General features: G+C 73.1%; 55 protein-coding genes and 3 pseudogenes (1 of these 58 running past the window's edge). 22 read left to right on the forward strand and 36 right to left on the reverse strand.

Translation table 11 applies throughout. The features are described from left to right. Window positions 1-95: pseudogene (locus AB0B02_RS30410) on the forward strand (phytochelatin synthase); the annotation flags it as partial. A gap of 50 nt (window positions 96-145) precedes the next feature. Here the strand turns inward: AB0B02_RS30410 and AB0B02_RS30415 are convergent. Continuing rightward, on the reverse strand, window positions 146-799 hold the full coding sequence (locus AB0B02_RS30415) for a DedA family protein (protein WP_357306237.1): 654 nt from the start codon (window positions 797-799) through the stop codon (window positions 146-148). A gap of 24 nt (window positions 800-823) precedes the next feature. Beyond that, window positions 824-1180, reverse strand: coding sequence for a VOC family protein (locus AB0B02_RS30420; RefSeq protein WP_281938669.1), 357 nt, complete (start codon window positions 1178-1180; stop codon window positions 824-826). Between the two features lie 156 nt (window positions 1181-1336). Here AB0B02_RS30420 and AB0B02_RS30425 point away from each other — a divergent pair, with 156 nt between their 5' ends. After that, entirely contained in the window at window positions 1337-4222 is a 2886-nt protein-coding gene (locus AB0B02_RS30425; protein ID WP_281938667.1) for an aconitate hydratase, read from the forward strand. Window positions 4223-4288: 66 nt separating this feature from the next. On the opposite strand, the gene AB0B02_RS30430 is transcribed toward AB0B02_RS30425, so the two are convergent. Continuing rightward, window positions 4289-5020 (reverse strand): SDR family oxidoreductase, encoded by a 732-nt coding sequence (locus AB0B02_RS30430; protein ID WP_281938665.1) that lies wholly within the window; start codon window positions 5018-5020, stop codon window positions 4289-4291. Window positions 5021-5114: 94 nt separating this feature from the next. Between AB0B02_RS30430 and AB0B02_RS30435 the strand changes: the two genes are divergently transcribed. From AB0B02_RS30435 to AB0B02_RS30445, 3 genes and pseudogenes are all read left to right on the forward strand, one after another. Then, window positions 5115-5963: a LysR family transcriptional regulator gene (locus tag AB0B02_RS30435; protein WP_281938664.1), complete on the forward strand. Its 849-nt coding sequence runs from the start codon at window positions 5115-5117 to the stop codon at window positions 5961-5963. Between the two features lie 388 nt (window positions 5964-6351). Next, on the forward strand, window positions 6352-6933 hold the full coding sequence (locus AB0B02_RS30440; protein WP_357306244.1) for a DinB family protein: 582 nt from the start codon (window positions 6352-6354) through the stop codon (window positions 6931-6933). Then, window positions 6917-7478: pseudogene (locus AB0B02_RS30445) on the forward strand (IS5 family transposase); the annotation flags it as partial. The gene AB0B02_RS30440 and the pseudogene AB0B02_RS30445, both read left to right, overlap by 17 nt. A gap of 18 nt (window positions 7479-7496) precedes the next feature. Here AB0B02_RS30445 and AB0B02_RS30450 read toward each other — a convergent pair. The 8 genes from AB0B02_RS30450 to AB0B02_RS30485 all read right to left on the reverse strand — a co-directional run bounded on the left by AB0B02_RS30450 (window position 7497) and on the right by AB0B02_RS30485 (window position 15726). Then, window positions 7497-7955, reverse strand: coding sequence for a GNAT family N-acetyltransferase (locus AB0B02_RS30450; protein WP_281938660.1), 459 nt, complete (start codon window positions 7953-7955; stop codon window positions 7497-7499). Between the two features lie 22 nt (window positions 7956-7977). After that, on the reverse strand, window positions 7978-8586 hold the full coding sequence (locus tag AB0B02_RS30455) for an ATP/GTP-binding protein (protein ID WP_107162530.1): 609 nt from the start codon (window positions 8584-8586) through the stop codon (window positions 7978-7980). Next, on the reverse strand, window positions 8567-8956 hold the full coding sequence (locus tag AB0B02_RS30460) for a DUF742 domain-containing protein (protein WP_281938657.1): 390 nt from the start codon (window positions 8954-8956) through the stop codon (window positions 8567-8569). Before AB0B02_RS30460 ends, AB0B02_RS30455 begins: the two co-directional genes overlap by 20 nt. Continuing rightward, a complete protein-coding gene (locus AB0B02_RS30465; RefSeq protein ID WP_281938655.1) occupies window positions 8953-9378 on the reverse strand; it encodes a roadblock/LC7 domain-containing protein in 426 nt (141 codons plus the stop codon). Before AB0B02_RS30465 ends, AB0B02_RS30460 begins: the two co-directional genes overlap by 4 nt. Window positions 9379-9444: 66 nt before the next feature. Then, the gene (locus AB0B02_RS30470; protein ID WP_357306251.1) at window positions 9445-11886 is read right to left on the reverse strand and encodes a nitrate- and nitrite sensing domain-containing protein; all 2442 of its coding nucleotides are present in this window, start codon (window positions 11884-11886) and stop codon (window positions 9445-9447) included. Window positions 11887-11966: 80 nt separating this feature from the next. Next, window positions 11967-13520, reverse strand: coding sequence for a prenyltransferase/squalene oxidase repeat-containing protein (locus AB0B02_RS30475; protein ID WP_357306254.1), 1554 nt, complete (start codon window positions 13518-13520; stop codon window positions 11967-11969). Continuing rightward, complete coding sequence (locus AB0B02_RS30480; protein ID WP_357306257.1) at window positions 13517-14392, reverse strand: terpene synthase family protein; 876 nt, start codon at window positions 14390-14392, stop codon at window positions 13517-13519. Before AB0B02_RS30480 ends, AB0B02_RS30475 begins: the two co-directional genes overlap by 4 nt. Then, window positions 14389-15726, reverse strand: coding sequence for a cytochrome P450 (locus tag AB0B02_RS30485; protein WP_281939317.1), 1338 nt, complete (start codon window positions 15724-15726; stop codon window positions 14389-14391). The genes AB0B02_RS30480 and AB0B02_RS30485 overlap by 4 nt, the downstream gene beginning before the upstream one ends. Window positions 15727-16066: 340 nt before the next feature. On the opposite strand from AB0B02_RS30485, the gene AB0B02_RS30490 reads away from it, so the two are divergent. Continuing rightward, window positions 16067-16315 (forward strand): DUF2630 family protein, encoded by a 249-nt coding sequence (locus AB0B02_RS30490; RefSeq protein WP_107162524.1) that lies wholly within the window; start codon window positions 16067-16069, stop codon window positions 16313-16315. 88 nt (window positions 16316-16403) lie between these two features. On the opposite strand, the gene AB0B02_RS30495 is transcribed toward AB0B02_RS30490, so the two are convergent. The 3 genes from AB0B02_RS30495 to AB0B02_RS30505 form a co-directional block, all read right to left on the reverse strand. Beyond that, complete coding sequence (locus tag AB0B02_RS30495) at window positions 16404-17330, reverse strand: RIO1 family regulatory kinase/ATPase (RefSeq protein ID WP_107162523.1); 927 nt, start codon at window positions 17328-17330, stop codon at window positions 16404-16406. 161 nt (window positions 17331-17491) lie between these two features. Next, entirely contained in the window at window positions 17492-18136 is a 645-nt protein-coding gene (locus AB0B02_RS30500; protein ID WP_281938646.1) for an HAD-IA family hydrolase, read from the reverse strand. A 56-nt stretch (window positions 18137-18192) separates the two neighbouring features. Further along, entirely contained in the window at window positions 18193-19023 is an 831-nt protein-coding gene (locus AB0B02_RS30505; protein WP_357306262.1) for a carbon-nitrogen hydrolase family protein, read from the reverse strand. A gap of 78 nt (window positions 19024-19101) precedes the next feature. Here AB0B02_RS30505 and AB0B02_RS30510 point away from each other — a divergent pair, with 78 nt between their 5' ends. The 6 genes from AB0B02_RS30510 to mug all read left to right on the forward strand — a co-directional run bounded on the left by AB0B02_RS30510 (window position 19102) and on the right by mug (window position 23434). Next, window positions 19102-19674: a TetR/AcrR family transcriptional regulator gene (locus tag AB0B02_RS30510; RefSeq protein WP_281943832.1), complete on the forward strand. Its 573-nt coding sequence runs from the start codon at window positions 19102-19104 to the stop codon at window positions 19672-19674. Between the two features lie 93 nt (window positions 19675-19767). After that, on the forward strand, window positions 19768-20691 hold the full coding sequence (locus AB0B02_RS30515) for a TIGR04222 domain-containing membrane protein (RefSeq protein WP_281943833.1): 924 nt from the start codon (window positions 19768-19770) through the stop codon (window positions 20689-20691). Then, a complete protein-coding gene (locus AB0B02_RS30520; protein ID WP_281943834.1) occupies window positions 20688-21506 on the forward strand; it encodes a DUF692 family multinuclear iron-containing protein in 819 nt (272 codons plus the stop codon). Before AB0B02_RS30515 ends, AB0B02_RS30520 begins: the two co-directional genes overlap by 4 nt. Next, window positions 21503-21949, forward strand: a complete 447-nt coding sequence (locus AB0B02_RS30525) for a hypothetical protein (RefSeq protein ID WP_357306267.1) — start codon at window positions 21503-21505, stop codon at window positions 21947-21949. The genes AB0B02_RS30520 and AB0B02_RS30525 overlap by 4 nt, the downstream gene beginning before the upstream one ends. Window positions 21950-21982: 33 nt before the next feature. Further along, a complete protein-coding gene (locus AB0B02_RS30530; protein ID WP_357306270.1) occupies window positions 21983-22744 on the forward strand; it encodes an SDR family oxidoreductase in 762 nt (253 codons plus the stop codon). Window positions 22745-22813: 69 nt separating this feature from the next. Beyond that, window positions 22814-23434: a G/U mismatch-specific DNA glycosylase gene (gene mug / locus AB0B02_RS30535; protein WP_357306273.1), complete on the forward strand. Its 621-nt coding sequence runs from the start codon at window positions 22814-22816 to the stop codon at window positions 23432-23434. An 81-nt stretch (window positions 23435-23515) separates the two neighbouring features. Here the strand turns inward: mug and AB0B02_RS30540 are convergent, their stop codons facing one another. From AB0B02_RS30540 to AB0B02_RS30550, 3 genes are all read right to left on the reverse strand, one after another. Next, window positions 23516-25498, reverse strand: a complete 1983-nt coding sequence (locus tag AB0B02_RS30540; RefSeq protein WP_357306337.1) for an ABC transporter ATP-binding protein — start codon at window positions 25496-25498, stop codon at window positions 23516-23518. Between the two features lie 117 nt (window positions 25499-25615). Further along, a complete protein-coding gene (locus AB0B02_RS30545; protein WP_357306276.1) occupies window positions 25616-26383 on the reverse strand; it encodes an enoyl-CoA hydratase/isomerase family protein in 768 nt (255 codons plus the stop codon). A 46-nt stretch (window positions 26384-26429) separates the two neighbouring features. Next, window positions 26430-26657: a helix-turn-helix domain-containing protein gene (locus tag AB0B02_RS30550; protein ID WP_007072022.1), complete on the reverse strand. Its 228-nt coding sequence runs from the start codon at window positions 26655-26657 to the stop codon at window positions 26430-26432. A gap of 182 nt (window positions 26658-26839) precedes the next feature. On the opposite strand from AB0B02_RS30550, the gene AB0B02_RS30555 reads away from it, so the two are divergent. Beyond that, window positions 26840-27442 (forward strand): cadmium resistance transporter, encoded by a 603-nt coding sequence (locus AB0B02_RS30555; protein WP_357306279.1) that lies wholly within the window; start codon window positions 26840-26842, stop codon window positions 27440-27442. A 26-nt stretch (window positions 27443-27468) separates the two neighbouring features. Here the strand turns inward: AB0B02_RS30555 and AB0B02_RS30560 are convergent, their stop codons facing one another. After that, entirely contained in the window at window positions 27469-29076 is a 1608-nt protein-coding gene (locus AB0B02_RS30560) for an ABC-F family ATP-binding cassette domain-containing protein (RefSeq protein WP_281936316.1), read from the reverse strand. A gap of 247 nt (window positions 29077-29323) precedes the next feature. Between AB0B02_RS30560 and AB0B02_RS30565 the strand changes: the two genes are divergently transcribed. Next, entirely contained in the window at window positions 29324-30241 is a 918-nt protein-coding gene (locus tag AB0B02_RS30565) for a neutral zinc metallopeptidase (RefSeq protein ID WP_281936317.1), read from the forward strand. A 93-nt stretch (window positions 30242-30334) separates the two neighbouring features. Here AB0B02_RS30565 and AB0B02_RS30570 read toward each other — a convergent pair whose 3' ends face one another. The 11 genes and pseudogenes from AB0B02_RS30570 to AB0B02_RS30620 all read right to left on the reverse strand — a co-directional run bounded on the left by AB0B02_RS30570 (window position 30335) and on the right by AB0B02_RS30620 (window position 40025). Next, window positions 30335-31546 carry a hypothetical protein gene (locus tag AB0B02_RS30570; RefSeq protein WP_281936318.1) on the reverse strand — a complete coding sequence of 404 codons (1212 nt, stop codon included), beginning with the start codon at window positions 31544-31546 and terminating at the stop codon, window positions 30335-30337. 161 nt (window positions 31547-31707) lie between these two features. Next, window positions 31708-32346, reverse strand: a complete 639-nt coding sequence (locus AB0B02_RS30575; protein ID WP_281936319.1) for an acVLRF1 family peptidyl-tRNA hydrolase — start codon at window positions 32344-32346, stop codon at window positions 31708-31710. 18 nt (window positions 32347-32364) lie between these two features. Continuing rightward, the gene (locus tag AB0B02_RS30580; protein WP_357306286.1) at window positions 32365-32997 is read right to left on the reverse strand and encodes a LysE family transporter; all 633 of its coding nucleotides are present in this window, start codon (window positions 32995-32997) and stop codon (window positions 32365-32367) included. Between the two features lie 262 nt (window positions 32998-33259). After that, window positions 33260-33661: a metal-sulfur cluster assembly factor gene (locus AB0B02_RS30585; RefSeq protein WP_281936323.1), complete on the reverse strand. Its 402-nt coding sequence runs from the start codon at window positions 33659-33661 to the stop codon at window positions 33260-33262. A gap of 80 nt (window positions 33662-33741) precedes the next feature. Then, window positions 33742-34191, reverse strand: a pseudogene (gene sufU / locus AB0B02_RS30590) (Fe-S cluster assembly sulfur transfer protein SufU); the annotation flags it as partial. A gap of 42 nt (window positions 34192-34233) precedes the next feature. Then, window positions 34234-35541 carry a cysteine desulfurase gene (locus AB0B02_RS30595; protein WP_357306290.1) on the reverse strand — a complete coding sequence of 436 codons (1308 nt, stop codon included), beginning with the start codon at window positions 35539-35541 and terminating at the stop codon, window positions 34234-34236. Between the two features lie 8 nt (window positions 35542-35549). Continuing rightward, a complete protein-coding gene (gene sufC / locus AB0B02_RS30600) occupies window positions 35550-36323 on the reverse strand; it encodes a Fe-S cluster assembly ATPase SufC (protein WP_281936327.1) in 774 nt (257 codons plus the stop codon). Then, window positions 36323-36649 carry a non-heme iron oxygenase ferredoxin subunit gene (locus tag AB0B02_RS30605; protein WP_281936329.1) on the reverse strand — a complete coding sequence of 109 codons (327 nt, stop codon included), beginning with the start codon at window positions 36647-36649 and terminating at the stop codon, window positions 36323-36325. Before AB0B02_RS30605 ends, sufC begins: the two co-directional genes overlap by 1 nt. After that, on the reverse strand, window positions 36649-37794 hold the full coding sequence (sufD, locus tag AB0B02_RS30610; RefSeq protein WP_281936331.1) for a Fe-S cluster assembly protein SufD: 1146 nt from the start codon (window positions 37792-37794) through the stop codon (window positions 36649-36651). Before sufD ends, AB0B02_RS30605 begins: the two co-directional genes overlap by 1 nt. Before the next feature lie 84 nt (window positions 37795-37878). Continuing rightward, on the reverse strand, window positions 37879-39309 hold the full coding sequence (gene sufB, locus AB0B02_RS30615; RefSeq protein WP_281936333.1) for a Fe-S cluster assembly protein SufB: 1431 nt from the start codon (window positions 39307-39309) through the stop codon (window positions 37879-37881). Beyond that, window positions 39306-40025 (reverse strand): HTH domain-containing protein, encoded by a 720-nt coding sequence (locus tag AB0B02_RS30620; RefSeq protein WP_281938482.1) that lies wholly within the window; start codon window positions 40023-40025, stop codon window positions 39306-39308. The genes sufB and AB0B02_RS30620 overlap by 4 nt, the downstream gene beginning before the upstream one ends. Before the next feature lie 134 nt (window positions 40026-40159). Between AB0B02_RS30620 and AB0B02_RS30625 the strand changes: the two genes are divergently transcribed. Both AB0B02_RS30625 and AB0B02_RS30630 read left to right on the forward strand, forming a co-directional pair. Continuing rightward, window positions 40160-41104: a COX15/CtaA family protein gene (locus AB0B02_RS30625; protein ID WP_281936334.1), complete on the forward strand. Its 945-nt coding sequence runs from the start codon at window positions 40160-40162 to the stop codon at window positions 41102-41104. Window positions 41105-41183: 79 nt separating this feature from the next. Continuing rightward, window positions 41184-42851 (forward strand): right-handed parallel beta-helix repeat-containing protein, encoded by a 1668-nt coding sequence (locus AB0B02_RS30630; RefSeq protein WP_357306297.1) that lies wholly within the window; start codon window positions 41184-41186, stop codon window positions 42849-42851. A gap of 32 nt (window positions 42852-42883) precedes the next feature. Here the strand turns inward: AB0B02_RS30630 and AB0B02_RS30635 are convergent, their stop codons facing one another. The 3 genes from AB0B02_RS30635 to AB0B02_RS30645 form a co-directional block, all read right to left on the reverse strand. Next, window positions 42884-43801: a hypothetical protein gene (locus AB0B02_RS30635; RefSeq protein WP_281936337.1), complete on the reverse strand. Its 918-nt coding sequence runs from the start codon at window positions 43799-43801 to the stop codon at window positions 42884-42886. 13 nt (window positions 43802-43814) lie between these two features. Further along, entirely contained in the window at window positions 43815-44147 is a 333-nt protein-coding gene (locus tag AB0B02_RS30640) for a hypothetical protein (RefSeq protein WP_281936338.1), read from the reverse strand. A gap of 270 nt (window positions 44148-44417) precedes the next feature. After that, window positions 44418-45377 (reverse strand): heme o synthase, encoded by a 960-nt coding sequence (locus tag AB0B02_RS30645; RefSeq protein ID WP_281936339.1) that lies wholly within the window; start codon window positions 45375-45377, stop codon window positions 44418-44420. Window positions 45378-45642: 265 nt separating this feature from the next. Here AB0B02_RS30645 and tkt point away from each other — a divergent pair, with 265 nt between their 5' ends. The 6 genes from tkt to pgl all read left to right on the forward strand — a co-directional run bounded on the left by tkt (window position 45643) and on the right by pgl (window position 54061). Beyond that, on the forward strand, window positions 45643-47781 hold the full coding sequence (tkt, locus tag AB0B02_RS30650) for a transketolase (protein WP_357306302.1): 2139 nt from the start codon (window positions 45643-45645) through the stop codon (window positions 47779-47781). A gap of 16 nt (window positions 47782-47797) precedes the next feature. Then, window positions 47798-48979 (forward strand): transaldolase, encoded by a 1182-nt coding sequence (gene tal, locus AB0B02_RS30655; protein ID WP_281936342.1) that lies wholly within the window; start codon window positions 47798-47800, stop codon window positions 48977-48979. A 77-nt stretch (window positions 48980-49056) separates the two neighbouring features. Beyond that, window positions 49057-50628, forward strand: coding sequence for a glucose-6-phosphate isomerase (locus AB0B02_RS30660; protein WP_281936344.1), 1572 nt, complete (start codon window positions 49057-49059; stop codon window positions 50626-50628). A 50-nt stretch (window positions 50629-50678) separates the two neighbouring features. Further along, window positions 50679-52193: a glucose-6-phosphate dehydrogenase gene (zwf, locus tag AB0B02_RS30665; protein ID WP_281936346.1), complete on the forward strand. Its 1515-nt coding sequence runs from the start codon at window positions 50679-50681 to the stop codon at window positions 52191-52193. Window positions 52194-52224: 31 nt separating this feature from the next. Then, a complete protein-coding gene (locus AB0B02_RS30670; protein ID WP_281936348.1) occupies window positions 52225-53241 on the forward strand; it encodes a glucose-6-phosphate dehydrogenase assembly protein OpcA in 1017 nt (338 codons plus the stop codon). A 49-nt stretch (window positions 53242-53290) separates the two neighbouring features. Next, window positions 53291-54061, forward strand: a complete 771-nt coding sequence (gene pgl, locus AB0B02_RS30675) for a 6-phosphogluconolactonase (RefSeq protein WP_357306307.1) — start codon at window positions 53291-53293, stop codon at window positions 54059-54061. A 65-nt stretch (window positions 54062-54126) separates the two neighbouring features. On the opposite strand, the gene AB0B02_RS30680 is transcribed toward pgl, so the two are convergent. From AB0B02_RS30680 to AB0B02_RS30695, 4 genes are all read right to left on the reverse strand, one after another. Then, window positions 54127-54471, reverse strand: a complete 345-nt coding sequence (locus tag AB0B02_RS30680) for an RNA polymerase-binding protein RbpA (protein WP_281936352.1) — start codon at window positions 54469-54471, stop codon at window positions 54127-54129. Window positions 54472-54599: 128 nt separating this feature from the next. Then, window positions 54600-54860 (reverse strand): preprotein translocase subunit SecG, encoded by a 261-nt coding sequence (gene secG / locus AB0B02_RS30685; protein ID WP_091420428.1) that lies wholly within the window; start codon window positions 54858-54860, stop codon window positions 54600-54602. Window positions 54861-54955: 95 nt separating this feature from the next. Beyond that, on the reverse strand, window positions 54956-55747 hold the full coding sequence (gene tpiA, locus AB0B02_RS30690) for a triose-phosphate isomerase (protein WP_281936356.1): 792 nt from the start codon (window positions 55745-55747) through the stop codon (window positions 54956-54958). Then, on the reverse strand, window positions 55748-56438 hold the 3' portion of the coding sequence (locus tag AB0B02_RS30695; protein WP_357306312.1) for a phosphoglycerate kinase. The gene runs 509 nt beyond the window's last position; 691 of the gene's 1200 nt are visible here — the last part of the coding sequence; its start codon lies beyond the right edge, outside the window; its stop codon occupies window positions 55748-55750.

Below are 56438 nucleotides of genomic sequence, written 5' to 3' on the forward strand. Positions count from 1 at the left end.
TCGCCGACAGCGCCAACCCGAACACCGCCTCCTACCGCATCAGCGTCGACAACCTCGCCGACTGGATCGCCACCCGCGGCTACAGCACCAGCTGACACCAACGCGCAAGGGCCCGACCCCACCAACGGGGGTCGGGCCCTTGTTGTCAGCGCTCGGTCGCGCCGACCGGCTCGTTCCGCTCGGGCGTCTCGGCCGCGGCCAACCGCTTCCCGCGCCGGCGCAGCCACCACGTGCTGACCAGGCCGGCCAGCACGGCGAGCACCAGCCCGGCCCAGGAGATGTCCTTGAGCCAGTGCTCGGCGGCCCGCCCGACGTAGAACAGCAGGTACGTCGTGCCGAAGGCCCAGACCAGGCCGCCGGCCGCGTTCGCCACCAGGAACCGGCGGTACGGCACGTGCAGCGCCCCGGCCAGCGGGCCGGCGAGGATGCGCAGCAGCGCGACGAACCGGCCGAAGAAGACCGCCCACACACCGTGCCGGGCGAAGCTCTGCTCGGCGCGGGCCAGATGCGCCGGGCCGAGATGCTTCGGGAAACGCCTGCCCAGCCGTTCCAGCAGTGGCCGGCCGCCACGGCGGCCCACGGCGTACCCGATGGAGTCGCCGACGATCGCGCCGGTCGCCGCCGCGACGGCCACCCACTCGGGCTGGACCACTCCGGTGGCGGCGAGCAGGGCGGAGCTTACCAGCACGATCTCGCCAGGCAGCGGGACGCCCATGCTCTCGACGCCGATCACCCCGGCGACGATCAGGTAGATCACGCCGGGGGGTAGCGCGGAGAGCCAGTGCTGCACGTCGACCACGCTCCGACACTACCCGGGTGGAACTCAGCCCGTGGGGGCCAGAAACTCCAGCCGGTTGCCGTGCGGGTCGTACGTGTGGAACCGCCGCATGCCGGGGATCTCGTCGTCGCCCCAGGTCACGCTGTGGCCGGCGGCGTCCAGCCGAGCGGCCAGCCGGTCCAGGTCGGCACGGACCAGCGCCGGGTGGGCCTTGCGGGCGGGCACGAAATCGTCCTCCACGCCGAGGTGCAGTTCGGCGTCGTACCCGATGAACCAGCAGCCGCCGCGGGCGGCGAGGGCCGGGGGTTTGGGTTTCTCGGTGAGGCCGAGCAGACCGACGTAGAACGCGCGGGAGCGGTCCTCGGAGCCGCGCGGGCAGGCCAGCAGCACGTGGTGGATCATGGTGGCACCTCCTCGTCCCGCAGCGTGGCACGAGGTTGCGTGAATAGCAAGACGGACGTACGGTTTTGTATAGACCGACGCGGGTAAGTGTCGCCTAAGCACGGCGGCGCCCCGGTCGGTGCGACAAACTGCTCAGGACTACTCACGGTCGCTGGTGTGAAGGAGTACGACGTGGCGAGCCTCGACACCTTCGGTGCGAAGACCCAGCTACGCGTCGGAGACGCGAGCTACGAGATTTTCAGGATCGGCCAGGTTCCGGGGCACGAACGACTGCCCTACAGCCTGAAGATCCTGCTGGAGAACCTGCTGCGGACCGAGGACGGCGCGAACATCACCGCCGACCACATCCGGCAGCTCGGCGGCTGGGACCCCACCGCCGACCCGAGCGTGGAGATCCAGTTCACCCCGGCCCGGGTGCTGATGCAGGACTTCACCGGCGTGCCCTGCGTGGTCGACCTGGCCACCATGCGCGAGGCCGTCCGCGACCTCGGCGGCGACGCCACCAAGGTGAACCCGCTCGCCCCGGCCGAGCTGGTCATCGACCACTCGGTCATCGCCGACCTGTTCGGCCGCGAGGACGCGTTCGAGCGCAACGTCGAGCTGGAGTACGAGCGCAACAAGGAGCGCTACCAGTTCCTGCGCTGGGGTCAGAGCGCGTTCAACGAGTTCAAGGTCGTCCCGCCGGGCACCGGCATCGTGCACCAGGTCAACATCGAGTACCTGGCCCGCACGATCATGGAGCGCAACGGCCAGGCGTACCCGGACACCGTCGTCGGCACCGACTCGCACACCACCATGGTCAACGGCCTGGGTGTGCTGGGCTGGGGCGTCGGCGGCATCGAGGCCGAGGCCGCGATGCTCGGCCAGCCGGTCAGCATGCTGATCCCGCGCGTGGTCGGCTTCAAGCTCTCCGGTGAGATGCCGGCCGGCACCACCGCCACCGACCTGGTGCTGACCATCACCGAGATGCTGCGCAAGCACGGCGTGGTCGGCAAGTTCGTCGAGTTCTACGGCCCCGGCGTGAGCGCGGTGCCGCTGGCCAACCGCGCCACCATCGGCAACATGTCGCCGGAGTACGGCTCCACCGTGGCGATCTTCCCGATCGACGCCGAGACGGTCCGCTACCTGGAGCTGACCGGCCGCGACGCGTCCCAGGTCGCGCTCGTCGAGGCGTACGCCAAGGAGCAGGGCCTCTGGCACGACCCGAACCACGAGCCGGCGTACTCGGAGCGCCTGGAGCTGGACCTCGGCACCATCGAGCCGTCCCTGGCCGGCCCGAAGCGCCCGCAGGACCGGGTGCCGCTGGGCAGCGCGAAGACGCTGTTCCGCTCCGCGCTGACCGACTACGTGGCGGCCGACGAGACCGGCGGCGACCCGGGCCGCAAGCCGGGCGTGCCGCAGCAGCAGAAGCCGTTCGGCACCGACGGCCCGGCCGACGAGGCCAGCGCCGAGTCGTTCCCGGCCAGCGACGCGCCCGCCAACGGCGTCAACGACCCGGCGGACGCGCCGCGCGACCTGGAGACCGCCGCCGTGGGCGCGGGCGGCCGGGCCACCAACCCGGTCCGGGTGACCGGCGCCGACGGCGTCGAGTACGAGCTGGACCACGGCGCGGTGGTGATCGCCGCGATCACCTCCTGCACCAACACCTCGAACCCGCAGGTGATGATCGGCGCCGCGCTGCTGGCCCGCAACGCGGTGGAGAAGGGCCTGGCCCGCAAGCCGTGGGTGAAGACCACCCTGGCGCCGGGCTCGAAGGTGGTCATGGACTACTACGACCGCGCCGGCCTCACGCCCTACCTGGAGAAGCTCGGCTTCAACCTGGTCGGCTACGGCTGCACCACCTGCATCGGCAACTCCGGCCCGCTGCCGGAGGAGGTCTCCGCCGCCGTCAACGAGGGCGACCTGGCCGTCGTCTCGGTGCTCTCCGGCAACCGCAACTTCGAGGGCCGGATCAACCCGGACGTCAAGATGAACTACCTGGCGTCCCCGCCGCTGGTGGTCGCGTACGCGCTCGCCGGCACCATGGACATCGACCTGGCGAACGAGCCGATCGGCGAGGACGCCCAGGGCAACCCGGTGTTCCTGCGCGAGATCTGGCCGAACACCGCCGAGATCCAGGACGTCATCGCCTCCGCGATCGGCGCCGCCGGCTTCAGCTCCGCGTACGCCGACGTGTTCGCCGGCGACGAGCGCTGGCAGTCGCTGCCGACCCCGACCGGTGACACGTTCTCCTGGGCGGGCGACTCCACCTACGTGCGCAAGCCTCCATACTTCGAGGGCATGCAGCAGGAGCCGACCCCGGTGCAGGACATCGCCGACGCCCGCGTCCTCGCGAAGCTGGGCGACTCGGTGACCACCGACCACATCTCCCCGGCCGGTTCCATCAAGGCGGACTCCCCCGCCGGGAAGTACCTGGCCGAGCACGGTGTGGCCCGGCACGAGTTCAACTCGTACGGCTCCCGCCGCGGCAACCACGAGGTGATGATCCGGGGCACGTTCGCCAACATCCGGCTGCGGAATCAGTTGCGGCTCCCGGGCGCCGGTTCCGATGCGGGAGCTGCGCTCCCTGAAGGCGGCTTCACGGTCAATCACCTGACCGGCGAGCAGTCCTCGATCTACGACGCCTCGATGGCGTACCAGGAGGCGGGCGTCCCGCTGGTCATCCTGGCCGGCAAGGAGTACGGCTCGGGCTCGTCGCGGGACTGGGCGGCCAAGGGCACCATGCTGCTGGGCGTGAAGGCGGTCATCGCCGAGTCGTACGAGCGGATCCACCGCTCGAACCTGATCGGCATGGGCGTCCTGCCGCTCCAGTTCCCGGTCGACACCACCGCGGAGTCGCTGGGCCTGACCGGCACCGAGACGTTCTCGATCAGCGGTGTCACCGCGCTCAACGACGGCGACACCCCGCGCACGGTGAAGGTCACCACCGACACCGGCGTGGAGTTCGACGCCGTGGTCCGCATCGACACCCCCGGTGAGGCGGACTACTACCGGCACGGCGGCATCCTCCAGTACGTGCTGCGCCGCATGATCGCCAGCTAGCACCTGGTGCAAGGAGGGGCCCCTTGTTAACAGACGTCTGTTAACAAGGGGCCCCTCCTTGCACGGTCACCAGGGCACCACGCCGGCGTCCTCGAAGAATCCTCCGGTCGGCCCGTCGTCGGGCAGCGTCGCCAGCCTGATCCCGATCGCCGCGCCCTGCTGCGGCGTACGCACCCCGCGGAAGCCGTTCAGGTCGGTCGCGGTGAAGCCGGGGCAGCCGGCGTTGATCAGGATGTCGGTGTCAGCGAGCGCGCGGGCGTACTGGATCGTCACCGCGTTGAGCATCGACTTCGACGGCGCGTAGGCCACGGAGAGTGGGCCCGTCTGTTCCTCCCCGGTGGAGGCGCTCTGCCGGGCGAGCGAGCCGACGCCGCTGGACATGTTGACGATCCGTGGAGAGGCCGAGCGGCGCAGCAGCGGCAGCATCGCCTCGGTGACCCGGATGACGCCGATCACGTTGACCTCGACCGCGGCCCGCACGGTCGCGACGTCCGCGCCGCCGGGCCGCTGCGGCATGCCGCCGGTGACGCCGGCGTTGTTGACCAGCACGTCGAGACCGCCGGCCTGCTCGGCCAGCAGGCGGGCGGCGGCGGTCACGCTCGCGTCGTCGGTCACGTCCAGCGGTACGCCGAACGCGTCCACGCCGGCCGCGCGCAGCTTCGCCACGGCGGCCTCCCGGCGCTGCTCGTCGCGGGCGCCGACGCCCACCCGCCAGCCGAGCGCGCCCAGCCCGGCCGCGATCTCGTACCCGATTCCCTTGTTCGCGCCGGTCACCAGCGCGATCGTGCCTTCACTCATGCAACCGATCCTGGCCGCGCTGGCACCGGGCGGCCAACACCGTCTCGGTAGCGGGCGATACCCGACGGGTATCGCCCGGAGGTACGGTGGCCGGGTGGAGACCCGGGAGTTGCGCTACTTCGTCGCGGTCGCCGAGGAGCTGCACTTCGGCCGCGCCGCCCGCCGCCTCGGCATCGCCCAACCACCGCTGTCGCGGGCGATCGCGCAGCTCGAACGGCGGCTCGGGGCGACGCTGCTGGCCCGCGACAGCCGGGCCGTCACGTTGACGCCGGCCGGCGCGGTGCTGCTGCGCGAGGGCCGGGCCGCGCTGGACGCGGTGGCCGCCGCCGACCGCCGCACCCGCCGCGCCGCGTCCACCGTGCTCGGCGAGCCCGGCCTGGTGCTCGCCACCAAGGCCGGCGCGTCGAGCGAGCTGCTGCCGAAACTGCTCGACGCGTACGCCGCCGAGCCCGACGCGGTCGCCGTGGAGGTGCTGCTGTGCGGCATCGGGGAACAGGAGCGGCTGCTGCGCGACGGGCGGGCCGACGTGGCGCTGCTGCACCTGCCGTTCGACTCGACGGCCGGGCTCGACACCGAGGAACTGGTGACCGAACAGCAGGTGGTGGTCCTGCCGGCCGGGCATCCGCTGGCCGGCCGGGCGCAGGTGCGGGCGGCCGACGTGGCGGCGCTGCCCGACCTGCCGCTGCCGCGCTGGCCACGCCGGGACGGCAGCTATCCGGACGGGCCGGGGCCCGAGGTCCGCGACCACGCCCAGTTGCTCCAGTTGATCGCGCTCGGCCGGACGGCGGCGGTGCTCCCCGAGTCGTGCCGGACGCTCCTGCGCCCCGACCTGGCCGCCGTGCCGGTGCCGGACGCGCCGGCGGTGACCACGGTGATCGCGTGGCCGCCGCACAGCCGGTCGCGGTCCCTGGCCGCCCTGGTCCGCACCGCCACCCGCCTCTAGCCACGCCCGCGCGGGCTGCCCGGCCACCGCTGCGGCCACGCGCCACGCTGCTCTCCTGAGGGCACGCCGCGCCACCCGGCCGCCTCGGCAGTCGCCGGGTGTGTCCGGAGGCAGCGCTCGGCCGGGCCCGCCGCAACTCGCCTCCGGGCGTGTCGCGGCCGGCGGCGTAGTTGCCCGCGAAGCGGTATACCTCTCCGTCATAATTATGACGGAGAGGTATACCGCACCAAAGTGAGTTGTTCCCTGCCACGGCGACGCTCAGTAACCAGCGACCCTGCACGAGTCAAGGGCCGCACGAGCCAAGGTCCGCGCGACCTCGGCTCTCCGGTCGTTGCGGACCGCGTACGGATCTTGAGACCACGAGTAGCCCGTGGCAGGCTCATGCCGCATGATCGATGATTTCGCGAAAGCCAACCTGCACGGGAGACTGCGGCGGGACCGCAAGGCGCTGCTCTGGAAACTCGACGGCTTGTCCGAATACGACGCCCGCCGACCTTTGACAGCAACCGGGACCAACCTCCTCGGCCTGGTCAAACACGTGGCCACCGTCGAGGCCAGGTACTTCGGCGAGGTCTTCGACCGCCCTTCCCCGGAACCGCTGACCCGGTGGCAGGACTCCAACGGCAGCGATCTGTGGGCGACCGAGCACGAGACCCGCGATCAGATCATCGCGCTCTACCGGCGCACGTGGGAACACTCGGACGCGACGATCAACGCGCTTCCCCTCGACGCCCCCGGCCACGTGCCGTGGTGGCCGGAGCCTTACGCCGACACGAACCTGTTCGCCATCATGGTCCATGTCCTCGGCGAATCCATCCGGCATGCCGGGCACGCCGATATCCTGCGCGAGGGCCTCGACGGCCGGACCGGGTTGCGCCCCGAACACGAGAACCCGATCGACGAGGAAACCCGTGCAGCCTACTGCGCGAAGATCGAGCAGGCCGCCAGGTCGGCTGACGAGGCGGCATGACCTGACCGACGGGCAATGGGCTGTTCTGGCTCCGCTGCTGCCTGCCGCGCCGAGGACAGGTCGTCCGCCGAAGTGGGAGAAACGGCAGCTCATCGACGCGATCCGGTGGCGGGTCCGGATCGGCGTGCCGTGGCGTGACGTCCCGGCCCAGTACGCGCCCTGGCCTACCGTCTACGGCCTGTTCCGTCGCTGGCAGCGCGACGGAACCTGGGACAGGATCCTGTCGGCGTTGCGGGCGGCCGGCGATGCGACCGGCCGGATCGGCTGGACGGTGAGCGTGGACTCGATGACCAGCCGCGCCCATCAGCACGCCGCCGGTGCCCGCACCGATGGGCATCTGCAGAAGGAACCACCCGGCGGTGTGCACGACGAGCCTGCCGATCATGCGCTGGGCCGATCGCGCGGCGGGCTGACCACCAAGACTCATCTGGCCTGCGAGCAGGGCCAGAAGGTCCTATCGATGATCGGCCTGCATCCCCAGCAAGAGCGACCAGGACGCCCACCGCAAGGCCAAGGGCTCCAAGGGCGGGCGCCCACCCGCGTTCCGGCTTATGAAACACGCCTTAGGCGAGCAGGTCCTTGCGCATCTGCTGGGTGACCACCTGGTAGCCCGACGTCCGGTAGAGCGTCGCGGCCCTCTCGTTGGCGCCGAAGACGTTCAGCTCCAGCGCCCGGGCGCCTCGTTCCCGGGCCGCCCGCTCCCCCGCCGCGAGCAACGCCCGGCCCAGGCCCTGACCGCGGCGGTCGGCGTCCACCTCGATGTCGTAGATGAAGGCGCAGTGGGCGACGCCGCGCGGATGGGTCAGGCCGATCCACAGCCGGCCGATCGACGAACCGTCGGGCAGCACGCCGATCAGGAGGAGCATGCCGGGCGTGGCCAGGCCGTCCGGCAGCAGGGCGGCGTTGGCCTCCCGCGCCCGGTCGAGCGCCTCCGCCTCCGTCCAGTTGCCGGCCGTGACGTGCTCCCGCGCGTACTCGACGGCCAGCTCGTCCTGCCAGCTGTCGAACTCCGCCGGTGTCATCGCTCGGACGGACACGGCCGGCTCAGTCACCGGCGGCCCGCCGACGCGCCTCACGCAGCTTCATGGCGTGCTCCAGCAGCGTGATCAGCACCTCCTTGGCCGACTCGCGCTGACGTGCGTCGCAGAGCACGACCGGCACGCCCGGGTCCAGGTCGAGCGCCGCCTGGACCTCGTCGAGCCGGAACTGCCGGGCTCCCTCGAAGCAGTTCACCGCCACCACGAACGGCGTGCCGCGCCCCTCGAAGTAGTCGATCGACGGGAAGCAGTCGGCCAGCCGGCGGGTGTCGGCGAGCACCACCGCGCCGAGCGCGCCCAGCGCCAGCTCGTCCCAGACGAACCAGAACCGGTCCTGTCCGGGCGTGCCGAACAGGTAGAGCACCAGATCGTCGCTGAGCGTGATCCGGCCGAAGTCCATCGCCACGGTGGTGGTCGACTTCGCCTCCACCCCGGACAGGTCGTCGATGCCGATCCCGGTCTCGGTCAGCACCTCTTCGGTACGCAGCGGCCGGGTCTCGCTGACCGCGCCGACCATGGTGGTCTTGCCGACGCCGAAACCACCGGCGATCAGGATCTTGATCGCGGTGGGCAGCGGCGCTGCTCCCGCCGGCCGCTCAGAGCGCCCGTAGTCCATTGATTACCGCCTCGAAAACATGCTCGTCGGGAAGGCCGGCGGGGGTGGCGCGCGGCTCGCGTACCTGCACCAGACTGCGGGCCGCCAGGTCTCCGAGGAGGACCCGGACGGTGCCCACCGGCAGGTCGAGATGGGCGGCGATCTCGGCCACGGAGAGGATCCGCTGACAGAGGCCGACTATCGCCACGTGCTCCGGGCCCAGCCCGGACTCGGACCCGACCTCGGTGCGGGTCGCGGTCACCAGGGAGATCAGGTCGAACGTGCCGGTCACCGGGCGGGCCCGGCCACCGGTCACCGCGTACGGGCGGACCACCGGCCCCGCGTGGTCGTCGACCCACTCCTGCTCGGTGGGCTCCCCCCGGCCTGTCATCGCGCCGCGTTCTCGCCGAGGGGCTGTTCCCGGGTGGGTGACGCGACGAACCGGCCGACCCGGGTGACAAGCATGGCCATCTCGTACGCGATCAGGCCGACGTCCGCGTCCTCCGCCGCCAGCACCGCCAGGCAGGCGTTGCGGCCGGCCGCGGTGACGAACAGGAAGGAGGACTGCATCTCGATGATGGTCTGCTGCACCTGACCACCGCCGAACCGCTTGCCCGCACCCCGGGCCAGGCTCTGGATGCCCGCCGCCATCGCCGCCAGGTGCTCGCCGTCGTCCCTGCTCAACCCGCGGGACGAGGCCATCAGCAGTCCGTCGGTGGAGAGCGCCACGGCGTGTTCCGCCTGCTTGACCCGGCCGACCAGGTCATCCAGCAGCCACGCAAGATCCGCGCTCGAAGCCGTCTTCTGCGCCACTCGTCGTCCTCTTCTCCCCGGCTGGTGTGCCGTTCTCGTCCCGGATGCGTCGGCCTCGACGCCCGGTCAGGTGACCTGCTCGTTTCCGTCGGCCGGCCCGTCACCGGCCCCGTGCGCCCCACCGAGCAACCGCGCCGCGTCGGTGCGGCCACGTCGGGTTCCACTCTGGTAGGAGCTCATCATCCGGCGTACCTGCTCCGGCGCGCGCGCCGTGTCGTCCGCCCCGTCGTCGTCCGCCTCGGACCGTTCGTGCCGCAGCTCCGGGACGAGGCTGGCCTGGCGTACCCGGACGGGCAGCCCGGCGTCGGTCTGCGGCGCCGCCGCCTCGGCCGCGGGCGGGGCGGCGCGGTTCTCGACCACGGCCAGCTCCGCGGTCGGCCCGGCCACCGCGGGCTGCCGTTTGCGGGTACGCGCCGGCAGCCCGGACGGCGTCATCCGGGGCGCGGGCGGTGCCGGCTCGGCCTCCGGCGTACCGGTGTCGATCGGGCCGAACCCGCCGGTGGTGCCGTCCTCGCCCACCCGGACCCCGACGGTCTCCTCGGCGGGCCGACCCGATCCGTCAGGCGCCACGGCGGCCGGCGACGGCGCGTCGTCGTCGCGGGCGTCGTCGGAGCCGCCCGGGTCGCCGGCGTCCGTGCTGATCAGCTCGCGCGGGATCAGCACCACCGCGGTCGTGCCGCCGTACGCCGACTCCCGGAGCTGCACCTTCACGCCGTGCCGCTCGGTGAGCCGGCTGACCACGAACAAGCCGAGCCGGGCGGCGTCGGCGAGGTTCAGTTCGGAGCGGTCCACGATGCGCGCGTTGGCGGCGGCCAGATCGTCGCCGCTCATGCCGAGGCCGCGGTCCTCGATCTCGAGAGCGAAGCCGTTGGCGACGAGTTGGCCGCGGACCTCCACAGCGGTCTGCGGCGGCGAGAAGGAGAGGCCGTTCTCGATCAGCTCGGCCAGCAGGTGGATCACGTCACCGACGGCGCGGCCGGTCAGCGACACCGCGCCGAGCGGCCGGACGGTCACCCGGGTGTAGTCCTCGACCTCGGCGACGGCACCGCGCACCACGTCGACCATCGGCACGCTGCGCCGCCAGGCGCGACCCGGCGTCGACCCGGAGAGCACGATCAGGTTCTCCGCGTTGCGCCGCATCCGGGTGGCCAGGTGGTCGACCCGGAACAGGTCCTCCAACTCCTCGGCGTCGTGTTCCCGGCGTTCCATGGCGTCGAGCAGCGTGAGCTGGCGGTGCACCAGCGCCTGGGTGCGCCGGGCCAGGCTGAGGAACACGTCGCGGACGCTGCGGCGCAGCTCGGCCTGCTCGACGGCGGTGCGGACGGCGGTCTCCTGCACGGCGTTGAACGCCTTGCCGACCTGGCCGATCTCGTCGTCGCCGAACTGCAACGGCGGCGCCTCCCGGGCGACGTCCACCTCCTCGCCGTGTCCCAGCCGCTCCACCACGCTGGGCAGCCGCTCGTTGGCCAGCCGGAAGGCGGCCTCGCGCAGCCGTTCGAGCTGCCGGACCAGCGCGCGGGCCGTGGTGATCGAGACGATGACGGACGCGACGACGGCGATCAGGCCGAGACCGGCGGCGAGCACCAGCCGGACGATGACGCCGATGGCGACCGGGGTGGCCCGGGACACGATGTCCTCGCCGCCGGCGAGGATCACGCCGCGCAGGTCGGCCATCGCCCGGTCGGCGGCGGCCCGCCAGGCCGCGGCGGTGACCGGCGGGCGGACGTCCTCGCCCTTGGCCGCGAGCACCCGGTCCTGGAGCGTGCGTAGCTGCCCGAACGCCTCCCCCTCGACCATCTGCTGGTAGCGGGACCGGTCGGTCGGGGCGAGTTCCCGGGCGGTCCGGTCCGCGAGGAACCACTGGGCGCCGACCAGCCGGGCGAAGGCGGTCTGCTCGGCGACGGTCAGCCGGTTGGCCGAGACCGCGCCGGTGAGCAGCGCGTCCTGTTGGGACAGCAGCTCACGGGAGCGGTTCAGGTCGATCAGCGCCGCGGTGTCCCGGGCGATCTGGTCGTCGTCGAGACCGCCGAGCGCGTCGAAGACGGCGAAGATGCCGTCCACCGCCTCGTCGTAGGCGGCGAGCGTCGCGGTCCGGTCGATGGTCTTGCGGCCCACCTCGTCGCGGACCTGGACGAGCTGGCCGAGTTCGGCCTTCAGCTCGGCCAGCCGCTGCTCCAGCTCGTCGCTGGCCGGGACCTCGGTGCGCCAGTCCTGGACCGAGGTCCACAGCGCGGTGGCCGCGCTGTCGGTGCGTCCACGCTGGGCCTGGAGCTCCTGCAACTGCCCGGGGTCGGACTCACCCAGGTAGCGCAGCGAGAGTCGGCGCTCGTTCTGAAGCTCCAGCAGCAGCGGGTCGCTCGGCTCGAAGACCCGCGCGTTGAGCGCCTGCACGCCGAGCAGGTTGAACCCGTCCCGTACGGTCACCCAGGCCGCGAACGCCCAGAGCGCGGTCAGCGACGCCAGCAGCGCGATGATCTTCGTACGGAGATTCGTACTGCGGGAACCCATCACACCGTCCTGGCCCGGTCTTCGGTCGGTCCGGAATCCGATCGACTCCGGCGCACGCTAGCAGCCGTCGTGAACTCCATTCAAGCGATCCTGATCATGGTGGGTGCCGGACGCGGCGACGCCCAGCCGGCACGCCCCGACGCGGCCAGTACCGCCGCGCGCACGATCCGCGTCGGGCGGTAGAGGTCCTTGTCGTGCCAGAGTGCCGGACCGCCGTCGCATCCGTCCAGCTCGGACAGTCGGGCCCGGCCCCGGGCCAGCGCCGCGGCGATCCGGGGGTCCCCGGCGCGGCCCGCGCCGGTCAGCGCGAGCACCGCGTACGCGGTCTCCTCGGCGGTCCCCTGCCAGCGCCCCCACGATCCGTCCGCCCGCTGGGTGTCCAGCAGCCAGCCGACGCCCCGCTCGACGGCGGTCCGGGCCGCCCCGTCGGGCGCGTGGTCGGCCAGCGCGAGCAGCACCGCGTACGTCGCGTAGTACGCCGAGGCGTGCCAGCGGTCCTCCCACCGCCCGTCCGGCTCCTGCCGCTCGATGAGCCAGTCGGCGACCCGGCGGCGGGCCGCCGTCACGCCGGGCCGGGTCGGGTGCTCGCCGAGCGCGTCGAGCACGTGCGCGTTGGTGGTCAGCGAGGCGCCGTCCTCCCCCGGCCAGGTGCAGAAGTGCCGTCCGGTGTCGTACCCGGCGAGCGGGGCGACACCGAGCGGCCGGCCCAGTCGGGCCAGCACGTAGAGCACCACGGAGGTGGTGTCGGCGTCGGCCGGCAACCCGGGCGCGGTGGCCGCGCCGGACGCGCCGACGGCGGCGCCCAACTCGGCCAGCACCGGCTCCGGCACCCGCAGCGGGACGCCGGCCCGGATCAGGGCGGCGAGCGCCCAGGCCCGTTCGAAGACGGTGATCGGGCTGGCGCAGGGCACCGGCCCGGGCCGGCCGACCCCGCGCAGGTAGTCCAGGGCGGGGCCGGGCTCGGGCCGGCCGAGCCAGGCGGCCGTGGCGGCCGGGGAGGCGCCCACCGAGCCGCTCGCCGAGGGGCGGACACCGGCCGCCCCGGGGGCCAGCTCGCCGGTCACCTCCAGCGCGTGCGCCAGCTTCGCCGGGACCGGCCGGCCGGTGGCCAGCAGTCCGCGTACCCGGGTCAGCCGGGCCGGGTCGAGACCGGCCGGCAGGGGCAGGCGGGGCCGGTCCGCCCACCCGGCCAGCCCGGGCGGTGGGCCCGCCGGGCCGGTGAGACGCCGGTCCACGGCGGTCAGCAGCGCCGGCACGATCAGGTCGGTGGCCGGCAGGTCGGGCGGGGTGTCGCCGGGCAGCGCGGCGGCCAGGAACGCCAGGCCGCGGTGCGCGGCGGTGGTCGGCGCCGTGGCCGGCCCGGTCCGGTGCAGTTCGGTCAGCAGCGCCTCGACGGCGCTCAGCGTCGGCACCAGCGCGTAGCCGCCGGGCCCGCCCCACCCGCCGTCCGGGCGCTGCCGGTCGAGCAGCCAGGCCAGCCGGGTGTCGTGGCCGGGCAGCCAGGGTGCCAGCGCGGCCAGCCGGCCGGTCTCGTAGATCGACGGCGAGGTCTGCCCCGTCGGGTCGTCGGCGAGCGCGTCGACGAGTTCCCGCGCGGGCCCGCTCCGGGTGGCCGGCTGGGCGGTGAGGCTCACCGCACGCCCCAGAAGTCGGTGTGCCGGTAGAACCCGGTGGTGAACCCGAGCTGGCGGGCCAGGAAGTCGGCCTCCCGGGGCGCCTCGTCGGCCAGTTTCGCCAGCAGCACCCGGCAGTGGTCGACCTGCTCGGCGAACCGCCGCTCGACCTCCGCCGGGTCGTCCACCAGCAGCAACGCGTTGAGGTCGCCCGACTCCGCGTCCCGGCGGTGCGTGCCGAGGTCGTTGACGAGGCGCAGCGCCCGCTGCACCTCGTCGCCGACCTCGATGAGCCGGTCCAGCGCGGCGGCGTCGGCGACCGATCCGGTGTGGATCCAGTGCGCCACGTTGACCACCGTGGCGGCGAGATTGTCCGCGTTGGCCAGGTACTCGGCGAGCGTGGGCCGGCCGGTGCGCCGCCACGTCCACTCGCGGGCCATCGCGTCCAACGTGCGTTCCATGGTGGTGCGCCAGCGTCCGCGCAGGGCGGCGTAGCCGGGCGCGGTGGCGACGTCGTCGCGCAGTTCGGCGAGGAACCGGCCGAGCGGGTCGGTCGTCGACGCGCCGTCCAGCACGTCCAGGCAGGTCCGGGCGATCCGGTCCACCTCGGCGCGGCTGGTCGCCCGCTGGTCGACCAGCCAGTCGACGGCGAAGCCCCACAACACCGCGCGGTTGGTGACCGCCAGCTCGGCGGCGGTGTGCCAGGGCGCGCTGAACGCCATCGCCGAGGCGATGCTGCCGAACAGCGTCGCGTCGAACGGGTCGGCGGGGAACAGGGCGGGGTGCGCGGCGGCCACCCGCCGCAGGCCACGCTGGCCGTGCGCGACGAGCGCGCAGATCCGGCCCTGTTCCGCCGCGGCGGTGATCGGATCCGGCGTCGGTCCGCCGGTCACGCCGGCTCCGCCCGGCCGGCCGCGAGCAACGTCAGCTCGACCCGCTCGCGGGGCCGCAGCGCCGCCGCCAGGCGCAACCAGGGCACGTCGGTGCGACGCAGCCGGAAGCGGTAGCGGCTGAGCATCGTGGCGAGGATGAGCTGGGCCTCCAGATAGAACAGGTACATGCCGAGGCACTGGTGCGGGCCGCCGCCGAACGGGAAGTGGGCGTACCGGTGGCGGTCGCGGACCCGCTCCGGCCGGAACCGCTCCGGGTCGAACTCGTCCGGCCGGTCCCAGAACTGCCGCATCCGCTGGGTGATCAGCGGGCTGACCGCCATGGTGGCGCCGGCCTCGATCGGCACGCCGTCGATGACGTCGTCGGCGACCGCGCGGCGCGGGATGATCCAGCCGATCGGGTAGAGCCGCAGCAGCTCGTCCAGCACCATCCTGGTGTAGGTGAGGTGGTCCAGGTGCTCGCGGCGTACCGGGCCGTCACCGACCACGTCGTCGATCTCCGCGTAGAGCCGCTCGGCGACCTCGGGGTGCTGGTGCAGGTGCGGCCAGGCCCAGGTGAGCACGTTGATGGTGGTCTCGGTGGTGGCGGCGAACATGGCCACGGTGTCGTTGCGGACCTGCCGCTCGTCGAGCCGCCGGCCGTCGTCGGTGCGGGCCCGCCACAGCGTGGAGATGATGTCGTCGCCGGAGTCGGCGTCGTCGCGGGTCTGCCGGACGATCGGCACCAGCACGTCGTCCACCACGCGCACCGCACGGCGGAACGCCCGGTCGCCCGGCATCGGCAGCGACAGCGGCGCGAACGGCACGACGATGCGGGGGATGACCGCGGTGGCGATGCGGTCCTGGGCGTCGATCACGCGCATCGCGTCCGGCACCGAGATGCGGTCGGCGAAGAGCACCTTCATGATCGCCCGGCTGACGATGCGGGCCTGCTCGAGGCCGATGTCGACCGGCCGCCCGGCGCGGTACGGCTCGTCCAGCTCGTCGACGGCGTCGGAGATGGCTTCGGCCATGCCGTCGATGAGCGCCTCCACCCGTTTGGCGGTGAACATCGGCTGCAACATCCGCCGGCTGGCGGACCAGACCTGCCCCTCGCCGAGGATGCCCTCGCCGAACAGCCGCTTGACCGGGCGCCAGAACAGCCCGTCGCCGGCCCGTTCGTAGTTGTCCGCCCGGTCGCGCAGCACGTGCTGCACGTGCCGGGGATGGGTGACCAGGTACGGGCGGAACGAGCCGAGGTTGAGCCGGACCAGGTCGCCACCGGTGCGGTTGCCCAGGTCGATCAGCGCGCGGGCCGGGTCCCGCAGGACGGCGGGCAGGATCTGCCGCAGCGGCACGACACGAGGCCGGCCGGTGGGCCGGGACAGGCCGGACGAATCGACCACCTGAACGCTCCCTCGGGTTGCTGAGGGTCGCTACCCCGTCTCGACCCGTGAACGTTGCTCGCGAGCATGCCATCCTGGACGTTGAAGCAAAAGACGGCAACGAGGATATTTCACTTAACAACAATCTCTTTGTCGAGAATGGAGCCGGTGGGATATGCGTCACGCCGAAAGGTTTGCGGTAAGGCCGGGCCCCCGCTCAACGCTTTCGGTATAGGTCGGAGCCCCGCTTGACACCTGCCTCTCCGGCGCGGGAACGCGGGCGCGGGCGCGTCCGCTGTGCCAAGCTTCGGGCATGGACGACAAGACCATCCTGAGCCGGATCTCCGAACTCGTGGACGAGGAGCACCGGCTGCGCGCCGGCGCACAGCAGCACGAGGCCGGCACCGACGACGAGGCCCGCGAGCGGCTCCGACACCTGGAGGAGTCCCTGGACCAGTGCTGGGACCTGCTCCGCCGTCGCCGGGCGGCCCGGCAGGCACACGGCGACCCGGACGCCCAGGGTGAGCGCCCGGTGCCGGAGGTCGAGCGCTACCTCCAGTGACCCGCGCTGCGGACGGCACCGCCGCCCGCAGCGGTACCGCCGAGCCGACGTCCCGGGCGGGACGGATCCCGCCCGGGACGCTCCCGGTTCAGCGGATCCCCGCCTCCCGCAGCAACACCTCGGTCAGCGCCACCGGATCGGTGTCGGCGGCGGGCAGCCCCCGGGCGGTGAACCAGGCGGCCACCACGCGCACGTCGCGGGCCAGGAACTCGGCCCCCTGCGGGTTGGCCACCACGTCCACCACCTGCGGCAGGTCGATCAGGACCAGCCGGCCGGCGTGCACCAGAAGGTTGTACGGGGACAGGTCGCCGTGGGCGTACCCGGCCCGCGCCAGCACCACCAGGGCGTCGACCAACTGCTCCCACAGGTCGCGCAGCTCGTCGTCGTCCGGTCGGACCTGGGCCAGCCGGGGCGCGGCCTCGCCCGCCCCGGCGTCGCCCACGAACTCCAGCATCAGCTCGGTGCCGAGCAGTTGCACCGGGTAGGGCACGGCGATCCGCCCGGAAGCGGCGCCGATCTCCCACAGCCGGGACAGCGCGGCGAACTCGGCCGCCGCCCACTGCCCGGCGATCATCTGCCGGCCGAACGCGGTGCGCCCGGCCATCGCCCGCATCTCCCGCGACCGGCGTACCCGGCGGCCCTCCAGGTAGCCGGCGTCGCGGTGGAAGAGCCGGTGCTGGGCGTCCCGGTAGCGCTTGACCGCCAGCAGGCAGCCCCGGTCGGTGTCCGGCACCGCGCGGCGGACCAGGTGGACGTCCGCCTCCTTGCCGGTCTTGAGCATCCCCAGCTCGGTGTCCCGGGCGGCCAGCTCGGTCACCAGCCAGGCCGGGTGCGGCTCCGGGCCGTGGACGGCCTGGTCCCAGGAGGACCAGCGGTCCTCCGCGTCGGGCTCGGCGTCCGGGTCGGCGAGGGTCGGGGCCGGCCGGCCCCGCTTCAGGAAATCGGGTTCGTCGTCGTCGAAGCGGCTCTTGCCGCGGCCACGGCGCGGCTGCGCCGGGAAGTCGTGATCGCGCACTGGTGGATCTGTCCTTCGGTCGAGTCTGGTGGAGGCAGGCGGAACGACCCTGCAAAGACGGCCATGACCGACCTCCTCTCCTCGACCGGGCGACCCGGTTGCGCCCTCGCGCGGCACCATGCTCGTGGGCCGGTCCGGGCGGGGCAACCGATTTTCCCCGCTCAGCCCGCCAGCACGGCGGCCACGGCCGGGATCAGCCCGTCCTCCACCCGGGTCGGCGCGAAGCGGGGATCCGACCAACGCCGCCCCCGGTGCAGCCAGACGCTGGGCAGGCCCACCGCGGTCGCGCCGCCGATGTCCGCCTCCGGGCTGTCGCCGATCACCCACGCGCCGCGCAGCGGCAACCGGGCCCGCTGGGCGGCGAGCGCGAAGATCCGGGGGTTGGGTTTGCTGACCCCGGCCTCCTCGGAGATCACCCAGTCGGCGACGTACCGGTCCAGGCCGGTCCTGCGGATCTTGGTGTCCTGCTGGCGTTCCGCGCCGTTGGTGACCACCACCGGCACCCAGCCCGCGTCGGCGGCGATCCGCAGCGCGCAGGCCACCAGCGGGTCCAGCCGCATGTGCGCCACCACGCCGTCGTGCAGCTCCTCGACCAGGTCGATCGACGGGATGCGCAGCCCGTAGCGGTCCCGGATGGCGTCGGCCACGTCCCACCGGTTGGTCAGCCCGTCCGCGTCGACGGAGACCAGCCAGTCGAGGTCGACGGGCGGCGCGCCGATGCTCTCCAGGAAGCGTGCTCCCCAGGCGCGGAACGGCCCGTCGCGGTCCAGCAGGGTGTCGTCCAGAGCAAGCAGGAGCAACGGCACCTGAGCACCCTACGGGAACGCGCTGGGCACCGGCAGGGCCGGAGGTCCGGCCGCGGTCAGGCGACGAGCGTCGCGCGGGCGGCCCCGGCGTCGGGCAGCCGGTCGAGCAGCATGGTGTGCGCCGCGCGGGTGTCCGCCAGGACCGCCGGGTCCAGCGTCGCCACCAGCACGTCCTCCCCGGTGTCCGCGCCCCGGGCCAGCGCCCGGCCCTCCGGGTCGTAGACCGCCGCGCCACCGTTGAACCGCCAGGGCGCCACGCCGCCGACCGCGTTGGCGAAGACCACGAACATGGTGTTGTCCAGCGCGCGGGCCGCGTAGTAGAGGTCCCGACGGTGCGCCGAGCCGGCCAGGTAGCCGCTGGGGCAGAGGTAGCCGTGCGCGCCGTCGCCCGCCGCGGCCCGGCCGTGCTCCGGGAAACAGCCGTCGTAGCAGATGCCGAGGCCGAACCGCCACGTGTCGACCACCAGCGTGGCGCCGCGCCGGCCGGCGTCGAACAGCTCGCGTTCGCCGCTCCAGAGCTGCTGCTTGTCGTACGCCGCGGTGACCGTGCCGGTCGGGTCCACCACCAGCGACGAGATGGTGCGCCGCCGGTCCGGGTGGCGGACCGCCGCGCCGATCACCACGGCGGCCCCGCCGTCCCGGGCGGCGGCGCGCAGCGGGTCCAGCCGGGCGTCGTCGACCCGCCCGTCCGGGTCGGCGGTCACGTCCGTCCCGGACGCGTCCGCGCCCAGCGTCGGCGGATGGTACGCGGGCAGGAACAGCTCGGGCAGCACCACGACGCGGGCCCCGGCGGCCCGGCCGACCAGGCGGGCGGCGGCTCGCGCGTTTCCGGCGACGTCACCGGGCACCGGTTGCGCCTGCACGGCGGCGACGGTCAGCGGGGTCATCACCGGATGGTAGCCAACCCGCCTCGCAAGCCGTACGTACGGTTTGCGTCGGCCCCCGCCACCTGCGACGATCGCACCGTGCCCAGAGTAAGTCAGGACCAGCTCGACGCGCGCCGGCAGGAGATCCTCGCCGCGGCGCGGGCGTGTTTCGCCCGGCACGGCTACGAGGGCGCCACCGTGCGGCGGCTGGAGGAGGCCACCGGTCTCTCCCGAGGCGCGATCTTCCACCACTTCCGGGACAAGGACTCACTCTTCCTCGCCGTGGCCGAGGACGACGCCGCCGCCATGGTGGAGACCGTGGCCCGCAACGGCCTGGTCCAGGTGATGCGGGACCTGCTCGCCCGGGCGGTCTCCCCGGACACCACCGGCTGGCTCGGCAGCCAGCTCGAGGTCTCCCGCCGGCTGCGGACCGACCCGGCGTTCGCCAAGCGCTGGTCCGAGCGCTCGGCGGCCATCGCCGCGGCGACCCGGGAACGGCTGCTCCGCCAGCGCGAGGCCGGCGTGCTCCGCGACGACGTGCCGATCGACGTACTGGCCCAGTTCCTGGAGCTGGCCTACGACGGGCTGGTGCTGCACCTGGCGATGGGCCGGCCCGCCGGCGACCTGACCCGCGTGCTGGACCTGGTCGAGGAGGCCGTCCGCCGGCACTGACGTCTCGGTCCGGTAACTGGCCGCCCCGCGGAGATCGACACTGGCGTACCTGCTCCACAATGAGCCGCGACCCCCTCGCGACAGGAGCACAGCATGACCGTCCTCGCGGCCGACACCTGGGGCATCCCCGGCCCCGTCTTCCTGCGCTGGTATCTCGTCGCGGCCGTCGTCCTGGTCGTCGGCACGGCGGTGTACCGGTTCCGCGCGCTGGCCGGCACCCCGGTCCCGGACCACGGCTCGCTCGGCCCGCAGCAGGTCGCGTACCTCAACGGGGGCGACCAACTCGCGGTCTGGACCGCGCTCGGCGGCCTGCGCCGGGCCGGCGCGGTGGGCGTGCATCCGGACCGGCGGCTGGCCACCGGCGGGCCGCTGCCGGCCGGCCTCACCCCGCTGGACCAGGCCGTCCACCACGCGGCCAGCCAGGGCCTGCGCGCCCGGGAGCTGCCCCGCGACGAGTGGGTCCGGCGCGCCCTCGACGAACTGCGCGACGGCCTGGTCCGCCGCGGCCTGGCGCTGGACCCGGAGCGGCGCCGCACGCTGCGACGCGGGTCCACCCTGCTCGGCCTGCTGCTGGTGCTCGGCGTGGCGCGTGCCTTCTTCGGGCTGACCAACGGCCGGCCCGCCGGCTTCCTGCTCCTCACCCTGGTCCCGCTCATCGTCGCGTTCCTGCTGCTCAACCGCGTGCCGTGGCGCACCCGGGCGGCCACCGCCGCGCTGCGCGACCTGCGCCGCCGGCACACCGCGCTGCGTCCCGCCGCCGCGCCGGCGTACGCCACGTACGGCCCGTCGGCCACCGCCATGGCGGTGGCGCTGTTCGGCACCGCCACGCTCTGGACCATGGACCCGGGCTTCGCGGAGCAGGCCGAGATCCAGCGCCAGGCGATGGGTACGGCGGGCAGCTCCGGCAGCTCGTGCGGCGGTTCCTCCTCCTGCTCCGGCGGTTCCTCCTCGTGCGGCGGCGGCAGCTCCTGCGGCGGGGGTGGCGGCTGCGGGGGCGGCGGCGGGTGCGGCGGATGAGCGACCCCTCCGGCGTCGGCATCGGCTGGCGGCCCGAGATCGCCGGCTTCGTGGCCGACCTGCCAGGACTGCGCTTCGTCGAGGTGGTCGCCGAGGCGGTCGCGCCGGCCGGGCCGCTGCCCGACGGCCTGACCGAGCTGCGCGCCCGCGACGTCACCGTCGTACCCCACGGGGTGCGTCTCTCGCTCGGCGGCGCGGAACCGGTCGACCCGGCCCGGGTGGCGCACCTGGCCGCGGTGGCCACGGCGCTGGAGGCGCCGCTGGTCAGCGAGCACATCGCGTTCGTGCGGGCCGGTGGCCTGGAGGCCGGTCACCTGCTGCCGTTGCCCCGCAGCCGGGAGGCGGTGGCCGCGGTGGTGGCCAACGTCCGGCGGGCGCGGGCGGAGCTGCCGGTGCCGCTGGCGCTGGAACCGATCGCCGCGCTCTTCGACTGGCCCGACGACGAGCTGGACGAGGCCGACTTCCTCACCGAGATCCTCGACGCGACCGACGCGCTGCTGCTGCTCGACGTCGCCAACGTGCACGCCAACGCGCGCAACCGGGGCGGCGACCCGGCCGCGCTGCTGGACCGGCTGCCGCTGGAGCGGATCGCCTACGTGCACGTGGCCGGCGGGGCCGAGGCCGGCGGCTTCTACCACGACACGCACACCGATCCGGTGCCCGCCGAGGTGCTCGACCTGGTCCGGGAGCTGTGCGCCCGGCGCCGCCCGCCGGCGCTGCTGCTGGAACGCGACGGCCACTACCCGCCCGCCGCCGAACTGCGCGGCGAGCTGGACGCGCTCGCCGCCGCGTCCGGGTACCCGGTGGTCACGTGAGCGGCGACCTGGCAGCCCGGCAGGCCGAGCTGGTGGCGACGCTGGTCGCGGGTGGACCGCTGCCGCCCGGCTTCGCCGCCGCGCCGGTCGAGGCCGCCCGTCGGGCGCTGCTGCGCAAGCGCGCCGGCGACGTGGCGCGGCACTGGCCGCTGCTCGCCGCCGGCCTCGGCGCCGACTGGCCGGCGGTCTTCGTCGACTGGGCGGCCGGCCGCCCCACCAACGGCTCGCTGCGCGACGGCTGGGACCTGGCCCGCGAGCTGCGCGACCGGGGCACGCTGCCGCCGCTGGGCGCCGACGAGCTGGCCGGGCGCGAGGCCGCGAACCGCTACGACGGCCGCGGCACGCCCCGACGCCGCCGCCTCCCGGCGCTCGCCCGCACCGGCGGCGCCGTCGTGGTCCAGTTCGCCGGCCGGGTACGCCTGCTGCGCCCCGCCCCGCGCTGACAGGTCCTCACCCGATGCGGCAGGATCGGGCCCATGGATCTCGGACTGGCCGACCGGGTGTACGTGCTGACCGGCGCCTCCGGCGGCCTCGGTCTCGCCACCGCCCGGCAGCTCGTCGCGGACGGCGCCCGGGTGGTGGTCTCCGCGCGGGCCCCGGAACGGGTGGCTGCCGCCGTCGAGGCGCTCGGCGGCCCGGCGCGGGCCATCGGGCTGACCGCCGACCTGGCCGACCCCGGCACTCCGGACCGCCTCGTGGCGGCGGCCCGCGAACACTTCGGCCGGCTCGACGGCGCGCTGGTCTCGGTCGGCGGGCCGCCCGGGGGCACCGCCGCCGAGGTCACCGACGCGCAGTGGCGGGAGTCGTTCGAAACGGTCTTCCTGGGCAGCGTCCGGCTCGCCCGCACGGTGGCCGGCGCGCTCACCGACGGCGGCGCGATCGCCCTGGTGCTGTCCACCTCGGTGCGCGAGCCGCTGGCCGGGCTGGGCCTCTCCAACGGTCTCCGACCGGGCCTGGCCGGGGTGGCCAAGGACCTGGCCGACGAGTACGGTCCGCGCGGCGTACGGGTGGTGAGCCTGCTGCCCGGCCGGATCATGACCGACCGCAACCGGGACCTGCTGGCCGCCTCCGGCGACGCCGACCGGGCCCGCGCCGCGGCGGAGGCGGCGATCCCGCTGGGCCGCATCGCCGAGCCCGCCGAGTTCGGCCGGGTGGCCGCGTTCCTGCTCTCCCCCGCCGCGAGCTACGTCACCGGGGTCACCGTGCCGGTCGACGGCGGTGCGCTGCGTGGCCTGTGACGGCACGTCGACGACCTCGCGGGCCAGTGCCGGCGCGGTGACGTGCCCGCGTCCCGGGACGGCACGTCGATGAACGACCGACGCCGCCCCGCCGGCGGGCGACCCGAACCCGCGACCGGTCCCGCCGCGCCCGCCCGGCGTCACCCGCGACCCAGCCGGGGGCAGCTCGCCGCGGCGGCCGACCGGCTGCTGCCCGACGTGATCGGGCCCGGTCTGGACGTGCTCTTCGTCGGCATCAACCCGGGCCTGTGGTCGGCGGCCACCGGCTGGCACTTCGCCCGCCCGGGCAACCGGTTCTGGCCGGCGCTGCACCGTGGCGGGTTCACCCCGCGCCTGTGGCACCCCAGTGAGCAGGACGAGCTGCCCGCGCTGGGGTTGGGCATCACGAACATGGTGGCCCGGGCCAGCGCGCGCGCCGACGAGCTGACCGCCGCGGAACTGGTCGAGGGCGCGCGCGTGCTCCGCGACAAGGTCGAGCGCCACCGACCGCGCTGGGTGGCGGTGGTCGGGGTGACCGCGTACCGGATCGGTTTCGCCCGGCCGAAGGCCAGGTTCGGGCCGCAACCGGAGCCGCTCGGCCCGGCGCGGCTCTGGGTGCTGCCCAACCCGAGCGGGCTGAACGCGCACTTCACGCCGGAGACGCTTGGCGCCGCGTTCGGTGAGCTGCGCGCGGCGGTCACCGGCGGATAGCGCCTTCCGGCGCCGCCGCAGCCCGGCGGGTCACCGGCGCCCGGGCGGAACGCCGAGGGCCGGCTCCGGTGCGACAGGCCCCTAGTTCGCCGTCGCCGGCGGCATCGTCTCCTGCGCGACGTACGTGCCCATCGGCACCGTGGTCACCACCGGCTCGGGCTGCTCCGGCTCCGCGTACGGGACCGGCGAGTCGGTGACTGCGAACTGGGTGCGGTACAGCTCGGCGTAGAGGCCGCCGACCGCCACCAGCTCGTCGTGCCGGCCGCGCTCGACGATGCGGCCCTCGTCGAGCACCAGGATCTGGTCGGCGTCGCGCACCGTGGAGAGCCGGTGCGCGATGACCAGCGCGGTGCGCCCGGTCAGCGCCACCGACAGCGCCCGCTGCACCGCCGCCTCGCTCTCCGAGTCGAGGTGCGCGGTGGCCTCGTCGAGGATCACGATCGACGGGGCCTTGAGCAGCAGCCGGGCGATGGCGATGCGTTGCTTCTCGCCACCGGAGAAGCGGTAGCCCCGCTCGCCGACCGTGGTGTCGAGCCCGTCCGGCGTGGCCCGGACCAGGTCGGCGACCTGCGCACCGGCCAGCGCCGCCCAGATCTCGTCGTCGGTGGCGTCGGGCTTGGCGTAGCGGAGGTTCTCCCGGATCGTCTCGTGGAACAGGTGCGAATCCTGGGTGACCACGCCGATCTCGTCGCGCAGCGAGGCGAGCGTCGCGTCGCGCACGTCGACGCCGCCGACCAGCACCTGGCCGTCGCTGACGTCGTAGATCCGGGAGATGAGCATGGACAGCGTCGACTTGCCGGCGCCGGACGGGCCGACCAACGCCACCATCTGCCCGGGCTCGACGGCGAACGAGACGCCCTTGAGCACCGGCTCGTTCACCGTACGGTCCAGCGTGGCGACCTCCTCCAGCGAGGCCAGCGACACCTCCGCGGCGCTCGGGTAGCGGAAGCGCACGTCCCGGAACTCGACCCGGCCGTTGCGGGGCGGCACCGGCACCGCGTCGGGCTTCTCCGCGATGGCCGGACGCAGGTCGAGCACCTCGAAGACGCGGTCGAAGGAGACCAACGCGCTCATCACGTCGACCCGGACGTTGGACAGCGCGGTAAGCGGGCCGTAGAGGCGGGTCAGCAGCAGCGCCAGCTTGACGACGGTGCCCGCGCTGACCGCGCCGGTGACCGCGAGCCAGCCGCCCACGCCGTAGGTCAACGCCTGGGCCAGCGAGGCGACCAGCAGCATCGCCACGAAGAACGTGCGCGAATACATGGCGGACTGGATGCCGATGTCGCGCACCCGCTCGGCCCGGCGGGCGAACCGGTCGGCCTCCACCTCGGGCGTGCCGAACAGCTTGACCAGCAGCGCGCCCGACACGCCGAACCGCTCGGTCATGGTGGCGTTCATCTTGGCGTCGAGGTCGTAGGACTCGCGGGTGATCTCGGCCAGCCGGCGGCCGACCCGGCGGGCCGGGATGACGAAGATCGGCAGCAGCACCAGCGCCAGCACGGTGATCTGCCAGGACAGCACCAGCATCGCCCCGGCGGTGAGCACGAGCTGGATGACGTTGCTGACCACCCCGGACAGCGTCGAGGTGAACGCGCGCTGGGCGCCGAGCACGTCGTTGTTGAGCCGGCTGACCAGCGCGCCGGTCTGGGTGCGGGTGAAGAACTGCAGCGGCATCCGCTGGACGTGGTCGTAGACCTTGGTCCGCAGGTCGAGGATGATGCCCTCGCCGATGCGGGCCGAATACCACCGCTGGGCCAGCGAGAACAGCGCGTCGGCCACGGCCAGCGCGGCGATGATCAGGGCGAGCCGGACCACGGTGTCGCGGGCGTCGGGACCGCGGCCGGCGATCGCGTCGATGACGTCACCGGCGAGCAGCGGGGTGGCCACGCCGATCACCGCGGCGACGATCACGGTGAGCAGGAAGACGACGATGTCGCGCCGGTAGGGCTGGGCGAACGCGACGATCCGCCGGGCGGTGCCCCGCTTGAGCCGGTGGGCGGACACCTCGTCGCGGTTGCGCAGGGACCGGAGCATGCTCCAGCCGCCCATGCCGCCGCCGGCCATGGGGTTGGACACTCGTCACCTCCGGGTCGTCGGGCGGCGTGAACCGCCGGGGTCAATTCTCCCGACGCCTGTGACAACCTCGCGAGTAACCCAGATCTTCCCTCGGGGTCCTTACCGCTATTCGCCGCGCCCGGCCAGGTCCCGGATCCGGCGGGTCTGGGCCTCCCGCTCGGCGCGCTGCTGCTCGGCGTGCGAGCGCCCGGCCGCGCCGGCGAGCAGCGCCTTGATCTCCACGACGGCGTCCCGGCTGTTGGCCAGCAGCCCGGCGGCCAGGTCGCGCACCGCGGCGTCCAGCTCGTCGGTGGGCACCACGAGCGTGGCCAGGCCGATCCGGTCCGCCTCGGCGGCGTCCATCCGACGGCCGGTGGCGCAGATCTCCAGGGCGCGGGAGTAGCCGACCAGCTCCACCAGGCGGCGCGTGCCGGCCAGGTCGGGGACCAGCCCGAGCGTCACCTCGGCCATCGAGAGCTTCGCGTCGGCGGCCAGCACCCGCAGGTCGCAGGCGAGCGCGAGCTGGAGGCCGGCGCCGATCGCGTGGCCCTGCACGGCGGCGATCGAGACGACGTCCGGCCGGTGCAGCCAGGTGAAGCCGGCCTGGTAGGCGGCGATCCGGTCGGCGCACTCGGACTCGGAGAGCGTGGCCAGCTCGGCGAAGGAACCCGGCCCGGAGGCACCGGCGACCGCGAGGTCCAGGCCCGCGGAGAAGGCCCGCCCCTCGCCGCGTACGACGACGACCCGGACGTCACCGGGCAGGTCCCGGGAAAAGTCGCTCATGGCGCGCCACATCGCCGGGGTCTGGGCGTTGAGCACGTCGGGCCGGCACAACGTCACCGTCGCGACCGGCCCGTCGCAGTCGAGTCGAACTCCGGTCGTCTCGGTGGTCACCGGACCACCCGGAGCGCGACGCTGATGGACGACGCTGGGGGGCGGGTCACGCCTTCTTGCGGCGCCGGGCACCGCCGCGCTGCCGCAGCTGCACCCCGGACTCGGTGAGCACCCGGTGGATGAACCCGTACGAGCGGCCGGTCGAGGCCGCCAGCGCACGAATGCTCTCACCCCCGGTGTACCGCTTTACCAGGTCTTTGGCGAGCGTCTGACGCTCGGCCCCGACGATCCGGCGACCCTTCTCAGTGCTGGTGGCTGTGCCGGTGGCTGCCATGCTGATTCCTCACGTCCCAGACTGTGCGGTTCGGATACGGTCCCACCTATTAGACCGCCTCGAACGATCATGCGCCAGATATCAACTATTCGCCAACCGACACGCTACGCAATGTCAGCTTCCCGATAGAGTGATCCTCCCGGCCGTCCGATCCGTACCGACCGGGTCGTATCGTGCCCCCGGTGACCGATCTGATCGCCGTCGCGGCCGGTGCCGCCGGAGTGTTCGCCGCCACCAATCTGGACGACGTCGTCGTGCTCACCGTGCTCTTCGTGGCGTCCCGGACCGACGGTCGGCCGCGGCCCTGGCAGATCGTCGCCGGTCAGTACGCGGGCATCGGCGCGCTGGTCGCCGTCGCGGTGGTGGCCGCCGCCGGGTTGCTGGTGGTGCCCGACCCGTGGCCGGGGCTGCTCGGGCTGCTGCCGATCGCGCTCGGCGTCCGCGCGCTGCGGAACCGGGCCGGGGACGACGACCCGCCGGTGGTCGTCGGCACCCTGTTCGGCGTCGCCGGGGTCACGGTGGCCAACGGCGCCGACAACATCGCGGTCTACGTGCCGGTCTTCCGCGCCCTCGACCCGCTCACCGGCCTGGTCTGGTTGCTGGTCTTCGCCGTGCTGGTCGCCGTGTGGTGCGCCGTCGCCGCCGCGCTCGGCGGCCACCCCCGGGTGGTGTCGCTGGTCGGCCGCGCCGGCCACTGGCTGGTGCCGGCGATCTTCATCGTCATCGGCGCGGCCATCCTGCTCACCTCCGGCGTCCTCCCCCGGCTCGCCGACCTGCTCGGCTGAACCGCGCCGCCGGCCGCCGGCCCGGGTCAGGCCAGCTCGACCAGTTCGAGCAGGTCGTCGGACCAGGCGTCCTCGTCGCCGTCGGGCAGCAGGATGGCGCGGTCCGGCTTGAGCGCGCTGACCGCCCCCGGGTCGTGGGTGACCAGCACGATCGCGCCCGGGTAGCGGGCGATCGCGTCGAGCACCTGCTCCCGGCTGACCGGGTCGAGGTTGTTCGTGGGCTCGTCCAGCAGCAGCACGTTGGCCCCGGAGCAGACCAGCGTGGCCAGCGCCAGCCGGGTCTTCTCGCCACCGGAGAGCACGCCGGCCGGCTTGTCGACGTCCTCGCCGGAGAACAGGAACGCGCCGAGGATCTTGCGCAGGTCGGTGTCGGTCTGGTCGGACGCGGCGCTGCGCATGTGCTCCAGGATCGTCCGGTCCACGTCCAGCGTCTCGTGCTCCTGGGCGTAGTAGCCGAGCCGCAGGCCGTGCCCGGGGCGCACCTCGCCGGTGTCCGGCTCCAGCAGGCCGCCGAGCATCCGCAGCAGCGTGGTCTTGCCGGCGCCGTTGAGCCCGAGGATGGCCACCCGGGAGCCCCGGTCCACCGCGACGTTCACGTCGGTGAAGATCTCCAGCGACCCGTACGACTTGGACAGGCCGCTGGCGGTCAGCGGCGTCTTGCCGCACGGCGCCGGGTTGGGGAAGCGCACCTTGGCCACCCTGTCGGCGACCCGGACCTCGTCCAGGCCGGAGAGCAGCCGTTCGGCGCGGCGGGCCATGTTCTGCGCGGCGACCGTCTTGGTGGCCTTGGCCCGCATCTTGTCCGCCTGCGCCATCAACGCGCCGGCCTTCTTCTCCGCGTTGGCGCGCTCCCGGCGGCGGCGGCGCTCGTCGGTCTCCCGCGCCTCCTGGTACGCCTTCCAACCCAGGTTGTACGTGTCCACGACGGCCCGGGTGGCGTCCAGGAACCAGACCTTGTTGACCACGGCCTCCAGCAGCGACGCGTCGTGGGAGATCACGATCAGGCCGCCCTTGTGGTTGGCGAGGAAGCCGCGCAGCCAGGTGATCGAGTCGGCGTCGAGGTGGTTGGTGGGCTCGTCGAGCAGCAGGATGCCGCCGCCGTTCTCGCCGGCGTCCCGGAACAGGATCCGGGCCAGCTCGATGCGGCGGCGCTGACCGCCGGAGAGCGTGCCGATGGTCTGCGCCAGGGCGCGGTCGGGCAGGCCGAGGTTGGCGCAGATCCGGGCCGCCTCGGCCTCGGCCGCGTAGCCGCCCAGCGAGGCGAACTGGTCCTCCAACGCGCCGTAGCGGCGGACCAGCCGCTCGTCGTCGGCGCCCTCGGCGAGCTTGTCCTCCAGCTCCTTCATCTGCGCCATGAGCACGTCCAGGCCGCGTGCGGAGAGGACCCGGTCCCGGCCGGTGACCTCCAGGTCGCCGGTACGCGGGTCCTGCGGCAGGTAGCCGATGGCGCTGCGCCGGTCGAGCTGCCCGGCGTACGGCTGGCCCTCCCCGGCGAGCACCTTCAGCGTGGTGGTCTTGCCGGCGCCGTTGCGGCCGACCAGGCCGATCCGGTCGCCCGGCTGCACCCGCAGGGTGGTGTCGGACAGCAGGATCCGGGAACCGGCGCGCAGTTCCAGGCCGGTGGCAGTGATCATTTCGGAGTACTCGCTCTCGGGGTCCGGAAGGGCTGACTCAGGGCACGCGAAAGCGCCGGCGGGTCTCGTTCTCCCGTCGGCGCGGGGCCGTTCAGCCTTCGCAGCGCAGCACGGTTCCAGTGTACCGGGCGCGCCGTGGTCGTCCCGTCGGATTACCGCACAAGATCATCGGGTACCGAATTCGCCGTCCGGACCCGGTCCGGTACCGCAACCACCACACACGGACAGATCGGTGATCGGGGTCAACATGGAGCTGAATGAGAACGCGCGGGTCGACACCAGCCAGGTGGACGACCGGCGAGGGTCCGGCGGGGGAGGCGGGATGGGCATCCCGATCCCGACCGGCGGCGGTCGTGGCGGGATCGTGGGCATCATCATCGCCGTGCTGGTCGCCCTGGTGGGCGGCGGCTTCGGCCTCAACGCGGCCACCAACGGCGGCGACGACCCGGCGCAGGGCGACAACACCTCGCTGGAGCAGAAGTGCTCGGCGGACGACGCGTTGAAGCAGCTCGACTGCCGCAACGCGCTCTACGTCAACTCGATCCAGGCGTACTGGCGCACCGCCATGCCGGAGGTGTTCGGCGAGCAGTACAAGCCGTCCAAGACGGTCTTCTTCAGCCAGAACGTCAGCACCGGCTGCGGCGCGGCCGACTCCGGCGTCGGCCCGTTCTACTGCCCGGCCGACGACCTGGTCTACATCGACCTCACGTTCTACCGCCTGCTCGCCGACCAGCTCGGCGCCGAGGGCGAGTTCGCCCAGCCGTACGTGCTGGCCCACGAGTACGGCCACCACGTGCAGGACCTGCTCGGCACCGAGGCGCAGATGCGCCGCCAGCAGCAGCGCGACCCGGAGAGCGCCAACGCGCTCTCGGTGAAGCTCGAACTCCAGGCCGACTGCTACGCCGGCGCCTGGGCCAAGAACGCCACCGGCACCGCCGACGAGCAGGGCCAGAAGATCTTCACGAGCATCACCGACCAGGACATCCAGCAGGCGATCGACACCGCCGAGAAGATCGGCGACGACGCCATCCAGCAGCGCTCCGGCCGGCCGGTGAACCCGGACGAGTTCACCCACGGCAGCTCCGAACAGCGCAAGCAGTGGTTCACCAAGGGCTTCTCCACCGGCGACCCGAAGGCCTGCGACACCTTCGGCGCCGGCAAGTAGGCCGCACCGCCGCTCCCCCCGCCGGGCCGTCGGCCGGCACGCTGGAACACCCAGCGGCGCCGGCCGACGGCCCGACGTCGTGTTACCGGCGGATCAGGCCGGCAGCGTCACCTCGGCCGGGCTGGACCGCTCGACCGTGGTGCCGTCGCCCAGCTGGCCCCCGCTGTTGTCGCCCCAGCACCACAGGCCCCCGTCGGTCCGGATGGCGCAGCTGTGGTCGGTGGCGGCGAGGCCCCCCGTCCAGGTGGTGGCGGTACCGACGCGGGTCGGCGCGGACCGGTGGGTGGTGGTGCCGTCGCCCACCTGCCCGGTCGCGTTCTTGCCCCAGCACCACAGGCTGCCGTCGGTGCGGGACGCGCACGTCGCGTCACCGCTGGCGGCGACCCGGCTCCAGGTGGCGGCGGTGCCGACCTGCACCGGCGCGGTCTGGTAGCTGCCGCTCACGCCCAGTTGCCCGTACCCGTTCTCACCCCAGCACCACAGCGTGCCGGACCGGACGCCGCAGGTGTGCGCGTACCCGGTCGTGACGCCGGTCCAGGTGGTCGCGGTGCCGACCTGCGCGGGCGTCGTCTGGGAGCCCAGCGTGCCGAGACCGAGCTGACCGTCCGAGCTGAGCCCCCAGCACCACAGCGTGCCGTCGGTGCGGACACCGCAGGTGTGCGCGAAGCCGGTCGAGACGCTCGCCCAGTTGGTCGCGGTGCCGACCTGCAACGGGGTGGTCGCGGTGTACGGCGAGGTGCCGACGCCCAGCTGCGAGGTCCGGTTGAAGCCCCAGCACCAGAGCGTGCCGTCGGTCCGGACGCCACAGGTGTGCGCCGGGCCGGCGTCCACCCGGGCCCAGGTGGTGGCGGTGCCGACCTGCACCGGGGTGCTGCGGCTGGTGGTGGTTCCGTCACCGAGCTGGCCCCGGAAGTTCGAGCCCCAGCACCACAGCGTGCCGCCCGTCCGCACCGCGCAGGTGTGGCCGGTGCCCGCGTCGACGCCGGTCCAGGTGGCGGTGCCGACCCGCGCCGGGGTCCCCCGGTTCGTGGTGGTCCCGTCACCGAGCTGGCCGCTGTAGTTGGAGCCCCAGCACAGCAGCGCCCCGTCGGCACGGATCGCACACGTGTGCGCGCCGCCCGTGGTGACGCTGGTGGCCGCGGCGCCGGCCAGCGCGACGCGTTCGGTGGGGCCGGCGGATGCCGGGCCCGTGGTGAGTGCGGCGGTGAGCACGACGCTTCCGGTGCACATCGCCGCCGCGGCGGCGAGAAGCCTGGTGGCACTGCGCCACCGGGCCCGCAGCCGGCCGCCCTGATGTCCGTTCATGAAATGCCTTCTCCTGACGATGTCGGTGCGTGAACGGCGTAGGCGAAGCTGCCCTGGGGTCGCCCGGAGACCCACCACTTCGTACACCGACTTTATGCATCGAGTCGATTCGATGCACTAGGGGCGCGCGGGATTGACCGTCTTGATGTGATCTTTCCCGTTCACCGGACCAGGATGTGGACCGCCCGGGCGGCGCTGACGGCCGCGACCAGGACGGCGTGCCGGGGCTCGGGCACGTCGAGGAGGCGACCGGCGCGCAGCGCCGCGAGCGGGGCCAGCCGCCGGTCGGCCAGCACCGTGTCCACCGCGCGCCGGTCGCCGCCGCAGACCACCACCGTGAGCGTGCCGGCGGCCGGCAACAGCAGGCGTACGGCGAGATCAGCGGCGTCGCCCAGCGCCGCCTTCGCCTGGTTGTCGCGCCGCCTGGCGAACCGCTGCTGGGACCAGCCCCCCGCGGCGGTGCGGCCCTGCACGTACCGGGTGTCGACCTTGGAGGTCACCAGCTCGGCCCCGTCGGCCACCCCGACCGCCACCGCGCCCTTGCGAGCCAGCAGCAGGCCGATCCGGCGCGGCGCGGCGGCGACACCGGCGAACGCGGTCAGGTCCGGTGTGGAACGCGCGCCGGGCGGGGTGTGCAGCTCGGCGGTGGCGCCGTCCGGGGCGGTGAGCAGCAGCCCGTAGCCCTGAACGGTGGTGACGGGTGGGCCGTGCCGGTCGGCGAAGCCCTCGACCCAGCGGAGGACGCGGCCCGGATCGACCTCCACCCACCGGCCACCCCCGGCTGCGGGTCGGCTGCTCATGCCACGACGGTACGCGGTTCAGCCGGACAGCAGGGTGGCCGCCGCCAGGGCGGCGATCAGCGCGCTGGAGACCAGCCCGGTGACCAGCCGACCGCGCGGGCCGGCCAGCACGCGCCCGACCATCGACCCGCCACCGGCCACCAGCAGTTGCCAGCTCGCCGACGCCAGGAACGCGCCGGTCACGAACGACGCGGCGGCGGTCGGGTCCGGGTCGGCGGCATCCCGGCGGCCGAGCACCAGCACGGCGAAGTAGAGCACCGTCGCCGGGTTGAGCAGCGTCAGCCCGAGCAGCGCCGCGTACGCCCGGGCCGGGGTGTGCAGGCCACGCCCGGACGGCCTCTCGGCGACCTCCCGGGCCCGCCGGCCGGACCAGGCCCGCCACAGGCCGTGGGCGGCGATGCCGAGCAGCACCAGCGCGGCGACCACCCGCAGCGGCCCGGCCACCGGGGCCAACACACGGGCCAGTCCGGCCCCGCCCAGCGTGGCCAGCGCGGCGTAGAGCCCGTCCGCGGTGGCCACCGCGAGCGCCGCGGCCACGCCGACCCGGAACCCGTGACGGGCGCTCAGCCCGAGAATGAGGATCGCGATCGCGCCGACCGGCACGGCGACGCCGTAACCGGCCAGCAGACCGGCGAGGAACGCCCCGGTCACGACGGTGGACGGGGACGCGAGGCGACCCGCCGCGCGGTGCGCTGTCGACGCGCGGTGGTGGCCGCACGGACAGGAACCTGCTTCGGGTACGCCTCGATCACCCGCTCATCCTTCCCCCCATCCCACCACCCCCACCACCCATTTGCAGAAGGGCCTCTTTCCGTGAATCTGCGGGCCGGAGAGGTGGGGGTGGGGTGGAAAGGCGAGGGCGCGGCGCCCCGGAAGGGGGTGCCGCGCCCTCGCCTGGTGACCGTGGAACGGGTCAGACGTTGAAGCCGAGTGAACGGAGCTGGTCCCGCCCCTCGTCGGTGATCTTGTCGGGGCCCCACGGCGGCAGCCACACCCAGTTGATCCGGATGTCGTTCACCAGACCGCCGCCCGGCCCGGTGGTCAACGCCTGCCGGGTCTGGTCCTCGATCACGTCGGTCAGCGGGCACGCCGCCGAGGTCAGCGTCATGTCCAGCGTGGCGACGTTCTCGTCGTCCACGTGCACGCCGTACACCAGACCCAGGTCGACCACGTTGATGCCCAGCTCGGGGTCGACGACGTCCTTCATCGCCTCCTCGATGTCGCCGACAGCGGCCTTGCCGTTGGCCGGCGTCACCGGGCTGTCGGTCGCCACCGCGCCGGTCTCCGGCGTCGTGGTGGTCTCGTCCTCGCTCATGCCGCCCCCTCGCTTCGCCCGGCACCGGCCTGGGGCGCCGCCGGGCTGTATTGATGATTCGCCTTCGCCTCGGGGCCCACGCCCACCCCGGCGCGTGCCGCGGCGTCCTTGAACGCCATCCACGACAGCAGCGCGCACTTGACCCGGGCCGGGTAGCGCGCGACACCCGCGAACGCCACCCCGTCGCCGAGCACGTCCTCGTCCGGCGTGACCTGGCCCCGTCCGGACATCAACTCGACGAACGCCTCGTGCACCACCGCGGCGTCGGCCGCGGCCCGGCCGCGTAGCAGTTCGTGCAGGATGCTCGCCGACGCCTGGCTGATCGAGCAGCCCATCCCGTCGTAGGAGATGTCGGTGAACACCGTGCCGTCGGTCGCCACCCGTACGGTGATCTCGTCACCGCAGGTCGGGTTCACGTGGTGCGCCTCGCCGACCCGGGCCGCCGGGTCCGCCGCGTCCCGCAGGCCACGGCCGTGCGGGTGCTTGTAGTGGTCCAGGATGATCTCCTGGTAGAGAGAACTAAGTTGCATCACGCTGAACTCCCGTCGATTCGCGGGCTCCTGCGTCGCCGCTCACGCGAACACCTTCCGCACCTGCTCCAGACCCGCCACCAGGGCGTCGATCTCCGTCGTGGTGGTGTAGAGGTAGAACGACGCCCGCGTCATGGCCGGCACCCCGAAGCGGGTGCACACCGGCTTGGCGCAGTGGTGGCCCACCCGCACCTGCACGCCGAGCGAGTCGAGCACCTGCCCGACGTCGTGCGGGTGCACGTCACCGAGCGCGAACGAGATCGTCCCGCCCCGGCCGACCGGCACCGACGGGCCGAAGATCCGCAGCCCGGGCACGGTGGCGAGGGCGTCCAGCGCGTACGCCGTCAGCTCCTTCTCGTGCCACTGGATCGCCCGCATCCCGACGCCGCTGAGGTAGTCCACCGCCGCGCCGAGCGCGACCGCCTCGGCGATCGGCGGCGTGCCCGCCTCGAACCGGGCCGGCGGCGCGGCGAACGTCGACCGCGCCATCGTCACCGTCTCGATCATCGAGCCGCCGCCCAGCACCGGGGGCATCGCGGCGAGCAGCTCGCCCCGGCCCCAGAGCACGCCGATGCCGGTCGGACCGCACATCTTGTGGCCGGTGAAGACGATGAAGTCCGCGTCCAGGTCGACCACGTCGATCGGCTGGTGCGGCACCGACTGGGAGCAGTCGAGCAGCAGCAACGCGCCGACCTGACGGACCCGCTCGGTGATCCGAGCGGTGGCGTTGACCGTGCCGAGGATGTTCGACGTGTGCACCAGCGAGACGATCTTCGTGCGCTCGGTGACCAGGTCGTCCAGGCCCGACTCGTCCAGCCGGCCGCCGTCGGTCACCGGGAACCAGCGCAGCGTCGCGCCGGTGCGCTCGGCGAGGAGCTGCCACGGCACGATGTTCGAGTGGTGCTCCATCTCGGAGATCACGATCTCGTCACCCGGACCGATGCGGAACCGGGGGTCGGCGTCCGCACGCAGCGACGCGTTGGAGAACGCGTACGCCACCAGGTTGATCGCCTCGGTGGAGTTCTTGGTGAACACCACCTCGTCGACGCTGGGCGCGTGGACGAACGCGGCGATCTTCGCCCGCGCGCCCTCGTACGCCTCGGTCGCCTCGGTGCCCAACGTGTGCACCGAGCGCGACACGTTGGCGTTGTGCCTCGCGTAGTGCTCGGTGAGCACGTCGAGCACCTGACGCGGCTTGTGCGAGGTGTTGGCGCTGTCCAGGTAGACCAGCGGGTGGCCGTTGACCTCCCGGTTTAGGATCGGGAAGTCGGCCCGCACCGCCGCCACGTCGAAGCGCGGCACGTCGTCGTACTGCGGCATGCCCGCCGGGATCGCGATCGAGGAGGTCATGTCGAGACTCAGGCCCGCGCCGCGCCGGCTCCGGCGACGTACCGCTCGTAGCCCTCTTCCTCGAGCTTGTCGGCCAGCTCCCGACCGCCCTGCTCGACGATCCGGCCGGCGACGAAGACGTGCACGAAGTCCGGCTTGATGTAGCGCAGGATCCGGGTGTAGTGGGTGATCAGCAGCATCCCGGTGTCGCCGGTGTCGCGGACCCGGTTGACGCCCTCGCTGACCACGCGCAGCGCGTCCACGTCGAGGCCGGAGTCGGTCTCGTCGAGGATGGCGATCTTCGGCTTGAGGAGTTCGAGCTGCACGATCTCGTGCCGCTTCTTCTCGCCGCCGGAGAAGCCCTCGTTGACGTTGCGCTGGGCGAACGCCGGGTCCATCTGGAGCTTCTCCATGGCGCCACGCAGCTCGCCGGCCCAGGTGCGCAGCTTCGGCGCCTCGCCGTCGATGGCGGTCTTGGCGGTACGCAGGAAGTTGGCCACCGACACGCCGGGGACCTCGACCGGGTACTGCATGGCCAGGAAGAGGCCGGCGCGGGCCCGCTCGTCGACGGACATGGCGAGCACGTCCTCGCCGTCGAGCGTCACCTCGCCGCCGGTGATCTCGTACTTCGGGTGGCCGGCGACCGAGTAGGCAAGCGTCGACTTGCCGGAGCCGTTCGGGCCCATGATCGCGTGCGTCTCACCGGAGCGCACGGTCAGGTCGACCCCGTGCAGGATCGGCTTGAGCTCACCCTCGGGCAGCTTGACCGACACCTTCAGGTCGCGGATCTCCAGGGTGCTCATTATCGCGTCACTCCATTGCTCGGCGTCATGCTGACGTAGATCTCGCCGTCGCGGACCTCGACGGGGTAGACGGGTACGGGTTCGGTCGCGGGCAGCCCGGTGGGCTCACCGGTACGCAGGTCGAAACGGGATCCGTGCAGCCAGCATTCCAGCGTGCAACCGGAGACCTCGCCCTCGGAGAGCGCCACGGCGGCGTGCGAGCACTCGTCGCGTACGGCGTAGAACGCGTCGTCCTCGCCGTGCACGACCGCGATCTGCACACCGTCCACGTCGGCGCTGATCACCGCGCCCTTCGGCACGTCCTCGGTCGAACAGATCCTGATCATCAGGCGCCGGCCTTCGTGAGGCGGGCCTCGATCGCGTCGCCGAGGCGCTCGCGCAGGTCCTCGACCGGGATCTTGTTGATCAGCTCGGCGAAGAAGCCGCGCACCACCAGGCGCCGCGCCTCGGACTCCGGGATGCCGCGGGCCATCAGGTAGAACAGCTGCTCGTCGTCGAACCGGCCGGTCGCGCTGGCGTGCCCGGCACCGGCGATCTCGCCGGTCTCGATCTCCAGGTTGGGCACCGAGTCGGCCCGGGCGCCGTCGCTGAGCAACAGGTTCCGGTTGATCTCGTACGTGTCGGTGCCGGTCGCCTCGGCCCGGATCAGCACGTCGCCGACCCAGACGGTGTGCGCGTCGTCGCCCTGGAGCGCGCCCCGGTAGCCGACGTTGCTGCGGCAGTCCGGCACGGTGTGGTCAACGAGCTGCCGGTGCTCCAGGTGCTGGCCGGAGTCGGCGAAGTAGAGGCCGTACAGCTCGGCCTCGCCGCCGCGCTGGGTGTACTCCACGGTGGTGTGCTGCCGGACCAGGTCACCGCCGAGGCTCACCTGCACGTGCACGACCTTGGCGTCGCGGCCCAGCCGGACCTTCAGGTGCTGCGCCTGGACCGCGTCGTCGGCCCACTCGGCGAGCGTGACGAGCGTCAGCTTCGCCCCGTCCGCCACCGTCACCTCGACGTTGTCGGCGAGCGTGGCGGACCCGACGTGCTCCAGCACCACCGTCACCTCGGCGAAGCGGCCCACCTCGACGAACGTGTGCCCGAACGCCAGCGCCCCGGCGTCCTCGCCGACCACCCGCAGGCGCACCGGCGCGTCCACCACGGCGTCCCGGGCGACAGTCACCAGCAGGGCGTCCTCGGCCGCGCCGTAGGCCAGCGCGCTGACCCGGTCGAACGGCGTGAGCACGCTGCCCACCCGCGGGTCGTCCCGGCCGATCCGGTCGACGGCGACGCCCTCGGGCAGGTCGCCGTGCTCGTGCCGGACCGTGCCGCGCGCCACCCCGGAGCCGTCACCCGCCAGGCCGCGGAGGCGCTTGAGCGGGGTGAAGCGCCACTCCTCCTCCAGGCCGGTCAGGGCCGGGAAGTCGGCGACGTCGTACGAGCGGAGCGCCTGCGACTTGGTCGTGGGCGGCGCGGAAGCCTGGGTAGTCATCTCTTCCTTGGTCTGTTCAGCGACGGCGGTGTCAGTGGAACCGGAGACGGGCCGGGCACGAGGCCCGGCCCGACGCGGGCGGCGTCAGCCGACCGCGCCCTCCATCTGCAGCTCGATCAGGCGGTTCAGCTCCAGCGCGTACTCCATCGGAAGCTCCTTGGCGATCGGCTCGATGAAGCCGCGCACGATCATCGCCATCGCCTCGTCCTCGCTCAGACCGCGGCTCATCAGGTAGAAGAGCTGGTCGTCGCTGATCTTGGAGACGGTCGCCTCGTGCCCCATCGACACGTCGTCCTCGCGGATGTCGACGTACGGGTAGGTGTCGGAGCGGGAGATGGTGTCGACCAGCAGCGCGTCGCACTTGACCGTGCTGCGGCTGCTGTGCGAGCCCTCCAGCACCTGCACGAGACCGCGGTAGGAGGTGCGGCCCCCGCCCCGGGCGATCGACTTGGAGATGATGGTCGAGGAGGTGTGCGGCGCCGCGTGCACCATCTTGGCGCCGGCGTCCTGGTGCTGGCCCTCACCGGCCATGGCCACCGAGAGCACCTCGCCCTTGGCGTGCTCGCCGGTCATGTAGACCGCCGGGTACTTCATGGTGACCTTGGAGCCGATGTTGCCGTCGACCCACTCCATGGTCGCGCCCTCGTGGCACACCGCGCGCTTGGTGACCAGGTTGTAGACGTTGTTCGACCAGTTCTGGATGGTGGTGTAGCGGCAGCGCGCGTTCTTCTTGACCACGATCTCCACGACCGCGCTGTGCAGCGAGTCGGAGGAGTAGAGCGGCGCGGTGCAGCCCTCGACGTAGTGCACGTACGCGCCCTCGTCGACGATGATCAGCGTCCGCTCGAACTGGCCCATGTTCTCCGTGTTGATCCGGAAGTAGGCCTGCAGCGGGATCTCCACGTGCACGCCCTTCGGCACGTAGATGAACGAGCCACCGGACCAGACGGAGGTGTTCAACGCGGCGAACTTGTTGTCGCCGACCGGGATCACCGTGCCGAAGTACTCCTTGAAGATGTCCTCGTGCTCGCGCAGCGCGGTGTCGGTGTCGAGGAAGACGACGCCCTGCTCCTCGAGGTCCTCACGGATCTTGTGGTAGACGACCTCGGACTCGTACTGCGCCGCGACGCCGGCGACCAGCCGCTGCTTCTCCGCCTCCGGGATGCCCAGCCGGTCGTAGGTGTTCTTGATGTCCTCCGGCAGGTCCTCCCAGCTGGTGGCCTGCTTCTCGGTGGACCGGACGAAGTACTTGATGTTGTCGAAGTCGATCCCGGTGAGGTCCGCGCCCCAGGCCGGCATCGGCTTGCGGCCGAACAGCCGCAGGCCCTTCAGCCGCAGGTCGAGCATCCAGGCCGGCTCGTTCTTCTTGGCCGAGATGTCCCGCACCACCGCCTCGTTGATGCCGCGCTGGGCGGACGACCCGGCGACGTCGGGGTCGGACCAGCCGTACTCGTAACGACCGAGGGCGGCGAGCTGCTCCTCCTGGGTCAGGGGCTGGACGATCTGCTCGGTCATCTATCTGTCCTCACAGTGGTGACGGTGGAACCGGACTGGGCGGGAATGTGCGTGGTGCACACGCCGTCGCCGTGCGCGATGGTGGCCAGGCGCTGCACGTGGGTGCCGACCAGGCGGGAGATCACCGCGGTCTCGGCCTCGCACAGCTGGGGGAACTCGGCGGCCACGTGCGCCACCGGGCAGTGGTGCTGGCAGAGCTGGCCGCCGGAGGCGATCGTGGACGCGTTGGCAGCGTAACCCTCGGCGGTCAGCGCCCCGGCGAGCGCCTCGGCCCGCGCGAGCGGGGCGTCACCGGCGTCCTCCATGGCGGCCCGGCAGCGGTTCTCCAGCGCGGCGACCTGGTCGGCCGCGAACTCCGCGACCGCCTCGGCGCCACCGGTGCGGGCGATCCACCGCAGCGCGGCGGTGGCCATGTTGTCGTAGTGGTGGGTGCCGCAACGCACCCGGGCCGCCTCGGTCAGCGCGAAGACCTTGGCCGGCCGGCCCCGCCCCCGGCTGCCGCGCACGGCCTGCTCCCGGGCGAGCACGTCACCGTCGGCGAGCATCGCGTCGAGGTGGCGGCGGATCGCGGCCGGGCTGAGGCCGAGCGCCGAACCGAGCTGCGCGGCGGTGGTCGCGCCCCGCTCCAGCAGGAGCTGGGTGACCCGGTCCCGGGTCGACAGGTCGGCAGCGGCCGGCGCGCCGACGACCGTACCGGTCACCGGCCCCTCGGACAGCGCTGCCGCGTTTTTCACAACAGCAACGTTACGTAATTCGGCCGGGGCCCGCAAACCCGGGGTCCGGTGATCCCGAACACCGCAGCGGCGGAGTCGCCCGATCGTGGTCCACTACGGTGCGTAGGATTCGCCGGGTGAAGCGTTCCGTCCGGTTCCCGGTCTCCCCCACGCTGCTGCGTCGGCTCGCGTACACCTCGATCATCGCGAACGTGGCGATCGTGGTCACCGGCGGGGCGGTCCGGCTCACCGCGTCCGGCCTCGGCTGCCCCACCTGGCCCCGGTGCACCGACGAGTCCTACACCACCACGTCCGAGATGGGCGTGCACGGGGTGATCGAGTTCGGCAACCGGCTGTTGACGTTCGCGGTGGGGATCATCGCGCTCGCCGTGGTGCTGGCCGTGCTGGCCCAGCGCCCGCGCCGGCGGGGACTGCTGCCGCTGGCCCTCGGCGTGCTGTTCGGCATCCCGGCCCAGGCGGTCATCGGCGGGATCACCGTGCTCACCAACCTCAACCCGTGGGTGGTCGGGCTGCACTTCCTGGCCTCGATGGTGGTGATCGCCGCCGCGTACGCGCTCTGGCGGCGCACCGTGGAGCCGGACGGGCCGGTGACGCCGACCGTGCCGGCGCCGCTGCGCACCCTCGCCCGGATCACCGTCGTGGTCGGCGCGGCCGTGCTGGTGGTCGGGACCTGGGTGACCGGCAGCGGACCGCACGCCGGCGACCACGGCGCGGCCCGCAACGGGCTCGACCCGGAGGCGATCTCGCAGGTGCACGCGGACGGCGTCTTCCTGCTGATCGGCCTCTCGGTGGCGCTGCTGTTCGCGTTCCGGGCGGTGGGCGCGGCGCGGGCCGCGCGGGCCGCCGGGGTGCTGCTCGCGGTCGAGCTGGGCCAGGGCCTGATCGGCTTCGTCCAGTACTTCACCCACCTGCCGGCGGTGCTGGTCGCCGCGCACATGCTCGGCTCCTGCCTGGTGCTGCTGGCCACGCTGGGCGTGCTCTGGGCCACCCGGGAGCGGCTCCCGGCCGCGCCGGAGACACCGGCGGCGTCCGCCGCCGAGCCGGTGGGCGTCGCCGCCTGAGGCCGGACCGGGCGTTACCGCCCGGCGGGAGCGGGAATGCGGTCCGGACGACGGACCGTACGCCCGAGGGGAGCCGCCGGTGTCGCGCAAGGGGCTTGCCACGTCCACGCCGCAGCGGCTGACGCCGGTGGCCGGCGCGCCGTTGTGGTGCGACGCCCGCGAGCACGGCCTCACCGGGGACGGGGTCACCAACGACCAGCCGGCCCTGGCCGCGCTGGTGGACCGCCTCGGCGCCGGCTACGACGCCGACGGCCGGGCCCGGGTCATCCACTGCCCGCCCGGCCTCTACTCGATCCGTGACGCCGGCACGGTCTGGCGCAGCGGGGTGTCCCTGATCGGCGCCGGCTCGGCGGCGACCCGGTTCCTGCTCAGCAACGAGGGCAACCGCGCCGCCCCGGTGCCGCTCGCCTACTGGACGACCGTGCAGCACGGCGCGGACCGGGACCGGCACATCGCCGACTGCACGTTCGCCGACTTCGAGATCGACGGCTCGGGCGTGGGCCTGGCCGAGTACGACTACCTGGCCAAGGGCCTGGGCCTGCAGTACGTGGTGCGGGGCGTGTTCCGCAACCTCTACATCCACCACACCGGCGCCACCGGTCTCGGCTGCGACTTCCTCCAGGACAGCCTGATCGACGGCGTGGTCGTGGTGGGCTGCGGCCGGCTGGACAACGGCCAGCAGATGGGCGGCGCCGGGATCGGGGTCGGCATCGGCGGCTGGGGCGCCGTGGAGCGCCTCACCATCGCCAACTGCACCACGGTCGGCAACGGCACCAACGGGATCTTCCTGGAACTCCAGAAGGACCACTGGGACCCGCCGCGCGGCATCCGCATCATCGGCTGCCACAGCCAGGCCAACCGGTTCGGCATCTCGGACTGGGGCGCGGACGGGCTGATCGTCTCCGGCTGCACCATGACCAACAACCTGGAGGCCGGCTTCGACGTCTCGGCCAACGGCACCGCCGGGGTCGCCGGGCGGGGCGGCCTGCTCACCGGCAACGTGATCGACTGCAACGTCGGCGACGGCATCAGCATGGGCAACACTCCCGGCCCGTACGCGGTGCAGGGCAACCGGATCAGCAACAACGGCGGGTACGGCTACCACGAGCACGACCTCGGCCACGGTTACCGGGGCGCGGCGGCGGACGTGGTGATCCAGGACAACGACATCCGGGAGAACGCGCTGGACGGCATCCGGATCGACCGGCCGATGCTGGACGCGTCGATCGTCGGCAACCGCATCCGGGACAACGGGCAACGGTCCGCGCCCGCCCACCGGGGTTCGGGCGACGCGGTGCGCTACGGCCCACGCGAGCTCACCGACGCCCACGCGGACTGGCCGCCCGGCGGGCACCGCGGGAAGGTCGTCCGGGTCGGCACCCGGGGCGCGGTGGTCGCCGACAACACCGCCGACCGGCTCTCCCTGGCCGAGGTGCGCCCGGACGGCGCCACCGGCTGGAACGAGGCCACCCCGGCCCCGGGCTCCGCGTACGAGCTGCCCGCCGGGCCGCCGGCCTGCGCCGGGATCACCGTCGCCGCCCCGTTCGACTCGGCCACCGTGCGCGACAACCGGATCTGGCACCGGGACGCCGACACCCAGGCGTACGGGCTGTGGATCACCGAGGCGGGTAGCTGCGTGTCGTGCGCGGTCGAGGACAACGACCTGGCCGGCACGGTGGCCGCGGTGCGGCTGGACACCCCGCCGATCGGCGGACGCTGGGACCGCAACCACACCGACCGCGACTGACGTCCCCGCTCAGCCGGCGGGCGGTGGCGCGGTCAGGGGCGGCGGCTCAGGTGGGACGTGACCGCGTCGGCGAGCCGGTCGGGCGCGCCCTCGGCGTACCCGACGAACAGGCTCGGCTCGGTCAGCTCCAGCTCGACCAGCACGGGCGCGCCGTCCGGGCCGGGGATCAGGTCGACCCGGGCGTAGAGCAGCCGGTCGGCACCGCCCGGGACGGCGGCCAGCGCCTGCTCCGCGACGGCCCGCTGCGCCGGCGTCGCGGTCCGGGCGTCGATCCGCTCCTCCTTGTAGAGCGCGGCCTCGCCCCGGTCCGGGCCGGTCAGCATCGGGCCCTTGCGGATCGCGTGGCTGAACGCCAGGCCGTCGCGGCCGGCCAGGAAGAGCAGCGCGGTCTCCCCGGCGGTGTCCACCGCGTCGAGGTACGGCTGGACCATGGTGACCCGCCCGGCGGCACCGAGCCGCCGCACGTGCGCCGCCGCCAGCTCACGGTGCTCCGGGTCGGCCAGGTCGTACCGGCCGGTGTCCTGACTGCCGGCGCTGACCGCCGGCTTGAGCACGAACTCGCCGTCGCCGGGCGCCACCCAGCTCTGCCCCGGCGCGAGCCAGGTGGTCGGCACGGTGGGCACCCCGGCGGCGGAGAGCTCGGCCAGGTAACGCTTGTCGGTGTTCCAGGCGACCGCGTCGGCCGGGTTGAGCAGGGTCGGCACGCCACGTGCCCAGGCGACGAACTCGTCGCGGCGCAGCGCGTAGTCCCAGGGCGAGCGGAGCAGCACCAGGTCGTACCGGGACCAGTCCACGGCCGGGTCGTCCCAGACCGCGCCGTCGACGGCGACACCGCGAGCGGCGAGCGGGCCGAGCGCGAGCCGGTCGTCCGGGTCGAGGTCGGGCAGTGCGGAGCAGGTGACGAAAGCGACCCGGGGTTCCCCCCGGGTCGACTGGTGGTGGTCGGTCATGCGGTTATGTGTGTCAACGGGCCATCGTGCGTCGGGCCATCGACCGCCAGAGGTCGTTGCTCGGACGCATCTGGTCCATCAGCTCACGCTCCCAGGCGTTCTCGACGTCGACTCCGGCCTTGGCGCAGGCCTGCCGCGCGACGTCCGTGCCGTCGGCGAACTGGTCGGCCCACACCCCGTCGGAACCCACGAGGACGATCCGTGCGCCGCGCTTGCCGACGTACTCGATGACCGCCTTCGCGCCGCCGTGCCCGGCGGCGAACGACTTGATGCCCGCGACCAGGCTGTTGGAGGCCTGCTCGGCGGTCTGTTCAACCGTCAGCGTCGTATCGGAACCATCTGCCATGACGCGAAGCCTATGCAGACTTCCACCCGGATGTGCGAGAACCATGAACTGATTGTGATGCCAATTACCCGAGCGTTTAAGAAGATGCACAGGAAATTTGTCGGGACTTGCCCGCCTATTAACGGACAGAATGACCGCCGGGGATCGTCACGGTCTGTCCAGGTTGCTCCCCTGCGGGGGCACGCGGGAAGAAATTCTGATGAACCCGTCCCGCGGCGGAACAGAGCAATATCGCGGACGGGCGAGCCCCGGCCGAGGGGCGGGGCCGGCTCAGATCAGCGCGTCCAGCGCGACGGCGGCGAAGAGGATGGTGAGGTACGTGGTGGACCAGTGGAACAGCCGCATCGGCTTGACCGCCTCGCCACGCGCCGCCCGCCGGCACAGCTTGTGCGCCTCGACCACGAAGATCCCGCCGACGACCAACGCCGTCACGCCGTAGATCGGGCTCATCCCCAGCGGCCAGACCGCCAGCGACGACAACAGCGTCAGCCAGGAGAACGCGATGATCTCCACGTTGACCCGCCGGACCGACGCCACCACCGGCAGCATCGGGATACCGGCCCGCGCGTAGTCGTCCTTGTACTTGATGGCCAGCGCGTAGAAGTGCGGCATCTGCCAGAAGAAGACCACCGCGAACAGGCCCCACGCGGCCGGCGACAGCGAACCGGTGACCGCGGCCCAGCCGATCAGCACCGGCGCGGCCCCGCAGACGCCGCCCCAGAACGTGTTGGCGGCCGTGGTGCGCTTCAGCCACAGCGTGTAGACCAGGTCGTAGTAGGCGATCGCGGCGAGCGTCAGGCCGGCCGCCAGCCAGTTGGTGGTCGCCGCCATCAGCGCCACCGACACCACCGCCAGCACCAGCCCGAAGACCAACGCGTTGCGCGGCGACACGGTGTGCGCGGGCAGCGGCCGACGCTTGGTGCGCCGCATCAACTGGTCGATGTCGCGGTCGATGTAGCAGTTGAGGACGCTGGCCGCGCCGGCGGCGAGCGAGCCGCCGATCAGCACCACGGCCACCAGCCACAGCGACGGCATGCCGCCGTCCGCGAGCATCATCGCCGGCACGGTGGTCACCAGCAGCAACTCGACGATCCGCGGCTTGGTCAGCGCCACGTACGCGGCCACCACGCCGCGCACGTCCCGCCGGTCGGTCGCCGACGCCTCCGTCACCGAGCCCACCGGCGACTTCCCGGCAGGGTTGCTGACGGGGCGCTCGGTGATCATGCTCACGGATTGCCACCTTCCGGCTTCGGCAAGGGAGATCGATCGGCCCGGACCCGAGCCCGGGTCCACACACCGCCCCACACACTACGCGTCGTCGTTTTGGCTGCCCCGCAGACCCGGCAACGGTGCGGGCCGTCACACCCGGGGTTGAACGACCGGGCCGGCCGCGCCCGTAGAGAAGACCATGCCGAGATCCCCGGGCGGACGTTTAGCGCCGCTCGATAGGGTCATCAGTGAGGGTTCCGCCCATCTGCCGAGGAGCACAACCATCGTGGCTGCGAAACGACCCGAGCTTCCCGCTCTCAACTGGTCCGACCTCGACCGCAGGGCCGTCGACACGGTCCGCGTGCTGGCCATGGACGCCGTGGAGAAATCCGGCAACGGCCACCCGGGCACGGCGATGAGCCTCGCCCCGGCGGCGTACCTGCTCTTCAACCGCGTCATGCGGCACAACCCGGCCGACCCGAACTGGCCCGGTCGGGACCGGTTCGTGCTGTCCGCCGGGCACTCCAGCCTGACGCTCTACATCCAGCTCTTCCTCTCCGGCTACCCGCTGGCCCTGGACGACCTCAAGGCGCTGCGCCAGTGGGGCTCGCTCACCCCCGGTCACCCGGAGCACGGGCACACCCCGGGCGTGGAGACCACCACCGGGCCGCTGGGCCAGGGGCTCGGCAACGCGGTGGGCTTCGCCATGGCCGCGCGCCGCGAGCGGGGCCTGTTCGACCCCGAGCCGGACCGCGCCGACTCGCCGTTCCGGCACGACATCTGGTGCATCGCCTCCGACGGCGACATCGAGGAGGGCATCACCCACGAGGTGAGCGCGCTCGCCGGCCACCAGCAGCTCGGCAACCTCTGCGTGATCTACGACGACAACGAGATCTCGATCGAGGACGACACCCGGATCGCCAAGAGCGAGGACGTGGCGGCCCGCTACGAGGCGTACGGCTGGCACGTGCAGACCGTCGACTGGCGCACCGGCGACGCCGACCAGGGCGAGTACCACGAGGACGTGGAGGCGCTCTACCAGGCGCTGCTGGCCGCCAAGGCGGAGACCGGCAGGCCCTCGTTCATCGCGCTGCGCACCATCATCGGCTGGCCCGCGCCGAACAAGCAGAACACCGGCAAGATCCACGGCTCGGCGCTCGGCGCGGACGAGGTCAAGGCCACCAAGGAGATCCTCGGCTTCGACCCGCAGCAGACCTTCCAGGTCGACGAGGAGGTGCTCAAGCACGCCCGCCAGGTGCTGGAGCGCGGCGCCGAGGCGCAGGCCGAGTGGGACACCCGGTTCGACGCCTGGGCGCAGGCGAACCCGGAGCGCAAGGCGCTGTGGGAGCGGATGGCCACCCGTACGCTGCCGACCGGCTGGACCGACGCGCTGCCGACCTTCCCGGCGGACGCCAAGGGCGTCGCCACCCGGGCCGCCTCGGGCAAGGTCCTGGAGGCGCTCGCCCCGGTGCTGCCGGAGCTGTGGGGCGGCTCGGCCGACCTGGCCGAGAGCAACAACACCACCATGAAGGGCGAGCCGTCGTTCGTCCCGGCCGGGCACGCCACCAAGGACTTCCCGGGCGACGAGTACGGCCGCACGCTGCACTTCGGCATCCGTGAGCACGGCATGGGCGCGATCCTCAACGGCATCGCGCTGCACGGCGGCACCCGCCCCTACGGCGGCACGTTCCTGGTGTTCAGCGACTACATGCGCCCGTCGGTGCGGCTCGCCGCGCTGATGAAGCTGCCGGTGACCTACGTCTGGACGCACGACTCGATCGGCCTCGGCGAGGACGGCCCGACCCACCAGCCGATCGAGCACCTGACCGCGCTGCGGGCCATCCCCGGCCTGGACGTGGTCCGCCCGGCCGACGCCAACGAGACGGTCTGGGCCTGGCGGCAGGCGCTGGAGCACACCGACCGGCCGACCGCGCTGGCGCTCAGCCGGCAGGCCCTGCCGACGATCGACCGCACCGAGTTCGGCTCCGCCGAGGGCACCGCCAAGGGCGGCTACGTGCTGGCCGAGGCGTCCAACGGCAAGCCGCAGGTGATCATCGTCGGCACCGGCTCCGAGGTGCAGCTCTGCCTCACCGCCCGGGAGCGGCTGGAGGCCGACGGCACCCCCACCCGGGTCGTCTCGATGCCCTGCCAGGAGTGGTTCTACGAGCAGGACGAGTCGTACCGGGAGTCGGTGCTGCCTCGCGGGGTAAAGGCACGGGTGAGCGTGGAGGCGGGCGTCGCGATGTCGTGGCGTGGCGTCGTCGGCGACAGCGGCGAGAGCGTGAGCATCGAGCACTACGGTGCGAGCGCCCCGCACACCGTGCTGTTCGAGCAGTTCGGCTTCACCCCCGACCGGATCGTGGCCGCCGCGCACGCGGCGCTGGCCCGGGTGGGCGACGTCACCGGTTTCACGACCGGCAGTTGAGGGGAGCGGGAACGGTATGACAACTGACAGGCTGAACGAACTCACCGCCGCGGGCGTGGCGGTATGGCTCGACGATCTTTCCCGGGTACGGCTGAGCTCCGGCGGGCTGGACAAGCTGCGCCGGGAGAGCCACGTGGCCGGGGTGACCACCAACCCGACGATCTTCGCCAAGGCGCTGAGCGACGCCGACGAGTACGACTGGCAGCTCCGTGACCTGGCCGCCCGCGGCCTGGAGGTCGAGGAGGCGGTCCGCATGCTCACCACGTACGACGTGCGGTGGGCCTGCGACGTGATGCGCCCGTCGTACGACGGCAGCGCCGGGGTGGACGGCCGGGTCTCGATCGAGGTCGACCCGCGCCTGGCGCACGAGACCGAGCGGACGGTCGCCGAGGCCAAGGCGCTGTGGTGGCTGGTCGACCGGCCGAACCTCTTCATCAAGATCCCGGCGACCGAGGAGGGCCTGCCGGCGATCACCGCGACGCTGGCCGAGGGGATCAGCGTGAACGTCACGCTGATCTTCGGTCTGGACCGCTACTCGGCGGTCATGGACGCGTTCCTGGCCGGCCTGGAGCAGGCGCAGGCCAACGGGCACGACCTGTCGAAGATCGGCTCGGTCGCCTCGTTCTTCGTCTCCCGGGTCGACAGCGAGGTCGACAAGCGGCTGGAGAAGATCGGCTCCGACCAGGCCAAGTCGCTGCGCGGCAAGGCCGCGGTGGCGAACGCCCGGCTGGCGTACGAGCGGTACGGCGAGGTGTTCTCCTCCGCGCGCTGGCAGAAGCTGGCCGACGCGGGCGCCCACCCGCAGCGCCCGCTGTGGGCCTCCACCTCGACGAAGAACCCGGACTACCGGGACGTCATCTACGTCGAGGAGCTGATCGCCCCCGGCACGGTCAACACCATGCCGGAACCGGTCATCCATGCCTACGCCGACCACGGCGAGACCCGGGCGGACACCATCACCGGCGCGTACGACGACGCGCGGCAGGTCTTCGCCGGCCTGGAGTCCGTGGGCGTGGACCTGGCCGACGTGATCGCCACGCTGGAGCGGGAGGGCGTGGAGAAGTTCGAGGCGAGCTGGCTGGAGCTGCTGGAGGGCGTCAAGAAGTCCCTCGCCGAGGCGGCCAAGGGCACCGGTAACCCGCACCGGGCCGCCGAGGGCAACGCGCGCAACGCCCAGCAGGCCGGCGGTAACGCGTGACCGACGGCGTCCGACGCGTCCCGGGGTCCGGCCCCGGGACGCGTCCCGCCGTGCCGTGGAACGGGTGAGGTGATCACGTGGACGACCTGCTCGCCGGGCCGGCGGACGCCGCCGCCGGCCTGGCCGTGCACGGCGCGGACGCGGTGGACCGCTCCGCCCGCGCCGCGCTGGTCGCCCGCGACGTCCCCGCGCGGCTGGCCGCCCAGGACCCGACCCTCTGGGGCCCCGGGGCCGAGGCGGCGGCCCGCACCCGGCTGGGCTGGCTGGACACCCACTGCCGCAGCCGGGAGCTGCTCCCCCAGCTCGCCGAACTGACCGCCGAGCTGGGCGACCTGGACCACGTGGTGCTCGCCGGCCCCGGCGGCGTCACGTCGGCCGCCGGAGTGATCGCCGACTGCCTGGGCCGGCCGCTGACCGTGCTCGACACGGCCGATCCGGGGCCGGTCCGGGCGGCGCTGGCCGACCGGCCGGCGCGTACCGTGCTGGTGCTCGCCGGCCGGGACCTGGACCGGACCACCGACGCCCACCTGCGGGCGTTCCGGCAGTCCTGGCACGACGCCGGGCCGGAGGCGGCCCGGCACCTGGTGGTGGTCACCCCGCCCGGGTCGGCGCTGGAGGCGCTCGCCGACGAGCTGGGCGCGGTGCTGATCCCGGCCGACCCGCAGGTGGGTGGGCCCTGGTCCGCGCTCGCCGCGTTCGGCCTGGTCCCGGCCGCCCTCGCCGGCGCGCCGGTGACCGAGTTGCTGGACGAGGCGGCGGCGCTGGCCGGCGCGCTCGACCGGGAGCGGGACAATCCCGGTCTCGCGCTCGGCGCGGCGCTGGCCGGGGCGGCGGAGCACGGTCGGTCCACCGTCGCGCTGGTGCCCGACGGCACCGGCCTCGACGGGTTGCGCCACTGGGCCGGCGCGCTGCTCGCCGGCGCGACCGGCGGGCGGTTGCTGCCGGTCCCGGCGGAGTCCCCGGACGCGCCCGGCGTCGAGGGCCCGGGCGTGCTGACGATCGGCCTGGGCGGCGCGCTCGGCGCGGGCGTGGGGCCCGGGGTGGCCGCCGACGTGGCGGTCAACGGGCCGCTCGGCGCCCAGTTCCTCACCTGGGAGTACGCTGCCGCGACCGCCGCGGTGGCGCTGCGGGTCGACCCGTTCGCGGAGCCGGTGGGCACCGCCGAGGACGACGTGCCCGCGCCGGCGGACGGACCGCCGTCGTCGGTCGACGGCGCGGTCGAGGTGTACGCCCCGGCCGGCGCCCCCACCGACCTGGCCGGCGCGCTGCGGTGGCTGACCGACGGGCTGGCCCCCGACGAGCACCTCGCGGTGACCGCGTACCTCGACCGGCGGGTCGACGCGGCGGTGGCCGGGCTGCGCCCGCTGCTGGCCCGCGTCACCGGGCGGCCGGTGACGTTCGGGTGGGGCCCCCGCCATCCGGGCCACCCCGACGGGCGCGCCCGGCACCTCCAGATCACCGGTGCGGTCACCGATGATCTGGAGGTGCCGGGTCGCCCGTACACCTTCGCGGAACTCCAGGCGGCCCAGGCCGCCGGCGACCGGCGGGCCCTGACCGGCCGGGAGCGACCGGTGCTGCGACTACACCTGACCGAGCGGGCGGCCGGCGTCGCCCAGCTGCTGGATACGGCCGGACGGACACGTACGTGACGATCAATGACCTGGAATCAGTGGACCGAGATGCAGGAGGAGGTGGCCCGGTGAACCCGCTGCGCGACCCCCAGGACCGGCGGCTGCCGCGAATCCCCGAGCCGTGCGCCCTGGTGATCTTCGGGGTCACCGGGGACCTGGCCCGCAAGAAGTTGTTGCCGGCGGTCTACGACCTGGCCAACCGGGGGCTCCTGCCGCCCGGTTTCGTGGTGCTGGGCTTCGCCCGGCGCGACTGGGGCGACGGCGACTTCGAGTCGCTGGCCCACGACGCGGCCAAGAAGCACGCCCGCACCCCGTGGCGCGAGGAGGTCTGGGCCCGGCTGGTCGGCAACATCAAGTTCGTCGGCGGCTCGTTCGACGACGACGCCGCGTTCGACCATCTCGCCACCACGCTCGACGAGCTGCGCGACACGCACGGCATCCACGGCAACGCCGCGTTCTACTTCTCCATCCCCCCGGCCGCCTTCCCGGTGGTGCTCAAGCAGCTCGCCCGCACCGGCATGGCCGACAACGAGAAGTCCGGCGGCTGGCGGCGGGTGGTGGTGGAGAAGCCGTTCGGCAACGACCTGCCCTCGGCCAAGGCGCTCAACGACCTGGTCGACGACGTCTTCACCCGGCAGGACGTCTTCCGGATCGACCACTACCTGGGCAAGGAGACGGTCCAGAACATCCTGGCGCTGCGGTTCGCCAACAACCTGTTCGAGCCGCTGTGGAACTCCAAGTACGTCGACTCGGTGCAGATCACCATGGCCGAGGACGTCGGCATCGGCACCCGGGCCGCGTTCTACGACTCGGTCGGCACCGCCCGCGACGTGCTCCAGAACCACCTGCTCCAACTGCTCGCCCTGGTCGCCATGGAGGAGCCGACCAGCTTCGACGCCGACGAGATCCGGGCCGAGAAGCTGAAGGTGCTCAAGGCCATCGCCGTGCCCCGGGACGTCGCCCGGGACACCGTGCGAGGGCAGTACCTGCCCGGCTGGGTGGGCGGCGAGCGCGCCAAGGGCTACCTGGAGGAGGAGGACGTCCCGGAGGACTCCACCACCGAGACGTACGTGGCGGTGAAGCTGGCCATCCAGAACCGGCGCTGGGCCGGCGTGCCGTTCTACATCCGCGCCGGCAAGCGGCTGCCCCGGCGGGTCACCGAGGTGGCCATCATGTTCAAGAAGGCGCCGCACCTGCCGTTCAACCCGGCCGACATGGAGTCCCTCGGCGCCAACCAGCTCGTCATCCGGGTGCAGCCGGACGAGGGCGTGGTGCTGAAGTTCGGCTCCAAGGTGCCGGGCACCACCATGGAGGTCCGCGACATCGCGATGGACTTCCAGTACGGCGAGGCGTTCACCGAGTCCAGCCCCGAGGCGTACGAGCGGCTGGTGCTGGACGTGCTCATCGGCGACCGGACGCTGTTCCCGGACGCCGCCGAGGTGGAGCAGAGCTGGCAGGTGGTGGACCCGCTGGAGCACGCCTGGGAGGGCACCACGCCGGAGCCGTACCGGGCCGGCGAGTGGGGTCCCCGGGCCGCCGACGAGATGCTGGCCGACGAGGGCCGGGCATGGCGGAGAGCGTGAGCGGGCAGAGCGAGCGAACCAGGAGGCTCCGATGATCGGGCTGTGGGACACCACCGGCAACGAGGTGGTCAAGGCGCTGGCCGCCGAGCGGCGCAGCGCGGGCGGGGTGGCCAGCGGCATGGCGCTCACGCTCATCGTCGTGGTGGACGAGAAGCGGGTCCGGGAGGCCGAGGCGGCGGCCACCATCGCCGCCGCCGCGCACCCCTGCCGGCTGCTCGTGGTGGTCCGCTCCGACATCGAGCGGGACCGCAACCGGCTGGACGCGGAGATCGTGGTGGGCGGCCGGCTCGGCCCCTGCGAGGCGGTGGTGACCCGGATGTACGGCCGGCTCGCGCTGCACGCCGAGTCCGTGGTGATGCCGCTGCTGGTGCCGGACGTGCCGGTGGTGACCTGGTGGCACGGCGAGCCGCCGGAGGAGATCGCCACCGACTTCCTCGGCGTGGTGGCCGACCGGCGGATCACCGACTCGGCGCAGGCCGCCGACCCGATCGCCGCGCTGCGGCAGCGGGCCTGCGACTACGCGCCGGGCGACACCGACCTGGCCTGGACCCGGATCACCCCGTGGCGCACGCTTGTCGCCGGCGCGTTCGACACCACCCAGGCCCGGGTCACCGAGGCGACGGTGGTGGCGCCGCGCACCGACCCGACCGCGGCGCTGATGCGGGGTTGGCTGACCGCACGCCTCGGCATCGAGCCGGCCTGGGAGCACATCGACGGGTTCCCGCGCATGCGTGAGGTCCAGCTGCGCTGCGCCAACGGCGACGAGCTGACGCTCACCCGGGACGACAGCGTGGCCCGGTTCCGGCGTACCGGGCAGGAGGACCGGACGCTGCCGCTGGTCCGTCGGCCGCTCGGCGACGAGCTGGCCGAGGAGTTGCGCCGGCTCGACGCCGACCAGGTGTACGCCGAGGCGCTCGGCGCGACGGCCGGGCTGACCGGGCTGGAGCAGCAGGCGGCCCAGCGGGTGCACGTGTGGAAGGATCCGGCGACCGCCCAGCGGGCCGAGGCGGGCGTGACCGCGCACGCGGGCGCGACCGCGAACGAGTGACCGCCCGGACCGGGCGACCGGGACACACAGAGACACGAGGGCACGACGGATGACTGAGGCGAGTGTCGCCGTACACGCCGACCCCGACCTGCTGGCGCAGGCGGTGGCGGCCCGGCTGGTGGTGAAGCTGCTCGACGCGCAGGCCGAGCGCGGTCAGGCGTCGGTGGTGCTGACCGGCGGGCGGATCGCCGCGGCGGTGTACCGGGCGGTCGGCCAGCTCCCCGCGCGGGACGCCGTGGACTGGTCGCGGGTCGACGTCTGGTGGGGTGACGAGCGGTTCCTGCCGGCCGGCGACCCGGAACGCAACGAGACCCAGGCCCGGGCGGCGCTGCTGGACGCGGTGCCGCTGAACCCGGCCCGGGTGCACCCGATGCCGGCGTCGGACGGGCCGGCCGGCGACGACCCGGAGGCCGCCGCCGCCGGGTACGCGCGTGAGCTGGCCGCCGCCGCCCGGCCGGGGCACGCCACGCTCCCCCACTTCGACGTGCTGATGCTCGGCGTCGGTGAGGACGGGCATGTGGCGTCCGTGTTCCCGGAGCACCCGGTGCACCACGACAGCCGCCCGGTCAGCGCGGTACGCGGCAGCCCGAAGCCGCCGCCGGTGCGGACCACGCTGACGTTGCCGACGATCAACACGGCCGAGGAGGTGTGGCTGATCGCCGCCGGGACGGACAAGGCCCGGGCGGTGGGCATGGCGTTGGCCGGGGCCGGGTCGGTGCAACTGCCGGCGGCCGGCGTGCACGGCGTCTCCCGTACCCTCTGGCTGCTCGACCGCGCCGCCGCGACCAACGTCCCACCCCGCGCCCGCAGCCTCCGCTGAGGTGTAAGGAGGGGCCCCTTCTTAACGTTTCCGGTAGAGAAGGGGCCCCTTCTGGACGCCTCGGGTCAGGCGCGGCCTCGGCGGTGGCGCAGGGCGGCCAGGGCCTCGGCCAGCAGCGCCTCGCCCTCCTCGGGGGTACGCCGCTCCTGCACGTACGCCAGGTGGGTCTTGTACGGCTCGGCGCGGGTGCGGCCCGGCGGGTTGCCCGGGTCGGGACCGGCGGGCTCGCCGCAGCGGGGGCAGTCCCACGACGCCGGCGTCTCCGCCTCGGCGGCGATCAGGAACTCGACCCGGTGCTCGTGGCGGCACCAGTAGACGACCGGCCGACGCGGCGCCGGCTCGGCCCGCTGGTCGAAACGCTCAGGGGCGGACCCGATCCGGGTGCCGCGGATGACGTTGTTGCTGGGCACGTTGCGCGCTCCCTGTCGTCGGAGGGGCCGCCGCCGGAAGGGGTCGGCGGCGGGCGACGGGCGGCGGAACAAAACTGCGCGCGGTCCGTGACGGACCGCGCGCAGATTGTACGCGTAGACGCGCTCGCTCAGGTGCCGCTGGCCATCTGGAGGCGCAGCCAGAGGCCGAGCCCGACGATGCACGCGAACCAGACGATCCCCACCAGAACGGTGTAGCGGTCGAGGTTCTTCTCGGCCACGGAGGAACCGGCCAGGCTGGAGCTGACGCCGCCGCCGAACATGCTCGACAAGCCGCCGCCCTTACCGCGGTGCAGGAGGATCAGCAGGGTGAGCAGCACGCTGGTGATGACCAGCAAGGTGATCATCGTGTAGGCGAACCAGATCGGCATGGCGGGGGTCAGTCCTCTCGTTGCGATCACTGCCCGGACCTGTCGGGCACTGCGGCACCGACCGGTGGACGGGCAGCGTCAAGGATAGCGAGCGATCAGCGGGCCGTGTGCTCCGGGAACCGACAGATCCGCGCGAACTCCTCCGCGTCGAGGCTGGCGCCCCCGACCAAGGCCCCGTCCACGTCCGGCTGGGCCATGATCGCGGCGACGTTCGACGACTTGACCGACCCGCCGTAGAGGATCCGGACCTGCTGGGCGGTGGACTCGTCGTAGGTCTCCACGAGCCGCTTGCGCACCTCGCCGCAGACCTCCTGCGCGTCCTCAGGCGTCGCCGTCTTGCCGGTGCCGATCGCCCAGACCGGCTCGTACGCGACGACGACCTGGGTGACCTGCTCGGCGGTGAGGCCCTTCAGCGCGCCGTCGAGCTGGTCGCAGCAGTGCGGCACCTGCCGGAGCTGCTCCCGCACCTCCAAGCCCTCACCGATGCAGAGGATCGGCGTGAGCCCGTTCGCCAGCGCCGCCGCCACCTTCGCGTTGACAAGCGCGTCGTCCTCGCCGTGGTACTGCCGCCGCTCGGAGTGGCCGACCACCACGTACCCGCAGCCCAGCTTCGACAGCATCGGCCCGGCGATGTCACCGGTGTACGCCCCGGACGGGAACGGCGACAGGTCCTGCGCGCCGTAGCCGATCAGCAGCTTGTCGCCGTCCACCGCGGTCTGCACCGTGCGCAGGTCGGTGAAGGGCGGCAGCACCACGCACTCGACGTCGGTGAGCTGCTTCTCGGTCAGGCTCGCGGCCAGCTTCTGCACCAGCAGGTTCGCCTCGAGGTGGTTGAGGTTCATCTTCCAGTTGCCGGCCATCAGCGGCCGGCGGGTGGTGCTCGCCATTCAGTTCTCCAGAGCCGCGATGCCGGGGAGGGTCTTGCCCTCCAGGTATTCCAGGGAGGCGCCGCCACCGGTGGAGATGTGCCCGAACGAGGACTCGTCCAGACCCAGGGCGCGCACCGCCGCGGCGGAGTCACCGCCGCCCACCACGCTGAACGCGTCCGTCTTGGTGATCGCCTCGGCCACCCCGCGGGTGCCGTTGGCGAACGCCGCCATCTCGAACACGCCCATCGGACCGTTCCAGAAGATCGTCTTCGCCTGGGACAGCGCGGCGGCGAAGCCGGCCACCGTCTCCGGGCCGATGTCCAGCCCCAGCCGGTGGCTGGGGATGCCGTCGGCCGGCACGGTGTCGTGCGCGGCGTCCGGGGCGAAGGCGTCCGCGGCCACCACGTCGACCGGGAGCATGATCTTGCCGGCAAAGCGCTCCAGGAGGTTCCGGCAGGTCTCCACCATCTCCTCCTCCAGCAGCGACGTGCCCACCTCGTGGCCCTGGGCCTTGAGGAACGTGAAGCACATCCCGCCGCCGATGAGCAGCCGGTCGACGGTGGGCAGCAGCGCCTCGATCACGGCCAGCTTGTCGGAGACCTTCGAGCCGCCCAGCACCACCACGTACGGCCGCTCGGGCGCCCCGGTCAGCTTGCTGAGCACCTCCACCTCGCGCAGCACCAGGCGGCCGGCCACGTGCGGCAACCGG

This window comes from Micromonospora sp. NPDC049240 (genome assembly GCF_040647835.1).
GTDB lineage: Bacteria > Actinomycetota > Actinomycetes > Mycobacteriales > Micromonosporaceae > Micromonospora.

Bases quoted from the DNA above. Each gene is read 5' to 3' on its own strand.
- AB0B02_RS30420 (WP_281938669.1), bottom strand. From the start codon at position 1,180: ATGATCCACCACGTGCTGCTGGCCTGCCCGCGCGGCTCCGAGGACCGC.
- AB0B02_RS30430 (WP_281938665.1), bottom strand. From the start codon at position 5,020: ATGAGTGAAGGCACGATCGCGCTGGTGACCGGCGCGAACAAGGGAATC.
- AB0B02_RS30440 (WP_357306244.1), top strand. From the start codon at position 6,352: ATGATCGATGATTTCGCGAAAGCCAACCTGCACGGGAGACTGCGGCGG.
- AB0B02_RS30450 (WP_281938660.1), bottom strand. From the start codon at position 7,955: ATGACACCGGCGGAGTTCGACAGCTGGCAGGACGAGCTGGCCGTCGAG.
- AB0B02_RS30455 (WP_107162530.1), bottom strand. From the start codon at position 8,586: ATGGACTACGGGCGCTCTGAGCGGCCGGCGGGAGCAGCGCCGCTGCCC.
- AB0B02_RS30460 (WP_281938657.1), bottom strand. From the start codon at position 8,956: ATGACAGGCCGGGGGGAGCCCACCGAGCAGGAGTGGGTCGACGACCAC.
- AB0B02_RS30470 (WP_357306251.1), bottom strand. From the start codon at position 11,886: ATGGGTTCCCGCAGTACGAATCTCCGTACGAAGATCATCGCGCTGCTG.
- AB0B02_RS30490 (WP_107162524.1), top strand. From the start codon at position 16,067: ATGGACGACAAGACCATCCTGAGCCGGATCTCCGAACTCGTGGACGAG.
- AB0B02_RS30505 (WP_357306262.1), bottom strand. From the start codon at position 19,023: ATGACCCCGCTGACCGTCGCCGCCGTGCAGGCGCAACCGGTGCCCGGT.
- AB0B02_RS30515 (WP_281943833.1), top strand. From the start codon at position 19,768: ATGACCGTCCTCGCGGCCGACACCTGGGGCATCCCCGGCCCCGTCTTC.
- AB0B02_RS30520 (WP_281943834.1), top strand. From the start codon at position 20,688: ATGAGCGACCCCTCCGGCGTCGGCATCGGCTGGCGGCCCGAGATCGCC.
- AB0B02_RS30530 (WP_357306270.1), top strand. From the start codon at position 21,983: ATGGATCTCGGACTGGCCGACCGGGTGTACGTGCTGACCGGCGCCTCC.
- mug (WP_357306273.1), top strand. From the start codon at position 22,814: ATGAACGACCGACGCCGCCCCGCCGGCGGGCGACCCGAACCCGCGACC.
- AB0B02_RS30540 (WP_357306337.1), bottom strand. From the start codon at position 25,498: ATGGCCGGCGGCGGCATGGGCGGCTGGAGCATGCTCCGGTCCCTGCGC.
- AB0B02_RS30550 (WP_007072022.1), bottom strand. From the start codon at position 26,657: ATGGCAGCCACCGGCACAGCCACCAGCACTGAGAAGGGTCGCCGGATC.
- AB0B02_RS30560 (WP_281936316.1), bottom strand. From the start codon at position 29,076: ATGATCACTGCCACCGGCCTGGAACTGCGCGCCGGTTCCCGGATCCTG.
- AB0B02_RS30565 (WP_281936317.1), top strand. From the start codon at position 29,324: ATGGAGCTGAATGAGAACGCGCGGGTCGACACCAGCCAGGTGGACGAC.
- AB0B02_RS30570 (WP_281936318.1), bottom strand. From the start codon at position 31,546: ATGAACGGACATCAGGGCGGCCGGCTGCGGGCCCGGTGGCGCAGTGCC.
- AB0B02_RS30575 (WP_281936319.1), bottom strand. From the start codon at position 32,346: ATGAGCAGCCGACCCGCAGCCGGGGGTGGCCGGTGGGTGGAGGTCGAT.
- AB0B02_RS30585 (WP_281936323.1), bottom strand. From the start codon at position 33,661: ATGAGCGAGGACGAGACCACCACGACGCCGGAGACCGGCGCGGTGGCG.
- AB0B02_RS30595 (WP_357306290.1), bottom strand. From the start codon at position 35,541: ATGACCTCCTCGATCGCGATCCCGGCGGGCATGCCGCAGTACGACGAC.
- sufC (WP_281936327.1), bottom strand. From the start codon at position 36,323: ATGAGCACCCTGGAGATCCGCGACCTGAAGGTGTCGGTCAAGCTGCCC.
- AB0B02_RS30605 (WP_281936329.1), bottom strand. From the start codon at position 36,649: ATGATCAGGATCTGTTCGACCGAGGACGTGCCGAAGGGCGCGGTGATC.
- sufD (WP_281936331.1), bottom strand. From the start codon at position 37,794: ATGACTACCCAGGCTTCCGCGCCGCCCACGACCAAGTCGCAGGCGCTC.
- sufB (WP_281936333.1), bottom strand. From the start codon at position 39,309: ATGACCGAGCAGATCGTCCAGCCCCTGACCCAGGAGGAGCAGCTCGCC.
- AB0B02_RS30635 (WP_281936337.1), bottom strand. From the start codon at position 43,801: ATGACCGACCACCACCAGTCGACCCGGGGGGAACCCCGGGTCGCTTTC.
- AB0B02_RS30640 (WP_281936338.1), bottom strand. From the start codon at position 44,147: ATGGCAGATGGTTCCGATACGACGCTGACGGTTGAACAGACCGCCGAG.
- tal (WP_281936342.1), top strand. From the start codon at position 47,798: ATGACAACTGACAGGCTGAACGAACTCACCGCCGCGGGCGTGGCGGTA.
- AB0B02_RS30670 (WP_281936348.1), top strand. From the start codon at position 52,225: ATGATCGGGCTGTGGGACACCACCGGCAACGAGGTGGTCAAGGCGCTG.
- pgl (WP_357306307.1), top strand. From the start codon at position 53,291: ATGACTGAGGCGAGTGTCGCCGTACACGCCGACCCCGACCTGCTGGCG.
- secG (WP_091420428.1), bottom strand. From the start codon at position 54,860: ATGCCGATCTGGTTCGCCTACACGATGATCACCTTGCTGGTCATCACC.
- tpiA (WP_281936356.1), bottom strand. From the start codon at position 55,747: ATGGCGAGCACCACCCGCCGGCCGCTGATGGCCGGCAACTGGAAGATG.